Source organism: Pseudomonas sp. 102515, assembly GCF_031085165.1.
Classification (GTDB): domain Bacteria; phylum Pseudomonadota; class Gammaproteobacteria; order Pseudomonadales; family Pseudomonadaceae; genus Chryseomonas.
The window spans coordinates 784,818-838,885 of the sequence record NZ_JAVHTY010000003.1; the positions used below are offsets into that span (position 1 = coordinate 784,818).

General features: G+C 66.6%; 55 protein-coding genes and 1 tRNA gene (2 of these 56 cut by a window edge). 34 read left to right on the plus strand and 22 right to left on the minus strand.

Going from position 1 to position 54,068, the window contains the following annotated elements:
• Nucleotides 1–109, minus strand: the beginning of a protein-coding gene (locus tag RCF34_RS15010; RefSeq protein WP_308708863.1) for an EamA family transporter. 737 nt of this gene lie to the left of the window's left edge; the window shows 109 of its 846 coding nt (coding positions 1–109); it begins with the start codon at nt 107–109; its stop codon lies off the left edge, out of view.
• A gap of 127 nt (nt 110–236) precedes the next feature.
• On the opposite strand from RCF34_RS15010, the gene RCF34_RS15015 reads away from it, so the two are divergent.
• Together RCF34_RS15015 and RCF34_RS15020 are read left to right on the plus strand one after the other, a co-directional pair.
• Nucleotides 237–926, plus strand: a complete 690-nt coding sequence (locus tag RCF34_RS15015; RefSeq protein WP_308708864.1) for a YoaK family protein — start codon at nt 237–239, stop codon at nt 924–926.
• Nucleotides 923–2,554: a hybrid sensor histidine kinase/response regulator gene (locus RCF34_RS15020; protein WP_308708865.1), complete on the plus strand. Its 1,632-nt coding sequence runs from the start codon at nt 923–925 to the stop codon at nt 2,552–2,554. The genes RCF34_RS15015 and RCF34_RS15020 overlap by 4 nt, the downstream gene beginning before the upstream one ends.
• Here RCF34_RS15020 and RCF34_RS15025 read toward each other — a convergent pair.
• Nucleotides 2,547–3,188: a response regulator transcription factor gene (locus RCF34_RS15025; RefSeq protein ID WP_308708866.1), complete on the minus strand. Its 642-nt coding sequence runs from the start codon at nt 3,186–3,188 to the stop codon at nt 2,547–2,549. The two genes, RCF34_RS15020 and RCF34_RS15025, sit on opposite strands and share 8 nt — an antisense overlap.
• A 118-nt stretch (nt 3,189–3,306) precedes the next feature.
• A complete protein-coding gene (locus RCF34_RS15030) occupies nt 3,307–4,710 on the minus strand; it encodes a NorM family multidrug efflux MATE transporter (RefSeq protein ID WP_308708867.1) in 1,404 nt (467 codons plus the stop codon).
• Between the two features lie 105 nt (nt 4,711–4,815).
• Here RCF34_RS15030 and RCF34_RS15035 point away from each other — a divergent pair, with 105 nt between their 5' ends.
• From RCF34_RS15035 to RCF34_RS15045, 3 genes are all read left to right on the plus strand, one after another.
• On the plus strand, nt 4,816–5,745 hold the full coding sequence (locus RCF34_RS15035; RefSeq protein WP_308708868.1) for a LysR substrate-binding domain-containing protein: 930 nt from the start codon (nt 4,816–4,818) through the stop codon (nt 5,743–5,745).
• Between the two features lie 161 nt (nt 5,746–5,906).
• Nucleotides 5,907–7,877 (plus strand): methyl-accepting chemotaxis protein, encoded by a 1,971-nt coding sequence (locus RCF34_RS15040; protein WP_308708869.1) that lies wholly within the window; start codon nt 5,907–5,909, stop codon nt 7,875–7,877.
• 128 nt (nt 7,878–8,005) lie between these two features.
• A complete protein-coding gene (locus RCF34_RS15045) occupies nt 8,006–8,197 on the plus strand; it encodes a hypothetical protein (protein WP_278443132.1) in 192 nt (63 codons plus the stop codon).
• Here the strand turns inward: RCF34_RS15045 and RCF34_RS15050 are convergent.
• Both RCF34_RS15050 and RCF34_RS15055 read right to left on the minus strand, forming a co-directional pair.
• Entirely contained in the window at nt 8,194–9,684 is a 1,491-nt protein-coding gene (locus RCF34_RS15050) for a YifB family Mg chelatase-like AAA ATPase (RefSeq protein ID WP_308708870.1), read from the minus strand. The genes RCF34_RS15045 and RCF34_RS15050 overlap by 4 nt on opposite strands.
• A 63-nt stretch (nt 9,685–9,747) precedes the next feature.
• Nucleotides 9,748–10,047, minus strand: coding sequence for an accessory factor UbiK family protein (locus RCF34_RS15055; RefSeq protein ID WP_308708871.1), 300 nt, complete (start codon nt 10,045–10,047; stop codon nt 9,748–9,750).
• A gap of 393 nt (nt 10,048–10,440) precedes the next feature.
• On the opposite strand from RCF34_RS15055, the gene glnK reads away from it, so the two are divergent.
• The 4 genes from glnK to sutA all read left to right on the plus strand — a co-directional run bounded on the left by glnK (nt 10,441) and on the right by sutA (nt 13,164).
• Nucleotides 10,441–10,779 (plus strand): P-II family nitrogen regulator, encoded by a 339-nt coding sequence (gene glnK, locus RCF34_RS15060; protein WP_003096476.1) that lies wholly within the window; start codon nt 10,441–10,443, stop codon nt 10,777–10,779.
• Nucleotides 10,780–10,827: 48 nt separating this feature from the next.
• Entirely contained in the window at nt 10,828–12,168 is a 1,341-nt protein-coding gene (locus tag RCF34_RS15065; protein ID WP_133861998.1) for an ammonium transporter, read from the plus strand.
• A gap of 172 nt (nt 12,169–12,340) precedes the next feature.
• Nucleotides 12,341–12,760 carry a secondary thiamine-phosphate synthase enzyme YjbQ gene (locus RCF34_RS15070; RefSeq protein WP_308708872.1) on the plus strand — a complete coding sequence of 140 codons (420 nt, stop codon included), beginning with the start codon at nt 12,341–12,343 and terminating at the stop codon, nt 12,758–12,760.
• Between the two features lie 71 nt (nt 12,761–12,831).
• Nucleotides 12,832–13,164, plus strand: a complete 333-nt coding sequence (sutA, locus tag RCF34_RS15075) for a transcriptional regulator SutA (RefSeq protein ID WP_308708873.1) — start codon at nt 12,832–12,834, stop codon at nt 13,162–13,164.
• Nucleotides 13,165–13,427: 263 nt separating this feature from the next.
• Here sutA and RCF34_RS15080 read toward each other — a convergent pair whose 3' ends face one another.
• Both RCF34_RS15080 and RCF34_RS15085 read right to left on the minus strand, forming a co-directional pair.
• A complete protein-coding gene (locus RCF34_RS15080; protein ID WP_308708874.1) occupies nt 13,428–13,763 on the minus strand; it encodes a hypothetical protein in 336 nt (111 codons plus the stop codon).
• Nucleotides 13,764–13,973: 210 nt separating this feature from the next.
• The gene (locus RCF34_RS15085; RefSeq protein WP_308708875.1) at nt 13,974–14,186 is read right to left on the minus strand and encodes a hypothetical protein; all 213 of its coding nucleotides are present in this window, start codon (nt 14,184–14,186) and stop codon (nt 13,974–13,976) included.
• 451 nt (nt 14,187–14,637) lie between these two features.
• On the opposite strand from RCF34_RS15085, the gene RCF34_RS15090 reads away from it, so the two are divergent.
• Complete coding sequence (locus RCF34_RS15090; RefSeq protein ID WP_308708876.1) at nt 14,638–14,826, plus strand: cupin domain-containing protein; 189 nt, start codon at nt 14,638–14,640, stop codon at nt 14,824–14,826.
• Between the two features lie 195 nt (nt 14,827–15,021).
• Here the strand turns inward: RCF34_RS15090 and RCF34_RS15095 are convergent.
• The 4 genes from RCF34_RS15095 to RCF34_RS15110 form a co-directional block, all read right to left on the minus strand.
• Nucleotides 15,022–15,097, minus strand: a tRNA-Phe gene (locus RCF34_RS15095).
• Nucleotides 15,098–15,183: 86 nt separating this feature from the next.
• Nucleotides 15,184–15,456 (minus strand): oxidative damage protection protein, encoded by a 273-nt coding sequence (locus RCF34_RS15100; RefSeq protein WP_273805732.1) that lies wholly within the window; start codon nt 15,454–15,456, stop codon nt 15,184–15,186.
• Nucleotides 15,453–16,517, minus strand: a complete 1,065-nt coding sequence (gene mutY, locus RCF34_RS15105; protein WP_308708877.1) for an A/G-specific adenine glycosylase — start codon at nt 16,515–16,517, stop codon at nt 15,453–15,455. The genes RCF34_RS15100 and mutY overlap by 4 nt, the downstream gene beginning before the upstream one ends.
• The gene (locus RCF34_RS15110; RefSeq protein ID WP_308708878.1) at nt 16,514–18,739 is read right to left on the minus strand and encodes an AsmA family protein; all 2,226 of its coding nucleotides are present in this window, start codon (nt 18,737–18,739) and stop codon (nt 16,514–16,516) included. The genes mutY and RCF34_RS15110 overlap by 4 nt, the downstream gene beginning before the upstream one ends.
• A gap of 295 nt (nt 18,740–19,034) precedes the next feature.
• On the opposite strand from RCF34_RS15110, the gene RCF34_RS15115 reads away from it, so the two are divergent.
• The 8 genes from RCF34_RS15115 to RCF34_RS15150 all read left to right on the plus strand — a co-directional run bounded on the left by RCF34_RS15115 (nt 19,035) and on the right by RCF34_RS15150 (nt 25,493).
• Nucleotides 19,035–20,699 carry an OFA family MFS transporter gene (locus RCF34_RS15115; RefSeq protein ID WP_308708879.1) on the plus strand — a complete coding sequence of 555 codons (1,665 nt, stop codon included), beginning with the start codon at nt 19,035–19,037 and terminating at the stop codon, nt 20,697–20,699.
• Between the two features lie 144 nt (nt 20,700–20,843).
• Nucleotides 20,844–21,437 carry an imidazoleglycerol-phosphate dehydratase HisB gene (gene hisB, locus RCF34_RS15120; protein WP_058768514.1) on the plus strand — a complete coding sequence of 198 codons (594 nt, stop codon included), beginning with the start codon at nt 20,844–20,846 and terminating at the stop codon, nt 21,435–21,437.
• Nucleotides 21,437–22,075, plus strand: a complete 639-nt coding sequence (gene hisH, locus RCF34_RS15125) for an imidazole glycerol phosphate synthase subunit HisH (RefSeq protein WP_308708880.1) — start codon at nt 21,437–21,439, stop codon at nt 22,073–22,075. The genes hisB and hisH overlap by 1 nt, the downstream gene beginning before the upstream one ends.
• Nucleotides 22,075–22,332 (plus strand): DUF2164 domain-containing protein, encoded by a 258-nt coding sequence (locus tag RCF34_RS15130; protein ID WP_308708881.1) that lies wholly within the window; start codon nt 22,075–22,077, stop codon nt 22,330–22,332. The genes hisH and RCF34_RS15130 overlap by 1 nt, the downstream gene beginning before the upstream one ends.
• A 31-nt stretch (nt 22,333–22,363) precedes the next feature.
• Nucleotides 22,364–23,101, plus strand: coding sequence for a 1-(5-phosphoribosyl)-5-[(5-phosphoribosylamino)methylideneamino]imidazole-4-carboxamide isomerase (gene hisA, locus RCF34_RS15135; protein ID WP_308708882.1), 738 nt, complete (start codon nt 22,364–22,366; stop codon nt 23,099–23,101).
• A gap of 10 nt (nt 23,102–23,111) precedes the next feature.
• The gene (hisF, locus tag RCF34_RS15140) at nt 23,112–23,894 is read left to right on the plus strand and encodes an imidazole glycerol phosphate synthase subunit HisF (protein ID WP_183632603.1); all 783 of its coding nucleotides are present in this window, start codon (nt 23,112–23,114) and stop codon (nt 23,892–23,894) included.
• 29 nt (nt 23,895–23,923) lie between these two features.
• Complete coding sequence (locus RCF34_RS15145; protein ID WP_308708883.1) at nt 23,924–24,682, plus strand: ABC transporter substrate-binding protein; 759 nt, start codon at nt 23,924–23,926, stop codon at nt 24,680–24,682.
• A 49-nt stretch (nt 24,683–24,731) separates the two neighbouring features.
• A complete protein-coding gene (locus RCF34_RS15150; protein ID WP_308708884.1) occupies nt 24,732–25,493 on the plus strand; it encodes a transporter substrate-binding domain-containing protein in 762 nt (253 codons plus the stop codon).
• 24 nt (nt 25,494–25,517) lie between these two features.
• Here the strand turns inward: RCF34_RS15150 and RCF34_RS15155 are convergent, their stop codons facing one another.
• The 4 genes from RCF34_RS15155 to RCF34_RS15170 all read right to left on the minus strand — a co-directional run bounded on the left by RCF34_RS15155 (nt 25,518) and on the right by RCF34_RS15170 (nt 29,677).
• Nucleotides 25,518–26,279: a divergent polysaccharide deacetylase family protein gene (locus RCF34_RS15155; protein ID WP_308708885.1), complete on the minus strand. Its 762-nt coding sequence runs from the start codon at nt 26,277–26,279 to the stop codon at nt 25,518–25,520.
• A complete protein-coding gene (locus RCF34_RS15160; protein WP_308708886.1) occupies nt 26,276–27,619 on the minus strand; it encodes a S41 family peptidase in 1,344 nt (447 codons plus the stop codon). Before RCF34_RS15160 ends, RCF34_RS15155 begins: the two co-directional genes overlap by 4 nt.
• Before the next feature lie 29 nt (nt 27,620–27,648).
• Nucleotides 27,649–28,932 carry a peptidoglycan DD-metalloendopeptidase family protein gene (locus RCF34_RS15165; RefSeq protein WP_308708887.1) on the minus strand — a complete coding sequence of 428 codons (1,284 nt, stop codon included), beginning with the start codon at nt 28,930–28,932 and terminating at the stop codon, nt 27,649–27,651.
• A 133-nt stretch (nt 28,933–29,065) separates the two neighbouring features.
• Entirely contained in the window at nt 29,066–29,677 is a 612-nt protein-coding gene (locus RCF34_RS15170; protein WP_308708889.1) for an NAD(P)-dependent oxidoreductase, read from the minus strand.
• A gap of 182 nt (nt 29,678–29,859) precedes the next feature.
• On the opposite strand from RCF34_RS15170, the gene RCF34_RS15175 reads away from it, so the two are divergent.
• The 3 genes from RCF34_RS15175 to secB are packed head-to-tail and all read left to right on the plus strand — an operon-like array spanning nt 29,860 to nt 31,067.
• A complete protein-coding gene (locus RCF34_RS15175) occupies nt 29,860–30,279 on the plus strand; it encodes a rhodanese-like domain-containing protein (RefSeq protein WP_308708890.1) in 420 nt (139 codons plus the stop codon).
• A gap of 41 nt (nt 30,280–30,320) precedes the next feature.
• The gene (gene grxC / locus RCF34_RS15180; RefSeq protein ID WP_308708891.1) at nt 30,321–30,575 is read left to right on the plus strand and encodes a glutaredoxin 3; all 255 of its coding nucleotides are present in this window, start codon (nt 30,321–30,323) and stop codon (nt 30,573–30,575) included.
• Between the two features lie 27 nt (nt 30,576–30,602).
• Nucleotides 30,603–31,067: a protein-export chaperone SecB gene (secB, locus tag RCF34_RS15185; RefSeq protein WP_059313278.1), complete on the plus strand. Its 465-nt coding sequence runs from the start codon at nt 30,603–30,605 to the stop codon at nt 31,065–31,067.
• Nucleotides 31,068–31,112: 45 nt separating this feature from the next.
• Here the strand turns inward: secB and rarD are convergent, their stop codons facing one another.
• The 5 genes from rarD to RCF34_RS15210 form a co-directional block, all read right to left on the minus strand.
• A complete protein-coding gene (rarD, locus tag RCF34_RS15190) occupies nt 31,113–32,000 on the minus strand; it encodes an EamA family transporter RarD (RefSeq protein ID WP_308708892.1) in 888 nt (295 codons plus the stop codon).
• A gap of 137 nt (nt 32,001–32,137) precedes the next feature.
• Entirely contained in the window at nt 32,138–33,112 is a 975-nt protein-coding gene (locus RCF34_RS15195) for a serine/threonine protein kinase (protein ID WP_308708893.1), read from the minus strand.
• A 110-nt stretch (nt 33,113–33,222) separates the two neighbouring features.
• A complete protein-coding gene (locus tag RCF34_RS15200) occupies nt 33,223–35,112 on the minus strand; it encodes a PhoX family phosphatase (protein WP_308708894.1) in 1,890 nt (629 codons plus the stop codon).
• 66 nt (nt 35,113–35,178) lie between these two features.
• Nucleotides 35,179–35,916: a ComF family protein gene (locus RCF34_RS15205; RefSeq protein ID WP_308708895.1), complete on the minus strand. Its 738-nt coding sequence runs from the start codon at nt 35,914–35,916 to the stop codon at nt 35,179–35,181.
• 58 nt (nt 35,917–35,974) lie between these two features.
• On the minus strand, nt 35,975–36,271 hold the full coding sequence (locus RCF34_RS15210) for a hypothetical protein (RefSeq protein WP_059313282.1): 297 nt from the start codon (nt 36,269–36,271) through the stop codon (nt 35,975–35,977).
• Between the two features lie 256 nt (nt 36,272–36,527).
• Between RCF34_RS15210 and RCF34_RS15215 the strand changes: the two genes are divergently transcribed.
• Complete coding sequence (locus tag RCF34_RS15215; RefSeq protein WP_308708896.1) at nt 36,528–37,229, plus strand: alpha/beta hydrolase; 702 nt, start codon at nt 36,528–36,530, stop codon at nt 37,227–37,229.
• A gap of 70 nt (nt 37,230–37,299) precedes the next feature.
• Complete coding sequence (locus RCF34_RS15220; RefSeq protein ID WP_308708897.1) at nt 37,300–37,887, plus strand: cupin domain-containing protein; 588 nt, start codon at nt 37,300–37,302, stop codon at nt 37,885–37,887.
• Here RCF34_RS15220 and RCF34_RS15225 read toward each other — a convergent pair.
• Entirely contained in the window at nt 37,884–38,306 is a 423-nt protein-coding gene (locus RCF34_RS15225) for a DUF1810 domain-containing protein (protein ID WP_308708898.1), read from the minus strand. The two genes, RCF34_RS15220 and RCF34_RS15225, sit on opposite strands and share 4 nt — an antisense overlap.
• Before the next feature lie 71 nt (nt 38,307–38,377).
• Nucleotides 38,378–39,712, minus strand: coding sequence for an MFS transporter (locus tag RCF34_RS15230; protein WP_308708899.1), 1,335 nt, complete (start codon nt 39,710–39,712; stop codon nt 38,378–38,380).
• 164 nt (nt 39,713–39,876) lie between these two features.
• Between RCF34_RS15230 and RCF34_RS15235 the strand changes: the two genes are divergently transcribed.
• From RCF34_RS15235 to RCF34_RS15285, 11 genes are all read left to right on the plus strand, one after another.
• A complete protein-coding gene (locus RCF34_RS15235) occupies nt 39,877–40,200 on the plus strand; it encodes a thioredoxin family protein (protein ID WP_308708900.1) in 324 nt (107 codons plus the stop codon).
• A gap of 146 nt (nt 40,201–40,346) precedes the next feature.
• Nucleotides 40,347–42,152: a phenylacyl-CoA dehydrogenase gene (locus tag RCF34_RS15240; protein WP_273862384.1), complete on the plus strand. Its 1,806-nt coding sequence runs from the start codon at nt 40,347–40,349 to the stop codon at nt 42,150–42,152.
• Nucleotides 42,153–42,339: 187 nt separating this feature from the next.
• The gene (locus tag RCF34_RS15245) at nt 42,340–44,109 is read left to right on the plus strand and encodes an acyl-CoA dehydrogenase C-terminal domain-containing protein (protein ID WP_308708901.1); all 1,770 of its coding nucleotides are present in this window, start codon (nt 42,340–42,342) and stop codon (nt 44,107–44,109) included.
• A 360-nt stretch (nt 44,110–44,469) separates the two neighbouring features.
• On the plus strand, nt 44,470–44,628 hold the full coding sequence (locus tag RCF34_RS15250; protein ID WP_007159763.1) for a YqaE/Pmp3 family membrane protein: 159 nt from the start codon (nt 44,470–44,472) through the stop codon (nt 44,626–44,628).
• A gap of 264 nt (nt 44,629–44,892) precedes the next feature.
• A complete protein-coding gene (locus tag RCF34_RS15255) occupies nt 44,893–48,429 on the plus strand; it encodes a response regulator (RefSeq protein ID WP_308708902.1) in 3,537 nt (1,178 codons plus the stop codon).
• Nucleotides 48,430–48,432: 3 nt separating this feature from the next.
• Nucleotides 48,433–49,251 carry a CheR family methyltransferase gene (locus RCF34_RS15260; RefSeq protein WP_308708903.1) on the plus strand — a complete coding sequence of 273 codons (819 nt, stop codon included), beginning with the start codon at nt 48,433–48,435 and terminating at the stop codon, nt 49,249–49,251.
• Nucleotide 49,252: 1 nt separating this feature from the next.
• Nucleotides 49,253–49,840, plus strand: a complete 588-nt coding sequence (locus tag RCF34_RS15265; protein WP_308708904.1) for a chemotaxis protein CheB — start codon at nt 49,253–49,255, stop codon at nt 49,838–49,840.
• Entirely contained in the window at nt 49,833–51,029 is a 1,197-nt protein-coding gene (locus tag RCF34_RS15270) for a hybrid sensor histidine kinase/response regulator (RefSeq protein WP_308708905.1), read from the plus strand. Before RCF34_RS15265 ends, RCF34_RS15270 begins: the two co-directional genes overlap by 8 nt.
• Nucleotides 51,030–51,125: 96 nt before the next feature.
• A complete protein-coding gene (locus tag RCF34_RS15275; protein ID WP_308708906.1) occupies nt 51,126–51,944 on the plus strand; it encodes an NAD(P)-dependent oxidoreductase in 819 nt (272 codons plus the stop codon).
• 11 nt (nt 51,945–51,955) lie between these two features.
• A complete protein-coding gene (locus tag RCF34_RS15280; protein WP_308708907.1) occupies nt 51,956–52,834 on the plus strand; it encodes an SMP-30/gluconolactonase/LRE family protein in 879 nt (292 codons plus the stop codon).
• A 160-nt stretch (nt 52,835–52,994) separates the two neighbouring features.
• On the plus strand, nt 52,995–54,068 hold the 5' portion of the coding sequence (locus RCF34_RS15285) for an acyltransferase (RefSeq protein WP_308708908.1). It continues 186 nt past the right edge of the window; only the first 1,074 of its 1,260 coding nucleotides appear in the window; it begins with the start codon at nt 52,995–52,997; its stop codon lies off the right edge, out of view.

The window sequence follows — 54,068 nt, forward strand, 5'->3', positions numbered from 1 at the left end:
GGATCAGGCTGGCGGTGAGAAAGCGATCGAGGCCGATCTTGAGCAGGGCGTTCCAGCCGGCGTGCAACAGGGCGGCGAGCAATACCAGAGCGAACAGGGGCGTGGTCACGAGGCCTCCGGCCAGGCGGGTCCACCAGTCTAGCCCAGGGCGCCTTCCGGGAGGCCGCCCATGGCGCCCGAACCCTGGACGCTCCACACTGGCAGCCGTGTTTAGCTGCCGCGCCAGGATGGCTGCCATGAATCCCTCCGCTTCCCTTCCGCCCCTCGCCCCGCCCGCGATGCCGCGCCACGGCGCGGTCGGCCTGGCGCTGGTCGCCGGTCTGTCGCTGCTGGCCGGCATGACCGATGCCATCGGCTTTCTCGCCACCGGCGACTTCGTCTCCTTCATGAGCGGTAATACCACCCGTATGGCTGCCGATGTGGCGGCAGGCCGCTGGGCCGCCGCGGGGCACCTGGCGCTGGCCATAGGCACCTTCGTGCTGGGTAACGCCGGCGGCGTGCTGCTGCAGCGGCTGACCCGCCAGCGGGCCTGCCTGCTGCTCGGCCTGCTGGCCCTGCTGCTGGTCGTGGCGGCCAGCCTGCCCGCGGGGCGCCTGGCCCTGCTGACGGGCGTGTTCGCCATGGGCATGGTCAATGCGGTGGTGGAGCAGGTCTATGGCCTGCCCATCGGCCTTACCTACGTCACCGGCGCCCTGTCGCGCTTCGGACGCGGTCTGGGTCACTGGCTGCTGGGCGAACGCCGCCACGGCTGGCGCATCCAGCTGGTGCCCTGGCTGGGCATGCTGCTCGGTGGGGTGTTGGGCGCTGCGCTGGAAGCGGGACTGGGCCTGGCGGCCTGGTATGCCGGCGCGGCCCTGGCCGCGACCCTGGCGGTGGTCTTTCGCCTGATCCCACGGGCCTGGCAACTGGGTTATCTGGCGTCATGAGCGCCGCGACCCAGACCCTGGGCGTCAGCCCCCGCGATCCCGAACTCGGCCAGGCCAAGGTCCGTCTGGCCTTCATCCTGCCGGCCTCGGCCTACATCATCGGCGCCTGGGCCTGGGGGCTGTTCGGTACCGCCATCCTGCTGGCCAACCTGCTGTGCTACGCCCTGTTCGCCGTGGTGGCCGTCGGCCTGTTCTTCGAGGTCCGGCGGCGGCCAGGGTTGAAGCCCTGGAGAAGGCTGCTGGCCATGAGCCTGGACTTCAGTGCCATCACCTTTTCCTCCATCGCCAGCGGCGAGGCCCTGCTGCCGCTGTTCGGCGTGCTGCTCTGGGTCACGGTGGGCAACGGCCTGCGCTATGGGCGTGGCTACCTGCTGCTGGCCACCGGACTGTCGCTGACCGCCCTGGCCGCCATCATCGCCGGGATGCCCTTCCTGCAGCGCTATCCCACGGTGGCCCTGATGATGCTGGTGACCGCGCTGCTGGTGCCCGGCTACGTGTATTTCCTGCTGACCCGCATCCAGGATTCGCTGCGCGAGACCCAGGCGGCCAACCTGGCCAAGGCGCGCTTCCTGGCCCAGGCCAGCCATGACCTGCGCCAGCCGATCCATTCCATCGGCCTGTTCACCGCCTGCCTGCGTGATGGCCAACTGAGCGCCGATCAGAGCCGGCTGGTCGACAGCATCGACCGCTCGCTGCTCGGCGTCGAGCAACTGTTCCGCTCGCTGCTGGACATCTACACCCTCGATCAGAAGCAGGTCAGTCCGCGGCGCACGGTGGTCGATCTGGATACCCTGTTCGGCGACCTGGTGCGGCAGAACGCCGAGGCGGCGCGCTGGGCCGGGGTGGATATCCGCTGGCGTGCCTGTGGGTTGCAGGTCTACAGCGATCCGGCGCTGCTGCTCACCTCGCTGCAGAATCTGCTGTCCAACGCCCTCAAGTACGCACCTGGCAAGCCCCTGCTGCTGGCAATGCGCCGCGGCCAGGGGCGACTCACTCTGGTGGTCTACGACCAGGGCCCCGGCATCGCCGCCGAGCACCTGCCGCACCTGTGCGAGGAGTTCTACCGGGTGCGGGAGACGCGCGATCGCGACATCGAGGGCGTCGGCCTGGGGCTGTCCATCGTGCAGCGCATCGCGACCCTGCTCGAGCTGCGGCTGACCGTCCGCTCCCGGCCCGGGCGGGGCACGGCGGTCAGCCTTCAGGGCCTGCCGCTCGCCGCGGTACCGCTGGAGGCACGACCAAGACCGGTGAGCGGCCCCCAGCACCTGCTCGCCGGCTGGCGGATCCTGCTCATCGAAGACGACGCCAATGTGCTGCTGGCCACCGCGACGCTGCTGCGCGGTTGGGGCTGCAAGGTCACCACCGCCACCAGCATCCCCTCCGGCGCCGTGAGCTGCGACCTGGTGATCAGCGATTTCGATCTGGATCGCAGTGCCTCGGGCGCCGACTGCATCGCCTATCTCAATCGGCTGCAGGGCCGGCGCATCCCGGCCATCGTGGTGACCGGGCATGACATTCCCCAGGTGCAGCAGGCGCTAGGCGACGCCGAGATCCCGGTGCTGGCCAAGCCGGTGCGACCGGCGGAATTGCGTGCCCTGCTGCTGGCCTTTCGCGTCGCGGCTAGCTGAGCGAGCGCTGGGCGCCGAGGCCGGCCTTGGCGCCGAAGGCGGCCGCCGCCGCGCGGCTGCCGACGCCCAGGGTGCGCAGCAGTGCGGAGACATGAATACGCACGGTAAAGGGCGAGATGGCCAGGCTCCGGGCGATCTCCTTGTTGCTCAGGCCCTGAGTGATCAGGCCGAGCACCTCCAGCTGCCGCGGCGTCAGCGCCTGCACCCGGTTATCGGGCGCCAGGTTGACCGGGGCCAGGCTCGGCGTGGCATAGCGCACCACCGGTTGCCCGGCGAGGCAGTCGGCGATCGCCTCGGCGATGGCCGCCGGTGGCAGCGCCTTGCCGATGAAGCCATCCACGCCCGCCGCCACGATATGCTCGATCACCGTGGCGTCTTCCAGCATCGACACCACGATCAGGGTGCTGCGCTTGAATTCCTGGCGCAGGGCGCGCAGCGAAAAACTCAGGTCCTGGCCGGGATAGAGCAGGTCCAGCAGCAGGCCGCTGGGCGGCTTGCCCTGGCGCGCCAGTTCCAGAACCTGTTGCAGGCTGTCGGCCTGCTCCACCTGTGCCTGCGGCTGCAGCTGGCGCAGGATGCGCACCAGGCCTTCACGAAACAGCGGATGGTCGTCGGCGACGATGAAACGTTGCATCTCTGGCTATCCTGGGGCCACAGGCTCCGGCCGCAACTCCGGGATGGCCCAAAGCCTTTAGTCTAGCGCAGCGGTCGAAAGTGGACCACTTGGTAAAACGTTTGGACCGCCGCCGCGCTCAACCGTTTTGCGCCATGCCGCGCGGCGCGGCCAGCGGCTCCGGAGGAGCCTCCCCAGAGCCCGCGCCCAACTGCCGCCGCATCAGCCACTCGAAGGCACCGGTCAGCAGCACGGCCGCGCAAGCCAGGCCCAGCGCCAGTCCCCACCAGACCCCCTGCGGCCCGAAGCCGCCGTGCACGCCCAGCAGCCAGGCACTGCTGGCGCCGACCAGGCAGTAGCAGAGCAGACCGCCATAGAAGCCCAGGCGCGCCTGGCGGATGCCACGCAGGGCGCCCTGGGCGATGCTCTGGGTGCCGTCGAAGATGACGAACAGGGCAGCGATCAGCACCAGCTGCCGCGCCAGTTCGCTGACCGGACTATGGCCATCCGGCAGGAACAGTCCGACCAGTCGCTCGGGAAAGCTCCAGAACAGCAGGGCGATGCCCAGCATCACCAGAGCGCCGCCGCCGATGGCCAGCCGGCCCACCAACAGGGCCTCCCGCGGCCGGCCCGCGCCCTGGTGCTGGCCGATGCGGATGCTGGTGGCATAGGAGAGTCCGGCCGGCAGCATGAACACCAGGTACACCAGCTGGTTGGCGATCTGGTTGGCCGCCAGCGCCGTGGCGCCCAGGGCGCCCATGCACAGCGCCGCCGAGAGGAACAGGCAGGCTTCCACCGCATAGGTGCCGCTGATCGCCAGGCCCTGGCCCAGGGTATCGGCGAGGGCACGACGATCCGGGCGGCGCAGATAGCGGCGCAGGGGGTAGGCGGCATAGGCCGGATGCCGGGTTATATACAGCGCCAGCCCCAGGGCCGCGCCGTTCATCACCACCGCGGTCACCGCGCCGATGCCTGGCAGCCCGGGTTGCGGCAGGCCGCCCCAGCCATGCAGCAGGGCCAGGTTGAGCAGGGCATTGAGCACCGCCGCCCCCAGCACGATGGTCAGCACGGGTCCGGGTCGCTCCAGGGCGCTGGTGAAACCCCGCAGGGTCATGAACAGCAGGTGGCCAGGCAGGGCGAAGGCCAGGCAGCGCAGGAAGACGCCGGCCGCCTGACGACTCTCTTCCGGCTGGCCGGCCAGGGCCAGCAGCGGTTCGATGTGCCACAGCAGGGTGCCGGCCAGCAGCGCCAGCACCCCGGCGATCCAGATCCCGGCCGCGGTGACCGCCGCCACCCCTTCGGTATCCCCCGCACCCCGGCGCAGCGCCGCCAGATTGGCCACCGCGGTGATCACGCCCACGCAGATCACCGAGACGAAGGAATAGACCGCCGCCCCCAGGCCACCACCGGCCAGGGCTGCCGGGCCCAGGCGCCCCATCATCAGGGTGTCGGTGAAGACCATGGCCACATAGGCCAGCTGCGCACCGATCAGGGGCAGGGCGAGACGCAACAGCGCGAGCAATTCGTGACGCGGCAGAGACATGGGACGATCTCGCTGAGCAGGGCTGACTTTGACAAGAACTCATTGTTGGATGCCGTCGCGCCTTCCACAATCGGAAAATAGCCATGCCATCCATGAGTCAGAGTCATGCCCGAAGTCCCCTCGCGGCTGCCGCCGCTGTACGCCCTGCGCGCCTTCGAAGCCGCCGCGCGCCATGGCTCCTTCACCCGCGCGGCTCGGGAGTTGTCGCTGACGCAGAGTGCGGTCAGTCGTCATGTGCGGACGCTGGAAGAGACCTTTGGTTGCCGCCTGTTCGAGCGTGCCGGGCGTCAGCTGGCGCTGACCGAGCCCGGCAAGCTGCTCTTGCCGGGCCTGAGCGAGGGCTTCGAGGCCCTGGCGCGGGCCTGTGGCAATCTCGCCGTGGCCGAGGGCACCCTGAGACTCAAGGCACCCACCACCCTGTCGCTACGCTGGTTGCTGGCGCGTCTGGCACGCTTTCGCCAGCTCAGTCCGCAGCTGGACATCCAGCTCACCAGCGTCTGGATGGCCAGCGACCGCGTCGACTTCGTCCATGAACCCTTCGATTGCGCCGTGTTGCTCGGCGACGGACGCTTCCCGGCGGACTGGGAAGTGGTGCCGCTGTTCGAGGAATGGCTGGTGCCGGTCTGCTCGCCGGCCGCCGCCCGGGAGGGCGTCTGGGACCTGGCGCGGCTGCAGGGGGAAGAGCTGCTGCATCCCACTTTCGACCGCCGTGACTGGCGCCGCTGGCTGCAGGCCATGGGCCTGACCCAGGCGGTGCCCCTGAGCGGTGGCCAGGTGTTCGACACCCTTGAACTGGGCATGGCCGCCGCCGCCCGTGGCTACGGGGTTTCCATCGGCGATCTGGTGATGCTGGCCGAAGACGTGGCGGCCGGGCTCATCGCCTTGCCCTGGCCCGAGGCGGTAGCCAGCGGCGATGCCTATTACCTGGTCTGGCCACGCAATCGCCGGGGGCAGGCGCACTTTCGCCAGCTGGGTGACTTCCTGCAGCGGGAGGTGGCGTCCCAGAGTCTTCCAGCGGTCATTCGCCACAAATAGGGCGCCAGACATCCGTCATTCGCTTTAGTTCGCGATGCTCCAGCCGATAAACTAACCGTTCATCGCTAAGAAGGCCGCCGTAGAGCGGTTCGTCCTGATGTAGACCCTTGCCCTCAAATTTCGTACTGCCCTACAGGGATGTAGGTGCTCTGGAGCCCCCCATGGTCATATCCCCGCGTCGTAGTATCGCCCGACAACTTGCCTTGGCCCTCAGTCTGGTACTGATTGTCGTGATCGCCGGCAGCTGTCTGTTCGCCCTGCATGCCTTGAGCGTGTCCATCGAAGGTACCCAGCGCAAGCACCTGGGCAGCGAGGCCCGCCTGCTCTCCGATCAGCAGCAGACCTTTCTCAGTACCCTGAAGATCAGCACCCAGCGGCTGGCCAACCTGTTCGAGCGCCGCTTCGATGGCGGCCTGACGCGTGGCAGCGAGCGCACCCTCGTCGCCGGCACCGATACCCCGGTGCTGCTCTACAAGGGTGAAGTGCTGAACAACGACTTCACCCAGGTCGATGATTTCACCCGCCTCACCGGCGGTACCGCCACCATCTTTGTGCGCGATGGCGAAGACTTCACCCGCATCACCACCTCGCTGAAGAAGCAGGACGGCAGTCGCGCCATCGGTACCCGGCTGGACCGCAAGCACCCCGGCTATGCCGGCCTGCTCCAGGGCCAGACCTACGTCGGTCGCGCCCAGCTGTTCGGCCGCTCCTACATGACCCAGTACAGCCCGGTGCGTGATGCCCAGGGCCAGGTCATCGCCGTGCTCTATGTCGGCTTCGATTACACCGACGCCCAGGCTCAGCAGCTGGCCCAGCTGACCCAGCTGCGCATCGGCGAGACCGGCTCCCTGGCCCTGCTCGACGAACAGGGCAACTGGCTGGTGCCCCCGGCCAATGCCAAGCAGGCCAACGAGCTCCTCGCCGCCCTCAAGAACGATCCCAAGCAGCGCGAACACAGCTGGCGGGACGGCAACGAAGACTTCCTCAGCGTCAGCGCCCCGGTCGCCGGCGAAGGCTGGACCGTGGTCGCCACCCTGCCCAAGGCCGAGCTGGACGCCCCGGTGCACGCCGTGGGTCTGCGCCTGGCCATCGGCAGCCTGATCGCCCTGGTACTGGCGGTACTCGCCTCGGTCGTCCTGCTACGGCGCAAGCTCAGCCCGCTGGGCCAGTTGGTGGAGCGGGCCCAGGCCCTGGGTCGCGGTCAGCTCAGCGTCCGCGTCGAGGCCCGCAGCCACGACGAGATCGGTGAACTCGCCCAGAGCTTCAACCAGATGGCCGATGCCCTGGCCTCTACCGTCGAACAGGTCCGTGGCTCCTCGCGCGCGGTCACCGAGCGGTCCCAGCAATTGAGCCAACTCTCCGACCAGACCCTGAGACGCTCCGCCGAGCAGTCCAGCCAGATCGACAGCATGGCCAGCGCCGTGGAGGAGTTCAGCGCCACCGCCCAGAACATCGCCGACGGCATGCAGCGCACCGAGCGTCTGGTGCAGGAAAACGCCCAGCAGACCCGCACCGGTACCCAGGCCATGCAGGGCGCCTCGGGCGCCCTGGAGCAGATCGCCGATTCCCTGGCCAGCACCGCCGAACTCATCAAGGGCCTGGATGGCCGTTCCCAACAGATTGGCGGCATCATCGGCGTCATCAGCGGAATCGCCGAGCAGACCAACCTGCTGGCGCTCAACGCGGCCATCGAGGCGGCCCGGGCCGGTGAGCAGGGCCGTGGCTTCGCCGTGGTCGCTGATGAAGTCCGGCAATTGGCCGGTCGCACCAGCGAAGCCACCCGCGAGATCTCGCAGATGATCGGTGCGGTGCAGGGCGAGACCCAGCGCGCCATGGGCGCCATCGACGAAGGCAATCGCCTCATGGAACAGGGCCTGGCGCGCAACGCCGACGTGGCCCAGGCGCTGCGCAGCATCGACCAGCAGGTCGCCGAGGCGGTGGAGCAATTCTCCGGCATCGCCCAGGCCACCGCCGAGCAGAGCACCACCGCCACCGCCCTGAGCCGCAACATCCAGGCGATCGCCGTGGACAACGCCGCCCAGCGCGATGCCGCCGAGGTGCTGGCCGGTACCGCTGGCGAGCTGCGTCATCTGGCGGAAGACTTGAGCGCCGAGGTGGGTCGGTTCAGCTGACCGGCGCGTTCCGGCAGAACCGAAAGGGAGGCTCAGGCCTCCCTTTTTCATTCCCGTGCGCCTTGGCGCTTGCCTGGCTGCAATACTCTGACTACTGTATGCAAATACAGTATAAGAGGAGGGGTGACATGGGCGTATCCAACGAGGCGGTGCAGGCCGTCGAACGCATGCTGACCACGCTGCGGGCGGAGCGGGACGACTATCGCGAGCTGGCCCACCAGTGGCGGGCCATGTGCTTCGAACTGGCCCAGGAAAACCAGGCGCTGCGTGATCGCCTGCAGGAGCCGCCGCGCCACTACGGCCCGCCCACCGGCGCCTAGTGACTCGCGCGATACTGCAGCGCTTCCGCCAGCTGCGCCCGCTGGATCTCGGCCTGGCCGGCGAGATCGGCCAGGGTGCGCGCCACCTTGACCACCCGGTGCAGGGCGCGCAGGGACAGATTCAGGCGTTCGCCCGCGCCCTCCAGCCAGCGCTGATCGGCCTCGCTCAGGGCGCAGACCTGGTGCAGCTGATCGAGGCCGAGCAGGGCGTTGGGTCGGCCCTGGCGCGCCAGCTGGATGGCCCGGGCGTCGGCCACCTGGCGCGCGGCTTCCGCCGTCGTGAGTTCACCGACCGGTGAAGCGCCCAGGCGCAGGTGCTCGCGGGCCACGGTCAGGTGCAGGTCGATGCGGTCCAGCAGCGGACCGGACAGCTTGCCGCGATAGCGCTGGATCTGCTCCGGGCTGCAGCAGCAGCGGCCGCTGGGATCGCCCAGATAGCCGCAGGGGCAGGGATTCATCGCCGCCACCAGCTGGAAGCGCGCTGGAAAGCGCACCCGCTCCCGCGCCCGGGCGATGACGATCTCGCCACTCTCCAGGGGCTCGCGCAGCACCTCCAGCACCTTGCGATCGAATTCCGGCAACTCGTCGAGAAACAGCACCCCGCGATGGGCCAGGGTGATCTCGCCGGGACCGGGTCGGCTGCCGCCGCCTACCAGCGCCGGACCGGACGCCGAATGATGCGGCTGGCGAAAGGGTCGCTGCGGCCAGTGTTCCAGCGGCTCGGGGCCGGCCACCGAATGGATGGCGGCCACCTGCAGCGCCTCTTCTTCATCCAGGGGCGGCAGGAGCCCTGGCAGGCGACTGGCGAGTAGGGTCTTGCCGGTTCCCGGTGGGCCGGCCAGCAGCAGGTTGTGGGCACCCGCCGCCGCCACCACCAGGGCGCGCTTGGCCGCCTGCTGGCCCTGAACCTCGGCGAGATCGGGATAAGGCAGTGGAGTGCGCGGCAGGCCGCTGGGCTGGTAGGGGGCCAGCACGGCCTGGCCACTCAGGTGACCGGCGAATTCCAGCAGGTGATCGACCGCCAGCACAGTGAGGCCACTGGCCAGGCAGGCTTCCTCGGCATTGGCGCGGGGCACCACCAGGATGCGCCCGGCGGCGCGAGCCGCCAGCGCCGCGGGCAGTACGCCGCGCACCGCCCGCACCGCGCCCGACAGGGCCAGCTCACCCAGGCATTCATAGCCGTCGAGGCCCTGCGTCGGCAGCTGTCCGCTGGCGGCGAGGATGCCGATGGCCAGGGCGAGGTCGAAGCGGCCGCCGTCCTTTGGCAGGTCGGCGGGCGCGAGATTGAGGGTGATGCGGCGACTGGGGAATTCGAAGCCGGCGTTGAGGATGGCGCTACGCACCCGGTCCTTGGCTTCGCGGACGGCGGTTTCCGGCAGGCCGACCAGGGTGAGGGCGGGCAGGCCGTTGGCCAGGTGTGCCTCGACGACCACCGGCGGCGCTTCCACGCCCACCTGGGCGCGGGTATGAACGAGGGCAAGCGACATGATCTCTCCTTGATCGTGACTCGCTAGACAGCAGGCTGCACCATCCTGGCGCGCCTTTGAGGGTCAGTCGGCGGCGGCGACATCCGTGGCCGGCGTAACCGGCGGCTTGACGTCCTGGGTCTGGACGCTCTCCAGCTCGGTCAAGCGCGCTTCGAGGGCTTCCAAACGCGCACGGGTGCGAGCGAGCACCGCCATCTGGGCATCGAATTCGTCACGGCTGACCACATCGAGCTTGCTCAGAGCGCCTTGCAGCAGTGCCTTGAACTGGCTCTCGATCTCGGCCTTGGGCAGCGGCGAGTCCTGACCGAACAGCCGGCTGGCCTGCTGAGTCAGGGAATCGAACAGCGAACGGGTCGTGGACATGGTTTATCCCCTGCAATAGATCGAGGTCCGAGTGTAGCACAGCGGGCGTGCCGCCCCCGGCGACGGCTCTGCACCGCTTTGGTGCCAGTCCCGGGCCAGAGCTGTTCGCTGTTGGTGCAAAGTCTTGCCCGCAGGGCTGAGCGTTGCCCCTTCAGGAGGCGCACCAGGCGGGCTGGCGCCCGAAATCCATACGCCTTCACGAACCTGGCAAGCTTTCTGCTACTGCCGATGCAGAGACGGGCGTCAGAGGGCGCCTGGGGTGGAGGCGCCCTCTGGCCGCTTCTGCCGTGACCAAGGCGATTACCACGCCAACGGTTAAACAGACGGTCACTGCGCTAGACTTGGGCCGGGGTTTGTTTTCCTGGGGCCAGTCAACTCAATCGGGAGAAGTTCATGAAACTAGTCACCGCCATCATCAAGCCGTTCAAGCTCGACGACGTGCGTGAGTCGCTGTCCGAGATCGGTGTGCAAGGCATCACCGTTACCGAGGTCAAGGGCTTCGGGCGTCAGAAGGGCCATACCGAGCTCTATCGCGGCGCCGAATACGTCGTCGACTTCCTGCCCAAGGTCAAGATCGACGTCGCCATCGCCGACGATCAGCTCGACCGCGTCATCGAGGCCATCACCAAGGCTGCCAACACCGGCAAGATCGGTGACGGCAAGATCTTCGTGGTGAATCTCGAGCAGGCCATCCGCATCCGCACCGGCGAAACCGACACAGACGCCATCTGACGCGCTAACCGACCGCCCAACCCCACACGAGCCCCAGGAGAAACAACGATGACTCTGCGCACCTACGCAGGGCTAGGAGCCCTCATGTCTTTCGTAGCGCTGCCGGGCCTGGCCATGGCCCAGGAAGCGGCTGCGGCACCAGCCATCAACAGCGGGGATACGGCCTGGATGCTGGTTTCGACAGCCCTGGTGCTGTTCATGACCATCCCGGGTCTCGCGCTGTTCTATGGCGGCATGGTGCGTGCCAAGAACGTCCTTTCGGTGATGATGCAGTGCTTCGCCATCACCGGTCTCATCAGCATCCTGTGGATGGTCTATGGCTACAGCCTGGCCTTCGACACCACCGGCATGGAGAAGGGCGTCACCAACTTCAATTCCTTCATCGGCGGTCTGGGCAAGGCCTTCCTGTCCAGCCTGCAGCATGATGCCGTGACCTCGGCCACCGCCCTGTTCCCGGAAAGCGTCTTCGTCACCTTCCAGATGACCTTCGCCATCATCACCCCCGCGCTGATCGTCGGTGCCTTCGCCGAGCGCATGAAGTTCTCCGCCATGCTGGTCTTCACCGGCCTGTGGTTCACCTTCGTCTACGCGCCCATCGCCCACATGGTCTGGAGCGGTGACGGCGGCCTGATGTGGGACTGGGGCGTACTGGACTTCGCGGGCGGCACCGTGGTGCACATCAACGCCGGTGTGGCCGGTCTGGTCGCGGCCCTGGTCCTGGGCAAGCGCAAGGGCTATCCCACCACCCCCATGGCTCCGCACAACCTGGGCTATACCCTGGTTGGTGCCGCCATGCTGTGGGTCGGCTGGTTCGGCTTCAACGCCGGTTCCGCCGCCGCTGCCAACGGCACCGCCGGCATGGCCATGCTGACCACCCAGATCGCCACCGCCGCTGCCGCCCTGGGCTGGATGTTCGCCGAGTGGATCACCCACGGTAAGCCGAGCGCCCTGGGCATCGCCTCCGGTGTAGTCGCCGGTCTGGTCGCCATCACTCCGGCCGCCGGCACCGCCGGTCCCATGGGTGCCCTGATCATCGGCCTGGCGGCTGGCGTGATCTGCTTCTTCACCGCCACCAGCCTCAAGCGCAAGCTCGGCTACGACGACTCCCTGGACGCTTTTGGCGTGCACGGCATCGGCGGCATCGTCGGCGCCCTGCTGACCGGCGTCTTCGCCGCACCCTCCCTGGGTGGCTTCGGCACCGTCACCGACATCGGCGCCCAGCTGTTCATCCAGTTCAAGGGCGTGGCTTTCACCATCGTCTATACCGGCATCGTCACCTTCGTGATCCTCAAGGTGCTGGACGTGGTCATGGGTCTGAGAGTCAACGAGGAAGAGGAAACCGTGGGTCTGGACCTTACCCTGCACAACGAGCGTGGCTACAACCTGTAGGCCGCCGCTCTGGAAAAAGGCGCCGCGAGGCGCCTTTTTCATGTCCGCCATACGGCTGGAACAACCGCCATCCTGCTGTGTCTAGACTGCACGCCAGCGGTGTGCAATCACCGCTTTGCTTTTCCGAGCGTCGCGCTAGAATGCGCGCCCAGTCAGTCGGCGGGGGTTGTTCATGTGGCTGCAGCGGACCTTTTCCCTGCGCGCGCGGGCGCGTGGTTTCCATCTCGTCACCGCTGAGGTGCTGGAGCAACTGCCCGAGCTTGGCGAATGCCGAATCGGCGTGCTGCACCTCTGGCTGCAGCACACCTCGGCCTCGCTGACCATCAATGAGAATGCCGATGGGGCGGTGCGTCGCGACTTCGAGCGGTTCTTCAATCAGCTGGTGCCCCAGGGGCAGGCCGGTTACGAACACGACTACGAAGGGCCGGACGACCTGCCTGCGCATTTCAAGAGCAGTCTGCTCGGCTGCAGCCTGAGTCTACCGGTCCAGGCGGGGCGCCTGGCCTTGGGAACCTGGCAGGGCATCTATCTGGGCGAGCATCGCGACCAAGGTGGCGCACGGCGCCTGATCGCGACGCTGCAAGGCGAATAGCCAGGAATTTTTTTTAGGAGGCCGCGTCAAAACGCGCGGTCCGATTTTGCCAAAGTGTGTGGAGGCGGTTTATGAGCGACGAAGATCTGGAGCAGGACGACCTGGAGACAGGCGCGGAGGAAGAGGGCGATAACGAAGACTTCGCTGCTGCAACCGACGACGCCGAGCAGGAAGAGAGCGGGGAAAGCGAAGCGCCCGCGTCCGGGAGCAAGGCCAAGAAGAAGCGTGAAGTCGAACCCGAGGAGCTGCCTTCGGTGGAAGCCAAGCAACGCGAGCGGGACGCGTTGGAAAAGGCCATGCAGGACTTCCTGGCCCGTGGTGGCAGGGTCCAGGAGATCGACGCCAACGTAGTCGCCGATCCGCCCAAGAAACCCGACAGCAAATATGGCAGTCGTCCTATCTAGGGCCGTGCCATACCGCCTTCGAAACCCCGCCTCGGCGGGGTTTCGTCTATCTGGCGATTATAACAGGGCCATTACCATGATGAAGCCGGTGAAGGCCGCAGCCATGGTTGCAAGGCAGGCCATGCAGATTACATCGTCTCTCTCATACATGTTGGCAGCGCCCTAAAGCCTAATGGGTGATGGCATTCTGCTCCTCTGGCAAACATCTCCCTGTGTGGCCCATCGCAAAAGGCCATCATCTCGCCACCGTGATGCCAAGCAGTTCACCAATGGCGGGGCGGACCGTAATAGGGGCGGGGTTCATAGGCCGGCTGGTAGGGGTAGTAGCCCTGCGGTACCGGCCGCCAGTGGGGGGCGCCATAGCCCGGTTGTGGGTAGGGCTGGTAATAGCTGTAGGGATAGCGATCCCTACGGTAATAGGGGTGATGCCGGTGATGCCGTCGAAATTCGCCTGCCGGCAGGAATTCGCCGCCCTCGGCGACCACCGCGGGGCGGCCCGCCCAGGGTCGCCCCTGATCGGGACCCTCGTAGGCGGCAGCCAGGCCGCTGGCGGTCAGGGTGGCGGTCAACAGCAGAATCAACGACGCTCGCGATGCCATGGTGCTCTCCTCGCGGCACTCGATAGGCCGCGTCACCATGAAACACCTTTGGCGGTCAGCGGACGTCAGGCCAGGTAAAGGTCCGGTAAGGCCGCCCGCCGGCTCAGGCCCAGTCCAGGCCCTGCATGCCCACCGCGACGATGAGCGCCATGGCCAACAGGCCGATGCCGCACATCAGGATGGTCAACTCCAGCTGATCCAGACGCCGCTTCATCCCTGCCACCAGTGCCATAAGGTAAAGCCGATCAGCGCCATGACCAGGCCGAGAAACAACCGGTTCAGCCATAGGCTGACGCCACTCAGGAGTCTGAGCCAGAAGGGTGCGGCGGGCTCGATGGTGAGCGGACCGGGCTGATCGACGGCTTCCTGGGGGAGGGCGCCGGGCAGGGCAGCAGCGACAAGGGGGATCGAGGGGGTGGGCATGCGGTGAGCGCCTCCGTGCGCCTTATGCGAGGTCTGGCTGAACCTGATGGCCAGCCAAGGTCGAGCGGCGTCCTGAACAGGCTGCCTCTCCTGCGCTCGATCATCGTCGAAATCCCGTACCGCTGGGGGACGACCTCGTGAAAAGGTCGGGCGGATCGCACTCTTGACGGCAATTGGCAGCGGACCTCCGGTCGTGACAGCGACTCCGGGATGGACAGGCATTCTTCACGATTTGCGCACCCCTGCAGACAGGTTCAGTCTGGAAGCCTTGGGTGTCCTGACGCCAGGCCCTGTGGGAGAACGCCGTGATCAATCTGTTTCGCGACCTGCCCGATGCCCGGAGGTCTTCACGTCCCTGCTGGAGCGGCCTGGCTGCCGTATCGAGCGGATCGTCTCCCAAGGGCAGACGACGCCGGCAGAGGCACCCTGGCAGCAGGTCCATGAGGAATGGGTGCTGCTGCTGCTGAAGGGTGCTGCACGGATCGCCCTGGAGGGGCGGGAGGTGGTGCTCGAGCCGGGCGATACGCTGTTCATCCCGGCTGATGCGAAGCACTGGGTGACCTACACCGATCCCGCGGTCGCCACGGTGTGGCTGGCGATCCATCTTGGCGCGGTGGACGGGACTTCGGCACCGACGTGAGCAAGGCGGCGCCTGAGTGCTCTGGCTCAGGCGCCGGCAGCGCTGGTCGTTGCAAGGGCATCCTGGACGGCAGGGAAGGGGCGTGGTGGCGCGGTGGGGCTCCGGAAACAGGCGGGCAAATATCGCGGGCACAAAAAAACCGGCGCTAGGCCGGTTTCTCTGATGTCCAGATCCCGCAGGATCGGAAGCTTGTCTTGGTGCCCAGGGACGGAATCGAACCGCCGACACGGGGATTTTCAATCCCCTGCTCTACCAACTGAGCTACCTGGGCAACGGGGCGCATTAAAAGCGTTTCTCGATCTTGTGTCAACAGTGAGCCCAAAAAAAATTAGATTTTTCGGGCGCTTAGCCGTCAACTCAAGCGCTGGGGGGCACGTAACCCTCGGCCTGGGCGTAGTCTTCACCGGACAGGAACTTGTCCATTTCGGCCTGCAGGAACTTGCGATCCTCGGCGTTCATCATGTTCAGCCGCCGCTCGTTGATGAGCATGGTCTGGTGCTTCTGCCACTCTTCCCAGGCCTGCCTGGAGACGTGCTGATAGATGTCTTCGCCCTTGGCGCCGGGGTAGGGCGGGCGATCGAGAGCGGGCAGCTCCTGCTTGTGCTTGCGGCACATCACGGTGCGGGTCATGCGGGTTCTCCTTTGAGCGCCTGCTCGGCGCGCTTGAGCAGTTTCTGCACCGGGGCGGCGAGGCCCAGGCGCGGCGGGGAGGCGAGGTTATACCAAAGCCAGTCGCCCTCGGCCACGCGGTGCTGGCGGTGGTCCACCTGTACCAGCCAGGGTTCGATGGCCAGCTGGAAGTGGCTGAAGGTGTGCACCAGGCCGGGCAACGCCTGGCGTTCGTCGATGACCAGGCCCTGGCGTTCGGCGAGGGCTTCGAGCTCGGCCGTGTCGGCCACCTCCGGCGGCCCCCAGAGGCCGCCCCAGAGACCGGTCGAGGGGCGGCGCTGCAGGAGCACGGCATTGGCGTCGTTGACGAACAGCGGCATCAGCGTCTGCCGCTGCGGCAGGGTCTTGCGCGGCTTGGGCGTGGGGAATTCGGTTTCCTGGCCCAGCAGGTGGGCGCGGCAGCCCGGCTTGACCGGGCACAGCAGGCAGCTGGGCTTGCTGCGGGTGCAGAGGGTGGCGCCCAGGTCCATCATCGCCTGGGTGTAGGGGCCGACCCGCTCGCGGGGCATCAGTCGGTCGGCCGCTTCCCACAGGCGGCGGGCCACGGCGGGTTCGCCGGGATAGCCGGCGGTGGCGGTATAGCGGGCCAGGACGCGTTTGACGTTGCCGTCGAGGATCGGGGCGCGAATGTCCATGCTCAGACTGGCGATGGCGCCGGCGGTGGAGCGACCGATGCCGGGCAATTCGGCCAGGGCCTCGACGCTGCCGGGGAATTCGCCGCCATGGCGCTCGACCACGGTCCTGGCGGCCTTGTGCAGGTTGCGCGCGCGGCTGTAGTAGCCGAGGCCGGTCCAGAGATGCAGCACCTCGTCTTCCGGAGCGGCGGCCAGCGCCTCGACGGTGGGCAGCGCCTGCATGAAGCGATCGAAATAGCCCAGTACGGTGGCGACCTGGGTCTGCTGGAGCATGATCTCCGAGACCCAGACGCGATAGGGCGTCACAGCCTGTTGCCAGGGCAGGTCCTTGCGACCGTGCAGGTCGTACCAGGCCAGCACGGCGGTACCAAAGTCGTCATCAGTCATCGACGTTGCAGCAGCCCTCGGATGGCGTTCTGGATGTCGGGGCTGATCTTATCACCGAGCTTCTCTTCGATTTTTTCGTTCAGACGACTGCCGGCGGCGCGGGCGACGATCTGGCCCATGGCCTCGCGATCCAGGCGGCAGGCCTTGGCGCCTAGTTCCAGGGGGCCGCGGCACTGCAGGGGCCACTCGATATCCGCGTAGCGCTCGCCGACCTGGCAGCCGGGATCGGCGGCGGCATTGGTGTCGCCCTGCACGGTGATGCCCAGGCGATAGTCCAGGCCGAGGGTACGCAGGTCGATGTCGCCCGCGCCCTTCACCGCAAGGCCGGGCACGCTGACGCTGAGGTCCTGGTTGCGGGCCACGCCGTTGACGATGCTGAGGCTGCCGCTCAACTGGCGGAAGGGCGTGTTCTGGCCGCCATGGGGCAGCTCCAGCGGCTTGCGATTGAGCAGGGCGATGCCCTGGCACAACTGGCTTTCGACGTTGGCGTCGATCAGCTGGCCGTTGCGCAGGGCGACGCGCGCGGTACCGTTCAGGTTGTCGATCAGGGTGCGCTGGCTGGAACCCGAGCTGCGCAGATCGGCGTCCAGGTCGAGCTGGCCTTCCACCGGCGGCTTCTGGCCCTGGGCCTGGAGGATGCGCTCCACCGGCACGCCCTTGATGCGCTCGCGGGCGGTCAGTTGCGGCTGGGCGCCGCGCACGTCGAGGGCACCGTTGGCTTCGAAGCGACCACCGAACAGCTCGCCTTCCAGCGCGCTCAGCTGCAGCTGGCCATCGGCGGCCCTGGCCTTGAGGCTGGCGCCTTCGAAGGGCAGGCGATTGAGGGTCAGGTGCTGCAGGCCGAGGTCGACCTCGGCGTCCAGGTTGCGCAGGCGCTCCACCGGCAGCAGGGTTTCCTGGCTCCAGGCGTGCTGGGTCGGTGCCTCGGGCAGCGGCGAGTTGCCCTGGGTGGCGATGGCATCGACCTGGGCGACCTCTTCCTGGCGCGCGCCATTGGCCTGGCGCGCCGCGGCGGCCTTGGCCGGCAGATAGCGATCCAGATCCAGGCGATCGCCGCTGAGCTGGACGCGCAAGGCGCGGCGGGCGATGTCGGCCACGGCGACCCGGCCCTTGAGGATGCTGTCGTCCAGCTGGAAATTGAAGTCGTCCAGCGCCAGGTCGTTGCGGCTGGCCTGCACCTGGGCATTCATCTCGAAGCGCTGCAGGGTCTTGGCATCGGCCATGGCCGGCAATTCGACGCCGATACTGTCGAGGAAGGCGCGCAGGTCCAGGCGGGCGATGGAGACACGCCCGGCCAGCTGCGGATCGCTCTCCAGGCTGGTCAGCTTGAGATCGCCCAGGGCCTTGAGGTCGTTGGCGGTGAGCTTGAGGCTGGTCCACTCGGCGGTCTGGGCGCGGCGGTCGACGGCCAGCTGGCCGCTGGCGGAATAGTTGACCAGCTTGCCGTTGAACGGCTCGCCGCTGGCGTCGCCGGTCAGTTGGAGGTTGTCCAGGGCGTACTGCTGGCTGGCCGGATCGAAGCGGAATTCGCCATTGAGCAGCACGGTGGCGTTGACCGGCGGCTGGGTGGTGCTGGCGGTACCGGCCAGCTTGATGGGAATGGGGGTGCCGGCGTAGATGGCACCGGTCTCCAGGTCGATGCCGTCGAAGGCATAGCGCACGCCGCTGCGGGTGTCGCTGTATTCGACGCGGGAATTGCGCACGGTCAGGCTCTCGACGTTGAGCTTGAGTGGCTGGCGGCCCGAGGCCGGCTCGCCGGACGTGGACGCGTCGGCGGGGGTGTCGGCTGGCGAGGCGCCAGCGTCCGCCTTGGGCGCGGGTCGGCCGATCTCGGCCCAGTTGGTACGGCCCTGGTCATCGCGGCTGGCGGTGAGGTCCAGGCCGTCGATCTTGATGTCGCTCATCTCCAGGTCGCGGCGCAGCAGCAGCGGCAGCAGGCGGACCGACAGGATCAGCCGCTGCACCTGGGCCAGCGGGCGATCGGGGGTGGCGGCGCTGGCCAGGGTGGCGTCGTGCAGCTCGACGCCCAGCCAGGGAAACAGACTCCAGCCGATGTCACCCTTGAGTTGCAGGTCGACGTTGGCCTTGTCGCGCGCCAGCTGGCGGATCTCGTCCTTGTAGTCGTTGGGATCGACCAGGTGGGTGAGGGCGAAGCCTACGGCGACCAGCAGGAGCAGCAGGCCGACGAGAACGATACCCAGCACTTTGGCGAAAGCTTTCATGACGAGGAAATTCCTGTTCCGGCGGGCGATGGCGCGACTGGCCAGTATAGGGGCTCGGCTGGCCCCGATGACATCGCGGTGTCGGCCCTGTGACAGCGGTGGTACTCGCCCGTTTCGTCGGAGGTCTTGCACCGCCCGTACCCTGGTAAATGAGAAGGGGTGGCAGGAGGGCAGGGTGCGCTTTAATGTCGCGCACCTCTGGTCGGTCGACGCCGTTTCTTTGACTCGTTTACGGGGAAGCGTGCAGGGAATGTCCACCGGCCTGGACGCTATACACTAGAAAAGGGCTGAACCCATGAGCACTACTCTCACTGCTGGCGGTGTCGCTTCGGCACGTCCGGCTTTCCTATCCAAGGAGCGCATCGTCGCCCGGCCCGGTTTCAACCGCTGGCTGGTGCCGCCCGCTGCCCTGGCCATCCACCTGTGCATCGGCATGGCCTACGGCTTCTCGGTCTTCTGGCTGCCGCTGTCCAAGGCGATCGGCATCACCGCCGCCGTGGCCTGCCCGGTCGAGATGGGCTTCTTCGAACAGATCTTCAGTGCCACCTGTGACTGGAAGATTTCCCAGCTCGGCTGGATCTACACCCTGTTCTTCATTTTCCTCGGCTGCTCGGCCGCCCTGTTCGGTGGCTGGCTGGAACACGCCGGTCCGCGCAAGGCCGGGGTCGTCTCGGCCCTGTGCTGGTGCGGTGGCCTGCTGATCTCCGCCCTGGGCATCTATACCCACCAGATCTGGATGCTGTGGCTGGGTTCGGGCGTGATTGGCGGTATCGGTCTGGGCCTGGGCTACATCTCGCCGGTGTCGACCCTGATCAAGTGGTTCCCGGACAAGCGCGGCATGGCTACCGGCATGGCCATCATGGGCTTCGGTGGTGGCGCCATGGTGGGTGCGCCCCTGGCCGATGCCCTGATGCGCCACTTCGCGTCGGCCACCGAAATCGGTGTCTGGCAGACCTTCCTGGTCATGGCGGTGATCTACTTCGTGTTCATGATGAGCGGCGCCCTGGGCTACCGCGTACCGCCGACCGGCTGGAAGCCCGCGGGCTGGACGCCGTCCACCAAGAAGGCCGGTAGCAACATGATCACCAATCGCCACGTCCATGTGAGCAAGATCTGGGGCATCCCGCAGTTCTGGCTGGTCTGGGCCGTGCTCTGCCTGAACGTGACCGCCGGCATCGGCATCATCGGCATGGCCTCGCCGCTGCTGCAGGAAGTCTTCGGTGGCCGTCTGCTGGGCAATGGCCTGGCCTACGGTGAACTCAGCGCCGATCAGCTCAAGCAGATCGCCGCCATCGCCGCCGGCTTCACCGGTCTGCTGAGCCTGTTCAACATCGGTGGTCGCTTCTTCTGGGCATCCTTCTCCGATTACATCGGCCGCAAGATGACCTACTTCGTCTTCTTCACCCTGGGCTTCGTGCTCTATGCCATCGTGCCCTGGACCGGTCACCTGGGCAGCGTGGCTTTGTTCGTCTTCGCGTTCTGCCTGATCCTGTCCATGTACGGCGGCGGTTTCGCCACCGTGCCGGCCTACCTCGCCGACCTGTTCGGTACCCAGATGGTCGGCGCCATTCACGGTCGCCTGCTCACCGCCTGGGCCGCCGCCGGGGTCTTCGGTCCGGTGCTGGTCAACTACCTGCGCGAGTACCAGCTGAGCATGGGCATCCCCCGCGCCCAGGTGTACGACATCACCCTGTACATCCTGGCCGGTCTGCTGGTGCTGGGCTTCATCTGCAACCTGCTGGTGCGTCCGGTCGCCGACAAGCACTTCATGACCGAGGCCGAACTCGCCGTCGAGCGCGCCAATGGCCACGACAGCAACGCCGGCAGCGCCCAGGTGCTGGAATGGAGCGCCGATCCCAAGACCAAGCCGCTGGCCATCGCCGCCTGGCTGGCCGTGGGCATCCCGCTGGCCTGGGGCATCTGGATCACCCTGCAAAAGACCGCCGCCCTGTTCAGCTGAGTCACAGCCGAACCGGACGGTAACCGGGCGTCCCCACGCGGGCGCCCCTCGCGGTGGGACGCCTCGTCCCGCCGCGCTTTCGATCCAGCCCCCGCGCCCCTATAATATCGGCCCTTTCGCCCACCGATTTTCGCGGAGCAGGCTATGGCCGAACGCAAGGCAACCGTCGAGCGCAATACCCTGGAAACCCAGGTCAAGGTATCCCTGGATCTGGACGGCACGGGCGCAGCGCGCTTCGACACCGGAGTCCCCTTCCTCGAGCACATGCTCGACCAGATCGCCCGTCATGGGCTGATCGACCTCGATATCCACTGCCGCGGCGACCTGCACATCGACGACCACCACACGGTGGAAGACATCGGCATCACCCTCGGCCAGGCCTTCGCCAAGGCCGTCGGCGACAAGAAGGGCATCCAGCGCTACGGCCATGCCTATGTGCCCCTGGACGAAGCCCTGTCGCGGGTGGTCATCGACTTTTCCGGCCGGCCCGGCCTGCACTGGAACGTGCCCTTCACCCGCGCCACCGTGGGGCGCATGGACGTCGACCTGTTCCTCGAATTCTTCCAGGGCTTCACCAACCACGCCCAGGTGACCCTGCACGTCGACAACCTGCGTGGGGTCAACAGCCATCACCAGATCGAGACGGTGTTCAAGGCCTTTGGCCGCGCCCTGCGCATGGCCCTCAGCGAGGATCCGCGCATGGCTGGCGTCATGCCTTCCACCAAGGGGTGCCTGTGATGCAGACGGTAGCCGTCATCGACTATGGCATGGGCAACCTGCACTCCGTGGCCAAGGCCCTGGAGCACGCTGGTAGCCACCAGGTGCTGGTGACCGGCGATCCCGCGGTGATCCGCGAAGCGGACCGCATCGTGCTGCCCGGCGTCGGCGCCATCCGCGACTGCATGGCCGAGATCCGCCTCCAGGGCATCGATGAACTGGTCCGCGAAGTCAGCCAGGATCGTCCCTTCCTCGGCGTCTGCGTCGGCATGCAGGCACTGATGCAACGCAGCGAAGAGAACGGCGGGGTGGACTGCATCGGCCTGTTCCCCGGCGCCGTGCGGCGTTTCCCAGGCGGCATGCAGGAAGAGGGCGAGACCCTCAAGGTGCCGCACATGGGCTGGAACGAGGTCAGCCATGTGCTCGACCATCCGCTCTGGCACGGCATCCCCGATCGCGCCCGCTTCTATTTCGTGCATAGCTTCTATGTCGAGGCCGGCAATCCGCGCCAGGTGGTCGGTCGCGGCCATTACGGCCTGGACTTCGCCGCGGCCCTGGCCGACGGCTCGCGCTTCGCCACCCAGTTCCACCCCGAGAAGAGCGCCGACTGCGGTCTGCAGCTCTATGCCAACTTCCTCGCCTGGGATGGCCGCTGGTAATGGCGCGCAAGCCGCCCGCGCCGCTGGTGACGCTCGAGACCGAGCAGAGCCAGCGCTTGGTCACGGCCTTGCAGACCCTGCTGGACGATCGCTTCGAGGTTCGCCTGGGGCGGTTCGAAGTCGAGGAGCTGCTGGAATTCTTCGCCCGCGAGTGCGGGCCGCTGTACTACAACAAGGCGGTTGCCGACGTGCAGGCCCTGCTCAGGGAACATGTCGACAGCCTGGAAAGCGACATCTGGGCGCTGGAAAAGCCCTAGATCGCCCTCACCCCCGAGCCAAGGTATTGCCATGCTGATCATCCCCGCCATCGACCTCAAGGACGGTGCCTGTGTCCGCCTGCGCCAGGGGCGCATGGAAGACTCCACCGTGTTCTCCGACGATCCCGTGGCCATGGCCGCCCAGTGGGTCGACGGCGGCTGCCGCCGGCTGCACCTGGTGGATCTCAACGGCGCCTTCGAAGGCCAGCCGGTCAATGGCGAGGTCGTCACCGCCATCGCCAGGCGCTATCCCGGCCTGCCGATCCAGATCGGCGGCGGCATCCGCTCGCTGGAGACCATCGAGCACTATGTACGCGCCGGCGTCAGCTACGTGATCATCGGCACCAAGGCGGTCAAGCAGCCGGAATTCGTCGGTGAGGCGTGCCGCGCCTTCCCCGGCAAGGTCATCGTCGGCCTGGACGCCAAGGACGGCTTCGTCGCCACCGACGGCTGGGCCGAGGTCAGTGAGCTGCAGGTCACCGACCTGGCCCGCCGTTTCGAAGCCGACGGCGTCAGCGCCATCGTCTACACCGACATCGCCCGCGACGGCATGATGCAGGGCTGCAACGTGCCGGCCACCCGCGCCCTGGCCGAAGCCACCAGCATCCCGGTGATCGCCTCCGGTGGCATCCACAATCTGGGTGACATCCAGAAGCTGCTCGACGCCCGCAGCCCGGGCATCATCGGCGCCATCACCGGCCGCGCGATCTACGAGGGCACCCTCGACGTCGCCGAGGCCCAGGCGCTGTGCGACAACTTCAAGGTCTGAGGACTCAGTCATGGCGCTGGCCAAACGCATCATCCCCTGCCTGGACGTGGACAATGGCCGAGTGGTCAAGGGCGTCAAGTTCGAGAACATCCGCGATGCCGGTGATCCGGTGGAGATCGCCCGCCGCTACAACGAGCAGGGCGCCGACGAGATCACCTTTCTCGACATCACCGCCAGCCACCAGGGCCGCGATACCACCCTGCACACCGTGGAACGCATGGCCAGCCAGGTGTTCATCCCGCTGACCGTGGGCGGTGGCGTGCGCACCGTGCAGGACATCCGCAACCTGCTCAACGCCGGCGCCGACAAGGTGTCGATCAACACCGCGGCGGTCTTCACCCCGGAATTCGTCGGTGAGGCGGCAGCGCGCTTCGGCGCCCAGTGCATCGTGGTAGCGATCGACGCCAAGCGCGTCAGCGGCCCCGGCGAGACCCCGCGCTGGGAGATCTTCACCCATGGTGGGCGCAAGCCCACCGGTCTCGACGCCGTGGCCTGGGCACAGAAGATGGAAGGCCTGGGCGCCGGCGAGATCCTGCTCACCAGCATGGACCAGGACGGCATGAAGAACGGCTTCGACCTGGGCGTGACCCGCGCCGTCAGCGAGGCGGTAGGCATCCCGGTGATCGCCTCCGGCGGCGTCGGCAATCTGCAGCACCTGGCCGACGGCATCCTCGAAGGCAAGGCCTCCGCGGTGCTGGCCGCGAGCATCTTCCATTTCGGCGAATGCACCATTCCCGAGGCTAAACGGTACCTGGCCGAAAAAGGGATTGTGATACGCTCCACAAAATCTTAAGCACCGGCGGTGCCGGCAGGGAGAGGGGTGTGCGCAAGGGAGTCTGGGCCTGCTTGGCCGGTTTGCTGCTGGTATCCACCGCGATCAGTGCGGAACTTCCGGCGGGTTATCAGCTGACGCTGCTGACGGAAAACTTCCCGCCCTACAACTTCTCCGTGGATGGCAAGAACTTCGCCCGCGAGGGCGAGCTCAAGGGCATCGCCGTCGACATGGTCCGCGAGATGTGCAAGCAGGCCGGCATCTCCTACAACCTCACCCTGAGATTTCCCTGGGAGCGGATCTACGGCATGGCCCTGGATCAGCCCGACCACGGCGTCTTCGTCACCGCCCGGCTGCCGGAACGCGAGGGCCTGTTCAAGTGGGTCGGTCCCATCGGCCCGGACGACTGGGTCCTGCTCGGTCGCGCCGACAGCCATCTGCAACTGCGCAGCCTGGAGGACGTCCGCAAGCAGCAGCTCAAGATCGGCGCCTACAAGGGCGACGCCATCGCGGAGAGTCTCGTCCAGCAGGGCTTCCAGCCGGATCTCGCCCTGCGCGATCAGGAAAACGTGCAGCGCCTGGTCAAGGGGCAGATCGATGTCTGGGCCACCGGCGATCCCGCCGGGCGCTACCTGGCCCGCCAGGAAGACGTGACCGGACTCAAGATGCTGCTGCGCTTCAACAGCGGCGAGCTGTTCCTGGCGCTGAACAAGCAAACCCCCGACGAGGTGGTACAGAAGCTGCAAAAGGCCCTCGACGAGATGCGCCAGAGCGGCGCGGTTCAGACCATCTTCAATCGTTATCTGTGAGCCCGGCGGGCCGAGCGATCGGCGCGGACGGTCGCCTGAGGAGAGAGCTATGCGCAAGTCCTGGTTGGCCATCGTCGCCGTGCTGTTGAGTTGCACCCTTGGCCTGGAAACGGCCCGGGCGGAATTGCCCGCGGGCTATCGCGTGGTGCTGCTGACCGAGAACTTCCCGCCCTTCAACATGGCGGTGGACGACAAGAACTTCGCGCGTGACGATGCCATCGACGGCATCAGCGCCGATCTGGTGCGCGAGATGTTCAAGCGCGCCGGGATCGACTACAACCTCTCGCTGCGCTTTCCCTGGGATCGCATCTACAACCTGACCCTGGAAAGCCCCAACTACGCGCTGTTCTCCGTGTCGCGCACCGAGTCCAGGCTGCCGCTGTTCAAGTGGGTCGGGCCGCTGGGCAAGACCCGCAAGGTGTTCATGGCGCTGGCCGGCAGCACCCTCAAGGTGCCAGACCTGGCCACGGCGGCCCGGCTGCGCGTCGGTGCCTACAAGAATTCCGCCGTGAGCCTGATGATTCAGGAAAAGGGCATCGTCCCCATCGATGCGTTGCGTGATCAGGAGAACATCGCCAAGTTGCAGAAGGGCGAGATCGACGTCTGGGCCACCACCGACGTGGTCGCCCGCTACCTGGCCAAGCAGCAGGGCGTGAGCAACCTGCAGACCCTGCTCAGCTTCCAGGAATCCGACCTCTACCTGGCCTTGAACAAGGACACCCCCGACGAGGTGGTGACCCGCCTGCAGCAGGCGCTGGATGCCATGCGCCGCGAAGGCCTGGTCGACAGCATCACCAACAACTACCTCTGACGCCTGGAGGCCTTCCTGCGGTCGCTAGCGATAGCGACCGGCGCGACCGTGCCCGGGCATGGCCTGATTGGCGCGCAGGGCGATCATCTGTGGCAGGTCGATGACCTCCACGCCCTGGGCCTTGAGCAGCGGCAGCTGCTGGGCCAGCACCGCCAGGGTCGCCGGGTGCGGATGGCCGATCAGCACCGCGCTGCCCTGGCGCTGGGCCAGGCGCACGCCTTCGGCCAGCTGGGCCGCCACCGCCGCCGGGGTAGCGTCGTTGTCGAGAAAGACATCGCGCGAGACGCTGGCCAGGCCGATCTTCTGGGCTTCCGCCGCGGCCACGGTCGTCGCGCTGGTGCGGCTGTCGAGAAACAGCAGGTGGCGCTCCTGCAGGACCTGCATTAACTCGGCCATGGCCGGTCGGTCCGCGGTCATGCGACTGCCTTCGTGATTGTTCACCCCATCCGCCTCCGGTACCCGGTCCAGCGCTCGGTCCAGGCGTTGCAGGCGCTCGGCCGAGGACATCTCCGGATGCCAGGCATAGGGACCCCCAGCCGGGTCCATCGGCAGGTGCAGCAGCACGGTGCGCCCGGCGCGGTGGGCCGCGGCGGCCAGTTCGGCGGCGTAGCGGGTCTCGGGGATGATCGCCAGGACCACCGGCGCGGGCAGGGCCAGGACTTGACGGTCCCGGGCCGGATGCTGCCCGAGGTCGTCGATGACGATGGTCAGCTGCGCGGTCGCGGCCTGGGCGAGCGCGCTGGCCAGGGCGAGCGCCCCGGCCAGTAGCCAGCGTCCAGGCCTCACGGGGTATGGGTGACGTTGAGTCCCTTGAGCAGCGACAGCGCCTGGGAGAGCTGGAAGTCGTCATCCTGCGGCCGCGGACTCTGGTTCGGCGCCTTGCTGCCGGTGGGCCGATCGGCGCCGCCATTGCCATTGCCCAGGTGACCGGCCAGATCGGCTTCGCGGAAGTATTCGTCGGCGCCGCTCTGCGGGGTGACCTTGGCCGGCGCCACGGCGATGTCCGGGGTGATGCCCTGGGCCTGGATGGAGCGACCGCTCGGCGTGTAGTAGAGCGCCGTGGTGAGCTTGAGCGCCCGGTCGTTGTTGAGCGGCAGCACCGTCTGCACCGAGCCCTTGCCGAAGCTGTCGGTGCCCATGAGGATGCCGCGCTTGAAATCCTGCAGGGCGCCGGCGACGATCTCCGCGGCCGAGGCGCTACCGCCATTGATCAGCACCACCAGGGGCACCTTCTCGCTGGGATCGGCGGCATCGGCCGAGAAGCGCAGCTCGGAGTTGGGCAGGCGGCCCTTGGTGTAGACGATCAGGCCGTGGGTCATGAAGGCATCGGCCACCTCGACCGCCGACTGCAGGACTCCGCCCGGATTGTTTCTCAGGTCGAGGATCAGGCCCTTGAGCTTGCCCTTGTTCTCCTGGCGCAGCTTGGCGAGGGCCTTGACCGTCTCTTCGCCAGTGTTGACCTGGAACTGCGAGATGCGCAGCAGGCCATAGCCGGATTCGAGCAGCTGGCTCTTGACGCTGTTGACCTTGATCACCGCCCGCGCCAGCTTGACGTCGAACGGCACGCCGCCACCGCGGACGATGGTCAGCACGATGGGGCTGCCCGGCTTGCCGCGCATCTTGTCGACGGCTTCGTTGATGGCCTGGCCCTTGGTCGGCTGGCCATCGATCTTGACGATCAGGTCGCCCGGTTGCAGGCGTGCCTTGGCCGCCGGGGTGTCGTCGATGGGCGAGACCACCTTGATGAAGCCGTTCTCCTGGCCGACTTCCAGGCCCAGACCGCCGAATTCACCGCTGGTGGTTTCCTGCAGTTCGGCGAAGTCCTTAGGTTCCAGGTAGGCGGAATGCGGATCCAGGTTGCTGAGCATGCCCTTGATGGCGTTTTCCAGCAGGACCTTGTCCGACACCGGCTCCACATAGGCGGCCTTGATGCGGTCGAACACCTCGGCGAAGGTGCGCAGCTCGTCCAGCGGCAGCGGAGCACTGGCCGGGGCCGCGGGCGCGGCGCCCGGTGCGACCGGCGTCACCGCAGCCGGCGTGCTCTGCGACGATTGCGCCTGGACGACTCCGACGCCGCTGAACAACAGGGCGAGGACCAGGACGGTGGGACGAAAGCGATGCGGCATGTGCAGCTCCTAAACCGAGGTGTGTCGCACTATCCCTGAGCACGGCACCAGATGACCGGGTCCGTCGGGCGGCCCTGTTGGCGGATGGCGAAGTACAAGGCGGAGGCTTCCTGACCGCCGCTGGCGCCGACGGTCGCGATGGCATCCCCGGCCTTGACCACGTCACCCGCAGATTTCAGCAGGCTCTGATTATGTCCGTACAGGCTGAGATAGCCATTCCCATGATCGATGATAACCAGTTGGCCAGCGCCTCTTAGCCAGTCGGCGAAGACCACCCGACCGTCGTGCACCGCCTTGACCCGGGTACCGGCACCCGCCGCGATCAGGACACCGTCCCATTTCGCGCGGGGGTCGTCGCCGCGGGCACTGCCGAATCGGGCCACCAGACGGCCATCGACCGGCCAGGGCAGCTTGCCGCGGGCATTGGCGAAGGCGCCGCCATAGGCAGGTGCTGCACTAGACACCGCCAGCTCCGGGGCGTTCGAGGGGCGCGGGGCTTTCGGCTCGCTTTGCGCCTGACGCCGCGCCGCTTCCCGTGCCTCGGCGGCGCGGGCCTCGGCCAGTTGCCGCTGCCGGGCTTGCTCGGCTTCGCGGGCCTGGCGCGCGAGGGTTTCCTCGATGGTCTTGAGCACCTTGTTGAGCGCTGCCTGATCCTGCTCGCGGTTCTCGATCTCGCGACTCTTGTCGCGGTAGTCCGCGTTGATCTTGGCCAGCGCCGCCTGGCGCTCCTTGCGCACCTCGGCCAGCTCCGCCTGACGCTGCTCCAGGTCTTCGCGACGGGCGACCAGGCCGCCCTGTTCCCGCTGGATGCCCTGTTCCACCTCGCGCAACTCGCGCAGGGTGTCGTTGAAGGTGGCGAGCTGATCCAGCCGGGTGCGATTCAGGTAGTTGTAGTAGGTGAGGGTGCGGCTGACCTTTTCCGGATGCTCCTGATTGAGCAGCAGCTTGAGGTATTCCTGGCGGCCGCTCTGGTAGGCGGCGCGCACCTGCACGGCGATCAGCTGTTGTTGCTCAGCGCGAGACTGGTCGAGCTTCTTCTTGCGCCCGTCCAGCTCTTGCAGCTTTTTTTCGCCGTTCTCCAGCTGCTTCTGCAGCGAGTCGACCTGCTTTTCCAGCTCGCCCATCTGGGTCTCGGTGCCCTGCAGCTGCTTCTGCACGCCGGACTTCTCGGCCTGCACCTGCTTGAGGACCTTCTGCATCTCCTGGATTTCCCGGCGGGTCTGCTCGATCTGCCGCTGGGTATCGGCGCGGTCGTCGGCCAGGGCGGGAGCGAGAATGCTGGCAAGCAGGAGAAGGGCGAGAACACGGCGCATGCGAGGTCGTACGTTTCAAGGGCGAAGCGCCTAGTATGCCCGTCACATCCGGCAAAAAAAACGGCAAGGCACGCCGTTCAGCATTCACAGCCCGACCAGGCGGCCAGGCTGCGAACGAGGGGGCATTTCCGTTTCAGTAGCCGACGGTGAAGCGGGTGCGGTGATGGACGGGGCGTTCGACCTCGTCCAGCAGGGCCATGGCGAAGTCTTCATAGGAGATATGGCTGTCCCCGGCCGCATCGAACAGCAGGGCGTCGTCGCCCAGGCGGAACCGGCCGGTGCGCGTGCCAGGCGCGAAGACCATCTGTGGACTGACAAAGACCCAGTCGAGGTCGCTGAGTGCGCGCAGGGCATCCAGGGTGGCGATGCCAGCCCCGGCTTCGTTACGGTATTCCGCGGGAAAGGCCGGTGCATCGAACAGCCGCGAGCCGTCCGGCAGGCTCAGGCTGGCGGCGCCGCCGACGATCAGTAGGCGCGGGATACCGGTGGCACGGGCGAAGTCGATCAAGGCACTCGGCGCGAGGTCGGCGAATCTCAGGCTGCTGATCAGCACCCCATGACCGGCCAGGGCCTTGGCGGCCTGCGGATCGGTGACATCGCCGGTGACCACGGTCAGGCCGGTGCGGGATGCCAGACGCGCCGGATCCCGCACCAGAGCGGTGACCTGGTGGTCGCGGGAGAGGGCTTCGTCGAGCAGGCGGCTGCCGACGTTGCCGGTGGCGCCGAGCAGGGCGATGGAGGTCATGGCTGGATTCCTCGGAAATGAAGGGAAGCCAAGCCTAGGCAGGGCGACGAAAACCGCCAAGGAGGCAGTTTGAGATGAGCTGGTTACCTGTCGATAACCCGGGCTCGCCGAGGGTATGGCGCCATCGGGGGGCTGTGTATACTGGCCAGCATTTTTAGCCCTCCTTGGATAGCTCTTTCATTATGGAATTTATCGGTCGGTTGGTCGAATTCGCCACCCATCATCCGCTTCTCGTCGCCGCCTTCCTCGCCATCGTCGCCCTGATGCTGTTCAACGAGACCCGTCGGGGCGGGCGCAGCCTGTCCACCGCTGAACTCACCAATCTGCTCAACCGCGAGCAGGGCGTGGTCCTCGACATCCGCCCGAGCAAGGACTTCGTCGCCGGGCATATCGTCGGCGCGCTGAACATCGCTCAGGAGAAAGTCGCCAGCAGCCTGTCTCTACTGGAGAAGCACAAGGCCAAGACCCTTATCGTGGTGGACAGTGCCGGCCAGCAAGCCGGTGCCGTGTGCGGCGATCTGCAGAAGGCCGGCTTCACCGCCGCTCGACTGAACGGCGGCATCGCCACCTGGCGTGCAGAGAATCTGCCCCTGGTGAAGTGAACCCCAAGCGTGGCCGCCTCATCGGCCACTGGAGACCGCGCATGTCTGACGTCGTCATCTATACCAGTGCCTGGTGTCCCTATTGCCATCGTGCCAAGCACCTGCTCGATCGCAAGAACGTGGCCTACCGGGAAGTTTCCGTCGATGGTCAGCCGGCGCTGCGCAGCGAGATGGCCCGCAAGGCCGGCCGCACCAGCGTGCCGCAGATCTGGATCGGCAGCACCCACGTCGGCGGTTGCGACGACCTCTATGCCCTAGACCGAAACGGACGTCTCGATCCGCTGCTGTCCGCCTGACCAACACTCACAACTCAAGGCCCTACCATGACCGACCAAGCCAATGGCGCCCAGGAAGACGGCGCTCAGTTCTCCCTTCAGCGCATCTACATCCGCGACCTGTCCTTCGAGGCGCCCAAGAGCCCCGAGATCTTCCGTCAGGAGTGGCAGCCCAACGTCAACCTCGACCTGGCGACCCGCCAGAAGACCCTGGGCGACGACTTCCACGAAGTGGTGTTGACCCTGACCGTGACCGTCAAGAACAACGAAGAGACCGCCTTCATCGCCGAAGTGCAGCAGGGTGGCATCTTCCTGATCAAGGGCCTGGACGCCGCTTCCATGGCCCATGCCCTGGGCGCCTTCTGCCCCAACATCCTGTTTCCCTACGCCCGTGAGGCGCTGGACAACATGGTGGTGCGTGGCTCCTTCCCCGCGCTGATGCTGCAGCCGGTGAATTTCGACGCCCTCTACGCCCAGGAACTGGCGCGCATGCAGACCGCTGGCGAAGCCTGATCGGCGCCGCTGCGATGACGAACGCCCCTTGCCAGGGGCGTTCTGCTATCTGGCCTTCAGCTTGCGACTGGCGCACCAGAGATCGAAGCTGAACACGGCCAGGCCGGTCCAGATGCAGATGAAGGCGAACAGCCGTTCGCGGGGGAAGGGTTCGTCGTAGAGCCAGACCGCCTGGATCAGCACCAGGGTCGGTGCCAGGTACTGCAGAAAGCCCAGCGTCGAATAGGGCAGCTTGCGCGCCGCGGCGTTGAAGCACAGCAGGGGGATCAGGGTGACCGGGCCGGCCAGCACGATCAGCAGGCCCAGCGAGGACCGCCAGGTCTCGGCCTGCAGGCTCACCCCCGGGGTCAGCAGCGGCAGCGCGACCAGGGCGATCGGCACCAGCATCCAGCTCTCCACCACCATGCCCGGCAAGGCGGCCACCGGTGTCTGCCGTCGCACCAGGCCATAGAAGGCGAAGCTCAGGGCCAGGGCCAGGGAGACCCAGGGCAGTTGTCCCAGGGTCCACAGTTGCTGGGCCACGCCCAGCACCGCCAGGCCCACGGCGATCCATTGCAGCGGGCGCAGGCGCTCGCCGAGGATCACCAGGGCGAGCAGGATGTTGACTAGGGGATTGATGTAGTAGCCCAGGCTGGCCTCGACCACATGGGCGTTGTTGACCGCCCAGATGTAGACCAGCCAGTTGCAGGCCACCAGCGCACCGGACACCGCCAGCCAGAGCAGCCGTCGTGGGTGGGCGCGCAACTCCGCCCACCAGCCGCGATGACGCCAGACCAGCAGCAACAGGGCACTGAACAGGGCGGACCAGAGGATGCGCTGGAACAGGATCTCGGTCGCCGGCAGGGCCGCCAGCAGTTTGAAGAACAGCGGAAACAAGCCCCACAGCCCATAGGCGGTGAGGCCCAGGGCGTAACCCTGGCGCAAGGCAGACATGAGGGATCCTTAGGCAGGCAACGTTCTTGTCCGGGCAGGATAGCTCAAGGGACGGCGGGATGTCGGAGTGGGTGGTGCTCCCTGTCGTTAGTTGTAGCGTGGAATACGGCGCCCTTTTCCACTGAGTCGCACCCAGGCTAGAACAACCGCAACGGCGCCTCGTCCAGGGCGGCGCGCTGTTCGCGCAGGGTAAGGATCTGGTCGCCCCAGTAGCGTTCGCTGCCGAACCAGGGAAAGCTCTTGGGAAAGGCCGGATCGTCCCAGCGGCGCGCCAGCCAGGCGCTGTAGTGCATCAGTCGCAGCGTGCGCAGCCCCTCGATCAGGGCCAGCTCGCGCGGCTGGAAATCGTGGAATTCCTCGTAGCCGTCCATCAGCTCGGACAGCTGCGTCAGCCGCTCCTGGCGATCGCCGGCCAGGAGCATCCAGAGATCCTGCATGGCCGGGCCGTGGCGGCAGTCGTCGAGGTCGACGATATGGTAGGCGTCATCACGGCAGAGCAGGTTGCCCGGATGGCAGTCGCCGTGCAGGCGGATGACGTCGTAGCTGACGCTTTCGAAGAGTTCGTCGAGGCGCTGGAGCAGGTCGCGTGCCACCGACTCATAGGCCGGCAGCAGGCTCTTGGGGATGAAATTGCCGGTGAGCAGCGTATCCAGAGAGGCATGGCCGTAGCCCTGGACGTCCAGCGTCTCGCGGTGCTGGAACGGTCGGCTGGCGCCTACCGCATGCAGGCGACCCAGCAACTGGCCAAGGCGATGCAACTGGTTGAGATCGCCCGGCTCCGGCGCCCGACCGCCGCGGCGGGGAAAGAGCGCGAAGCGGAAGCCGGCATGGCTGAACAGCGTCTGGCCGTCACGCTGCAAGGGCGCGACCACCGGCACCTCGCGTTCTACCAGTTCGGCGGAAAAGGCGTGTTCTTCCAGAATGGCCGCATCGGTCCAGCGATCCGGGCGATAGAACTTGGCGATCAGCGGGGTCTCGGCTTCGATGCCGATCTGATAGACGCGATTCTCGTAACTATTGAGGGCCAGTACCCGGGCATCGCTGAGATAGCCCAGGCTTTCGATGGCGTCGATGACGAGGTCGGGACTCAGATTTTCGAACGGATGAGACATGGCGCGCTCCTCGGTCACGGGGGACGATGGCGATTGCCACCCTGCATCCGGGAGATGCTAGCGCATGCCCGAGCCCCTTGGCGAAGGCCGGAGTGCTATCTGCTCGCCGGTCAGGCGCCGATCACCCCGCCGTCTTCCCGGGTGATGACCATCACCGAGGAGCGTGGCTGGCCATCCGGTCGTTGCTCCGGGAATTGAGAGCCGCCTTCCTCGCCGGGGTGCTGGATGCCGACGAACATCGTCCGGTAGTCCGGCGAGAAGGCCAGGCCGGTGACCTCGCAGCCGACCGGGCCGACCAGGAAGCGGCGCATCTCGCCGCTACGCGGATCGGCGCAGAGCATCTGGTTGTTGCCCATGCCCTCGTAGTCGCCCTTGTTGCTGTACTTGCCGTCGGTGAGCACCCACAGCCGGCCGGCGGCGTCGAAACCCAGACCGTCAGGACTGTTGAACATGTTCTCGGCATTGATCTGCCGGGAGCCCGCTTCCGGCATGCCCGGATGCACCTTGGGGTTGCCGGCGATGACAAAGAGGTCCCAGTCGAAGCTCAGGGCCGCGGCATCGTCGCCGCTCTCGCGCCAGCGCACGATCTGGCCGTAGAGGTTGTTGGCGCGAGGGTTGGGGCCACCCACCGGCATGCCGTCTTCACCACGCTTGGTGTTGTTGGTCAGGGTGCAGTAGACCTGGCCATCCTTGGGACTCACGGCAATCCACTCAGGCCTGTCCATGCGCGTGGCGCCGACCTGGCTGCCGGCCTGGCGGGCATGGATGAGGACCTCGGCCTGGCTGGCGAAGCCGTTGGCGGCAATGAGGCCATTCTCGCCGTGCACCAGCGGCAGCCATTGGCCACGGCCCTTGGGCCGGTTCGGGTCGCGGTCGCCGTCGTCGAAGCGGGCGACATAGAGAGTGCCCTGGTCGAGCAGGTCGCGATTGGCCTTGGGATCGTCCTGCAGGCGATCGCGGCTGACGAACTTGTAGATGAATTCGCCGCGTTCGTCGTCGCCCATGTAGACCACCACGCGGCCGTCGCGGGTGCGGGTGAGGGCGGCGTTCTCGTGCTTGAAGCGACCCAGGGCGGTACGTTTGACCGGCTTGCGCTCGGGATCGAAGGGATCGATCTCGGTGATCCAGCCGTGGCGGTTGAGTTCGTTGGGATTTTGCGCCAGGTCGAAACGGTCGTCGTGCAGGTGCCAGTCGTTCTCCACGCTGGCGTGCTTGACGCTGTAGCGCTTCTGGGCGGCGTTGAATTTCAGATTGGCGTCGCGGCTGCCAAAGACGTCGGTGAAATTCTCTTCGCAGGTCAGGTAGGTGTGCCAGGGCGTGGCGCCGCTGGAGCAGTTCTGGAAGGTGCCCAGCACCTCGCGTCCGGCCGGGTCGGCGGCCGTCTTGAGCAGCTCGTGGCCGGCGGCCGGACCACTGACGGCGATGGGCGTGTTGCCATGCACCCGGCGGTTGTAGGGCGAGCCCTGGATGAAGTGCCATTGGCCGTCCCGGCGCCGTACTTCGATCACCGAGACGCCCTCGGCGGCCTGGGCCTTGCGAGTGTCTTCCAGCGACTTGGGCGGCGTGCCGTGGCTGAGCAGGTAGCGATAGTTGGTGTATTCGTTGTTGATCGCCATCAGCGCCCGCTCCGGATCGTCCGGGAAGGGGAAGAAGGCCATGCCATCGTTGTTGTCGCCGAATTGCACGGCCTGGTCGGCGGCGCTGGGGCTGCCATCGGGACGGAAGGCCGGGCCGTCGGCGTGCAGCGGCTGGCCCCAGCTGATGAGCACGCTGGCGCGATAGCCGGGCGGCACCACCAGGGTGTCGGCGGTGGAAGCCGGGATGTTGGCGAAGCCGATCAGGGGATTGCCCGTAGCCTCGCCTACGGCGTCGGCCAGGGCGCTACGCCCGAGCAGGCCACCACCGAGAAACAGGGCGGCACCCGCCAGGGCGCCAGCGCCAATGAAGCGTCGACGGCTCAGCTGGACGAGGCGTTCGAGATCGGTCTGGTCGTTGTGCATGCGGATGGCTCCCTCACGGTGTGCAGGCGAGGCTAGTCAGACTAAATGACGTTTTGGTGACAGCCGCTAGTCACCGGGCGGTGGCGTTCGCGCCAGGCAATAGACGTCGACCCGATGGGTGCCGGCGCGTTTGAGCAGCAGCGCCAGGCTGTCGGCGGTCGCGCCCGTGGTCAGGACGTCATCTACCAGTGCCACATGACGACCCTCCAGTGCGGCGTCCTTCACCAGGGCGAAGGCCTGCTTGAGATTGCGCCGCCGCTCGCTGGCGCTCAGCCCTTGCTGGCTGTGGTGCTCCTGAACCCGCTGCAGCAGCTCGACCTCGACCGGCAGGTGTAGGGCCTTGCCGAGCCAGCCGGCCAACAGGGCGGCCTGGTTGAAGCCGCGCTGACGCAGGCGCAGTGGAGAAAGAGGTACCGGCAGCAACAGCGCCGGGCGTGGCTGGCCTTCGTCGAACAGATGCTGTAGATGCCGCGCCAGCAGCGCCCCGGCCAGACGACCGAGACTGCCCTGGTCACGGTGCTTGAATCTGTTGATCAGGGTGTCGACCGGAAAGGCATAGCGCCAGGGTGTCAGCACCTGGTCGAAGGCCGGCGGTCTGGCCAGGCAGCTGCCGCACAGCAGGCCGTTCACCGACAGTGGCAGAGCGCAGCACCGGCAATGAGGGCCGAGCCAGGGGAGTTCGCTGTCGCAGCCTTCGCACAGCGGCAATCCGGCAGGTAGCCAACGGGCGCAGAGGGCACAACTGGTACCCGGCCGCAGGCGTTGCCACTGGCGCTTCAGGGTATGGGAAAAAGCTAGAGTCATGGCGGCGTCCGTGCCGATCGAGATCCCTACTGTGCCAGGCAGCGGGCCTGGCGACCAGTCAGCCGCGAATCAGCCAGCCCATCACCATCAGGCCCAGGATCAGCCAGATGACGCCGCCCACTATCGAGCGGGCCATGAAGGCACGCACCGCGGCGTAGAGCAGCAGCAGGCCGACGGCCAGGACCACGAAACTGATATAGGAGTCGTCCATGCCGATGGAGCGCGCCATGCCATGGAGGAAGTCATGGACGGCATCGGCGATGCCGCCCAGGACCGAGCCGAACAGGTCGATGATGAAACGGATGACTTGGCCCAGCGCCGCGCCGAGCCAATCGAAGAAGCCTTCAGTACGCATGGATGTTTCCGGATCCTTGGCAATGTCCCTTGGAACCCGCGAAGCCCGCCGGGTTCGCTGGTGATCCGCGCTACACTGCGCGTTTTCCGCAGTGTCTCTCAAGTCTTAAGAGTCTATTCAATGGCTCGCGAGCTAGAGACAAACAAGGCGAAAAGGGCCGAGGAAGCGAAGTTTACATAGGGTAAATGCGCATTCCGAAGCCCTTTTCAACGCGGTTTGGCCAACGCGCAGCAGACTTTGAACAGACTCTACAGTGATGACCGCTACCGACTCCCTTCCGCTGATCCTGCTTCCCGGCCTGCTCTGCGACAGCCGTCTCTGGGCCACCCAGGCCGCCGACCTGGCCGACGTCTGTCCGGTACTCATTCCCGACCTCACCCGCGATCTGGGCATCGCCGCCCTGGCGCGCCGGGTGCTGGCCGAGGCGCCGCCGTGCTTCACCCTGGGCGCGCTGTCCATGGGCGGCTACGTGGCCTTCGAGATCCTGCGCCAGGCGCCCGAGCGGGTGGCGCGACTGGCGCTGTTCGACACCATGGCCAGCCCGGACGCCCCCGAGCGCGCCGCCCAGCGCCGCGCCATGCTCGAACTGGCCGAGCGCGGGCGTTTCCTCGGTATCAGTCCGCAACTGCTGCCGCGGCTGATCCACGCCTCGCGCCTGGGCACGCCGGTGGCCGATACCGTGTTGGCCATGGGCAAGGCGGTGGGCAAGGAGGCCTTCCTGCGCCAGCAGCAGTCGATCATCGATCGCCCCGACTCGCGGCCGACCCTGGCGCAGATCCGCATACCGACCCTGATCGTGGTCGGCGCCCAGGACCTGCTCACTCCGCAGGCCGAAGCCGAGCTCATGCACGCCGGTATCCAGGACTCGCGCCTGGTGGTGCTGGATGACTGCGGCCACCTGCCGCCACTGGAGTTGCCAGAGCGGACCACGGCGCTGCTGCGGGAATGGCTGGCCTGACCCCTCGTCGCGGACGCTGAACCCAGGCGGCAGGCGGGCCTCCATTGGCAAAGCCCTGAGGGAGTCCAGCATGCCACGTCGTCCGCCTCTGTCCATCCTCTCCCTGGTACTGGGCCTCGCCCCCGCCGCCTTGGCCCTGGCCGCGCCGGTGGGTGCCGGTCAGCCCGAACGACTGCGCTTCGCCGATGATGGCGTCATCCCCAACAGCCGCCTGCCCGTGCTGCTCTATCGCCAGGTGCCGCTGGAGGGCGCTGACCGTGCCGCGGCGCTGGAAGAGCTGTTCGTTACCTATGGCTGGCCGCCGCAATGGCGCTATGGTGTCTACCGCTACCACCACTATCACCCCAATGCCCATGAGGTGCTGGGCGTGGCCAGGGGCCGGGCCAAGCTGCGTCTCGGCGGCGAACAGGGGCAGGATGTGCAGGTGACCGCAGGCGACGTGGTAGTGCTGCCAGCGGGTACCGGACACCGCAACCTGGAGTCCAGCGCGGACTTCCTGGTGGTAGGCGCCTATCCGCCGGATCAGCAGGACTTCATCACCCAGCGCGCCGATCCAGCCGCCCATGCCCGCTCGGTCGGATTGATCGCCGGGGTGCCCTTGCCGGCGAGCGATCCGGTGACCGGGCGTGAGGGCGCGCTGCCAGCACTCTGGCGCTAGCAGAGTCGCGTCAGGGTGGCTTCGTCCGGTTGACCGGCGAAAAAGGTCTTGAGCGCCTGGCGAAAGGGTTCGGGGTCTTCGGCCACGGCAGCGAAGAGGGTGAGGCTGGAGTGGAACTTGAGATCGTCCGGCTGCCCGAACAGCGCGGTGGCGGACAGCTCAGGATGTTCCAGCGCCGCCGCGGTGATCTCCCGCAGGCGTGGCCCCAGCAGCGGATGCGTCAGATAGGCATTGGCCTCGTCGCGGGAGGCGATGGCGTAGTGGCGGGCGGTCTCGCTGCGCCCGAGTCCCTGGATCTGCGGAAAGATGAACCACATCCAGTGGCTGCGCTTGCGGCCGGCGCGGATCTCCGCCAGGGCGGTGGCATAGGTGTCTGCCTGGGCGTCGAGGAAGCGTTGCAGATCGTGAACGGCGGGCATGGCGGAAACTCCGGGCCTTTTGCCTATCGGCAGGCTGGCCCGGAGGAAGTGCCGGTCAAGGGATGAGCGGTCTAGCTGCGGATCGTCTGGTAGCGGGGCTCCCCGCCTTCGCTGACCTCGTCCAGATCGATGCGCGACGTCTCGGGCAGGCTCAGGCCACCGACCAGACCGAGCAGGGCGACCAGGATCAGGTAGAGCGCCGGCGAGAGGTTGCTGCCAGTGGCGCCGATCAGCCAAGTCGCCATCAGCGGCGCGGTGCCGCCGAAAATGGTGTAGGCCAGGTTGTAGGTGATGGCGCCCGCGGTGTAGCGGGTGCGGGTGGGGAAGATCTCACTGAGCAGCGGCGCCGTCACCACGTTGCACAGCACCGCCCCGGCGCCCAGCAGCAGACTGCCCAGCAGGGCGCTGCCGAACTGCCCACTGCTGGCCAGCAGCAGCGCCGGATAGACGCCTACCGCCAGGACCAGGCTGGCCAGCACCGTGGTCATGCGCCGACCGATGCGGTCGGTGACGCGCCCCAGCACCGGGCAGGCGGCCGCCGCGGCGAACAGGGTGATCAGGCTGATGGCCAAGGCCGCGGCCCGGTCGAAGCCGCCGGCCAGTTGCAGGTAGGTGGAGAAGTAGGTGGTGAACATATAGAAGGACAGCGCCGTCAGCGAGATGAAGGCACCCAGGCGCAGGATGGAGCGACCCTGCAGCCTGAGCGTCTCCCCTAGCGGCGAATGGCTGACCTCATGGTCGGCTTCCAGTGCCTGGAAGGCCGGTGTCTCGTCCAGCTTCAGGCGCAGGTAGAGGCCGATCAGGCCCAGCGGCGCGGCGGCCAGGAAGGGGATGCGCCAGCCCCAGTCGGCCATGGCCGTGGCACCCAGCAGCCGCTCCAGGCCCCAGGCGGTCAGGGCTGCGCTGGCGAAGGCAAGAAAGGTCGAGACCGGTACGAAGCTGCCATAGCGCCCGCGCCGATCGCGCGGCGAATGCTCCATCACGTAGGCGCAGGCCCCGGCGTATTCGCCGCCGGCGGAAAAGCCCTGGGCGCAGCGGATCAGCGTCAGCAGGATCGGTGCCCAGATGCCGATGGTGGCGTAGCTGGGCAGGAGGCCGATCAGGGCGGTGGCGCCGGCCATGATCAGGATGGTCAGCGCCAGGGTGCGCTTGCGGCCGATGCGGTCGCCCAGCAGACCGAAGACGATGCCGCCCAGCGGCCGGAAGGCGAAGGCCACGGCGAAGACGGCAAAGGTCTTGAGCAGGCCGGCGGTGGCATCGCCACTGGGAAAGAAGTGCGCCGCGAGCAGGGTGGCGAGAAAGCCGTAGAGGGCGAAATCGAACCATTCGACGAAGTTGCCGATGGACGCGGCGGAGATGACCTTGCGCAGGGTGGCGGGTGAAACGGAAGTCGCTGTCTGGCTCATGGCGGGCCTCGGGAAAGGGCGGAGACGGAGGCAGAAATGGAGCGCCTTGTTTTATTGTCATGAAATCGGGGCGTACCGCAGGATCGACCCTAATCCTTTTGCCGTGACCGAGCAGTCCCGCCAGCGACTTGTCCACCGTTGGAACCGACTTCAGGAGCCCAGCCATGACCATGACGACCACCTATGCGGAAAAGGAGCCCGCCCGCACCGATGTCGAGGCCCTGCCGGGTGTCACCCTGCTGGAGTTCGGCGCACCCTGGTGCGGCCACTGTCGTGCCGCCCAGCCGCTGCTGGCCATGGCGCTGGCGGACTACCCCGGCGTGCGCCATCTCAAGATCGAGGACGGCTCCGGCCGCCGCCTGGGGCGCTCCTTTCGCGTCAAGCTCTGGCCCACGCTGATCGTGTTCAAGGACGGCCAGGAACTGGCGCGGCTGGTGCGTCCGGCGACAGCGGCGTCCGTGCGCGAAGCCCTGGCCGTGGCGGACTGACCGGTCGCTCCGCTCGTTCTCGCCGCGCTTGACAAGGCCAGGCCTGAAACATTAGTTTCAAACGACTGTTTAAACGCCCTGGCGGAAGGTCCGCAGCGACGCTGCCGCCACCCTCGACAACAAGCATTCGCAAAGAGGTCACAGTCATGCCCGATTACAAAGCCCCCCTGCGGGACATCCGCTTCGTTCGCGACGAACTCCTGGGCTATGACGCGCACTACCAGAGCCTGCCCGGTTGCGGCGATGCCACTCCCGACATGGTCTCCGCCATCCTCGAGGAAGGTGCCAAGTTCTGCGAACAGGTCCTGGCGCCGCTCAATCGCATCGGCGACCAGCAGGGCTGCACCTGGAGCGAAGAAGGGGTGAAGACCCCGGATGGCTTCAAGGAAGCCTATGCCCAGTTCGTCGAGGGCGGTTGGCCGAGCCTGGCGCACAACCCGGCCCACGGCGGTCAGGGCCTGCCCGAGTCCCTCGGCATTTCCCTCTCGGAAATGGTCGGTCAGGCCAACTGGTCCTGGGGCATGTACCCCGGCCTGTCCCACGGTGCCATGAACACCCTGGAACAGCACGGCACCGACGAGCAGAAGCACACCTACCTGGAAAAGCTGGTGACCGGTGAATGGACCGGCACCATGTGCCTGACCGAACCCCACTGCGGTTCCGACCTGGGCATGCTGCGCACCAAGGCCGAGCCGCGTGCGGACGGCAGCTACGCCATCACCGGCACCAAGATCTTCATCTCCGCCGGCGAACACGACATGGCCGAGAACATCGTCCATATCGTGCTGGCTCGCCTGCCCGATGCCCCCGCCGGCACCAAGGGCATCTCGCTGTTCATCGTGCCCAAGCGCCTGCCCGACGCCAGCGGCGCGGCCGGCGAGCGCAACGCCGTGCACTGCGGTTCCCTCGAACACAAGATGGGCATCCACGGCAACGCCACCTGCGTGATGAACTTCGACGGCGCCACCGGCTTCCTGATCGGCCCGCCGAATCGTGGTCTGAACTGCATGTTCACCTTCATGAACTTCGCCCGCATCGGCACCGCCCTGCAGGGCCTGGCCCATGCCGAGGTGGCCTTCCAGGGCGGTCTGAAGTACGCCCGCGAGCGGCTGCAGATGCGTTCCCTGACCGGTCCCAAGGCGCCCGAGAAACCCGCCGACCCCATCATCGTGCACCCCGACGTGCGCCGCATGCTGCTGACCATGAAGGCCTTCGCCGAAGGCAGCCGGGCGATGATCTACTACACCGCCAAGCTGGTGGACATCCTCAAGTACAGCCAGGACGAGGAGCAGAAGCAGCAGGTCGAGACCCAGATGGCCTTCCTCACGCCCATCGCCAAGGCCTTCATGACCGAGGTGGGTTTCGAGGCGGCGAGCCACGGCGTGCAGATCTATGGTGGCCACGGCTACATCGCCGAGTGGGGCATGGAGCAGAACCTGCGCGATGCCCGTATCGCTATGCTCTACGAGGGCACCACCGGTATCCAGGCCATCGATCTGCTGGGTCGCAAGGTATTGATGACCCAGGGTGAATCCCTCAAGGCCTTCACCAAGGTGGTGCACAAGTTCTGCCAGGCCAATGCCGAGAATGCCGAGCTCAAGGCCTTCGTCGAGCCGCTGGCCAAGCTGAACAAGGAGTGGGGCGAGATCACCCTCAAGGTCGGCATGGCCGCCATGAAGGATCGCGAAGAGGTGGGCGCCGCCGCCGTCGACTACCTGATGTACTCCGGCTATGTCTGCCTGGCGTACTTCTGGGCCGACATGGCGCGGGTCGCCGCCGAGAAGCTGGCCGCCGGTACCGACGAGGCCGCCTTCTACCAGGCTAAGCTGGCCACCGCGCGCTTCTACTATGAGCGCCTGTTGCCCCGTACCCGCGCCCATGCCGAAGCGCTGCTGGCCGGCGCCGGCAGCCTGATGGCCCTGGCCGAGGAAGACTTCGCTCTCGGCTACTAAGCCGTTGCAGCTCCACTGAAAACCCTGCTACGGCGGGGTTTTCGCCTTTTAGCGGCCGCGAAAAAACCACCCATTGCAAACCTCCGATCGGCTGACCATGGGGTCATATCATGAACCTATGTCTCCCTTCCGGTTCGGTCTTACACTCGAGTCATACCGACAAGAACACCTTCCGAGGAGACTCGACATGGCCGACTACACCCCGCCGCTTCGCGATATCCGTTTCGTGCTGGATGCCGTCCTCAAGGTCAAGGACCGCTGGAGTCAGTGGCCTGCCCTGGCCGAAGTGGTGGACGGCGAGACCGCCGATGCCATCCTCGAAGAAGCCGGCAAGCTGTGCGCCCAGGAACTGGCGCCGCTCAATCGCAATTCCGATGAAGAAGGCTGTCACTGGCAAGACGGCGAAGTCACCACGCCCCAGGGCTTCCGTCAGGCCTACCAGGCCTTCGCCGAAGGCGGCTGGGTCGGTGTCGGTGGTGATCCCGAATACGGCGGCATGGGCATGCCCAAGGTGCTCACCGCCCAGGTCGAGGAAATGATGCACGCCAGCTGCCTGGCCTTCGGTCTCTATCCGATGCTCAGCGCCGGTGCCTGCCTGGCCCTGCACGCCCATGGCAGCACAGAACTGAAGCAGGCCTACCTGCCCAATCTCTACAGTGGCCAGTGGGCCGGCTCCATGTGCCTGACCGAGCCCCATGCCGGTACCGACCTGGGCCTGATCCGCACCCGCGCCGAGCCCCAGGCCGACGGCAGCTACCGGGTCACCGGCACCAAGATCTTCATCACCGCCGGCGAGCACGACCTCACCGAGAACATCATCCATCTGGTGCTGGCCAAGCTGCCCGACGCTCCGGCCGGCTCCCGGGGCATCTCGCTCTTCCTGGTGCCTAAGATCCTGGTAGACGAAGCGGGGGCCCTGGGCGCGCGCAACGCCGTGGCCTGCGGCTCCCTGGAGCACAAGATGGGCATCAAGGGCGCCGCCACCTGCGTGATGAACTTCGATGGCGCGGTGGGCTATCTGGTGGGCGAGGTCAACAAGGGTCTGGCCGCCATGTTCACCATGATGAACTACGAGCGCCTGGGCGTCGGCATACAGGGCCTGGGTTCGAGCGAGCGCTCCTACCAGAATGCCCTGGCCTATGCCCGCGAGCGCCTGCAGAGTCGTTCGCCGGGCGGCATCCAGCAGGCCGCCAAGAGCGCCGATCCCATCATCGTCCATCCCGATGTGCGGCGCATGCTGCTGACCATGAAGGCCCTGAACGAAGGCGGCCGGCTGTTCTCTAGCTATGTCGCCCTGCAACTCGACACCGCCAAGTACAGCCCCGAGCCCATCGAGCGCGAGCGCGCCGAAGCCCTGGTGGCGCTGCTCACCCCGGTGGCCAAGGGCTTCCTGACCGATCTCGGCCTGGAACTCTGCGTCGCCGGTCAGCAGGTGTTCGGCGGCCATGGCTACATCCGCGAATGGGGCCAGGAGCAGCTGGTACGCGACGTGCGCATCACCCAGATCTACGAAGGCACCAATGGCATCCAGGCCCTCGACCTGGTCGGCCGCAAGTTGGCCGGCAGCCGCGGAGCCCTCTACCGGCCCTTCAGCGAAGAGGTCCATGGCTATCTGGGCGGTCTGCCCGCGGACAGCGAATTCGCCGCACCCCTGCGCCAGGCCCTGGATCAGCTGGACGGCGCGACCGAATGGTTGCTGCGGGCCGGCGCCAGCGATCCCCATGAGCTGGGGGCGGCCTCGGTGGACTACCTGCACCTGTTCGGCTATGTCGCCTATGGCTACCTCTGGGCGCGTGCGGCGGCCGCCGCGGCGGATCAGGAGGCGACCTTCGCCGAGGCTAAGCTGGCCACCGCGCGCTTCTATTTCGCTCGCCTGCTGCCACGCACCCTGAGCCTGGCGGCTGCCGTGCGCAGCGGCGCCCAGCCGCTCTACGCCCTGGCCGAGGAGGCTTTCTAAACTGTTGACCGACAAGGTAAAAAGCCATGTCGTGTAAGCTTTGGCTTACGCGACGTCGCCGTGATAAGCCATCGCCCAGACCCGGTTGACTGCGTAATCTACACCCATCGGATCGCGGTACAGGATGTACCCAGCGCTCCAGATGATTTCAAGGAAATGTGGCCAGGATGGCCCCCCGGCAAGGATGTCGGGCAGAGACTTACAGGGAATAGATGGCCAAGGATTGGCGGCCCGACAAGGATGTCGGGTCAAGTCTGCGAAACCCCGCTTCGGCGGGGTTTTTTATTGCCTGCCGGAACCTGATTCAGGCCCTGCCAGTCTTAGAGGCATCTTCTTGCCTGCCCGCTACTGGAGCCTGAAATGGACCTCATCCGCCTTATCTTCGCCATCATCCTGCCGCCCGTGGGCGTCTTCCTCCAGGTCGGCTTCGGCGGCGCCTTCTGGCTCAACATCCTGCTGACGCTGCTGGGTTACATTCCGGGTATCATCCATGCTGTCTGGGTGATTGCCCGTCGCTGAAGCCGCGGCCTGATCGCGGCCCGAATGCCGCGATCGCCTGGCTGACCCCAGGGTCAGCGCCGACCGGAGCGAAGGGGGCCAGGGAGCAAGACGTCCGAGCTAGGCGGGCGCGCCTCCCATGGTCCTGTTCGAGGCCTCTCGGCCAGCCCGTGTCGGTATCCCTGATCGACCGTCGGTTGCGCCGCGGTCAGTGACGACACCCCTCCGCAGGCCGAGGCTTTGCCGTCGCCGACCGTTTTGTCCCGTACAAGGCTTTCAGACCCCATGAATCGCGAGTCGCCCCTCGATCAGAAGCTCTTCAGCCAGATCCTCAAGCGCAATCTTTCCCTGCCGCTGAGCATCGGTGTCTTCAGCGCGATCTTCTTCATCGCCATCATCTATTACCTGCTGAAGGTCACCCAGTGGGTCGAGCACACCGACCGTGTCATCAGCGAGGCCAACGCCAACTTCCGCCTGGTGGTCGATCTGGAAACCGGGATGCGCGGCTATCTGTTGAGCGGCAATACCGCGTTCCTGCAGCCCTATGAGCGCGCCCTGCCCAACGTCGAGCCGCAACTGGATGAACTGAAGAATCTGGTCAGCGACAGCGCCGTGCAGATCCGCCGACTGGAGCGGATCGAAGCGGTGCACCGCGAGTGGCGCCAATACGCCAGCCAGGCGATCGAGGCGCGGCGCACCGGAGGGGATTTCCAGACCCCGCTGAGCGACGGCCAGGGCAAGAATCGCATCGACAGCATCCGTCGCGACTACACTGATTTCATCGCCTACGAAGAGCAGATGCGCGCCGAGCGCACCGCGACGGCCAGCCGCATGACGGTGATCTTCGTCGCCGCCTTCCTCATCGTCAGCCTGCTGCTCTCGGGCATCATGGCCTTCTTTGGTCGCCGCGAACTCATGCGGCTCTCCGCGACCTACACCCGGCTGCTCGACCAGCAGGTCGAGCACACCGACAATCTGGAGCGCCAGAGCTGGTTCCGCTCGGGCCAGAATCAGCTGTCGGAAGCGGTCATCGGCCAGGCGACGCTGGCGCCGCTGGGGCAGAGCATCCTGCAATTCCTGGCGCGCTATCTCAGCGCCGCGGCCGGTGCCCTCTATGTCCGGCTCGACGACGGCAGCCTGGAGCGCGTCGCCGACTACGCCCTCGATGACGAGGGCCGTCGCCGTCGCCAGCGCCTGGCGCCGGGCGAGGGTCTGGCCGGGCAAGCCGTGCTGGACGGGCGCCTCGTGGCGCTCGACCAGTTGCCCCTCGACTACCTCAAGGTCAATTCGGCGCTGGGTGAACGCCAGGCCAGTGCGGCGCTCATCGTGCCCATCGAGAACGATGGCCGGGTGAATGGCGTGGTCGAACTGGGCTTCCTGCGCGCCCTGCGTCCGCAAGACGAAGAACTGCTGACCCTGATCGCCGACTCCATCGGCTCCTCGGTGGAGGCCGCGCGCTATCGCCAACGGCTGCAGCAGGTGCTGGCGGAAACCCAGCAACTCAACGAAGAACTCCAGGTACAGCAGGAAGAACTGCGCACCGCCAACGAAGAGCTGGAAGAACAGTCCCAGGCGCTCAAGGAATCCCAGGTTCATCTGGAGCAGCAGCAGGCCGAACTGGAACAGACCAACGAGCAGCTCTCCGAGCAGGCCCAGGAACTGCTGCAGCAGCGCGACGTGCTGGACGACCGCAACAATCGCCTCAACGAAGCCCAGCAGCTGCTGGAAGACCGGGCGCGCGAGCTGGAACGGGCCAGCCAGTACAAGTCCGAATTCCTGGCGAACATGTCCCACGAATTGCGCACGCCGCTGAACAGCTCGCTGATCCTCTCCAAGCTGCTGGCGGACAACCCGGCCGGCAACCTCAGCAGCGAGCAGGTGCGCTACGCCGAGTCCATCTATTCGGCGGGCAACGACCTGCTGACCCTGATCAACGACATCCTCGACATCTCCAAGGTCGAGGCCGGCATGCTGGAGATCCGCCCGGAGCAGATGTCCGTGCGCCGCCTGGTGGAAGCCCTGAAGACCGCCTTCGAGCCGGTGGCCCAGAACAAGGGCGTCGCCTTCGTGGTGGAGCTGGATGCGCGGATGCCGCCGGCCTTCCTCAGCGATCGCCAGCGGGTCGAGCAGATCCTCAAGAACCTGCTGTCCAACGCCTTCAAGTTCACCGAGCACGGCCAGGTGACCTTGCGCCTGTCGCTGGAAGACGGCCAGCCCAGTTTCGCCGTGAGCGATACTGGCATCGGCATCGCCTCCGAGCAGCAGGAGCTGATCTTCGAGGCCTTCCGCCAGGCGGACGGCGCCATCACCCGTCGCTACGGCGGCACCGGCCTGGGGCTGTCGATCTCCCGCGACTTGGCGCTGCTGCTGGGTGGTACCCTGAGCGTCACCAGCCAGCCGGGCGAGGGCAGTACCTTCACCCTGCGCCTGCCGCTGGAGTACCAGGAAGCCGCCGCGCCCGCTCTGCCCATCACTCCAGTCACCGCCCCTGCCGCGATCACCGCTCCGGCCGCGGCATCCGCGCCCCTGCCGGCCCTGGCCGCCACCCCGCGTCCGCCGGCCGCACCGCCGATCACCGAGGCGGCGGCTCCCGTGGGAGCGGCCTTCGCCGACGACCGCGACAGCTGGCCCTATCCGGATCGCCGGGTACTGGTGATCGAAGACGAGGTGCCCTTCGCGCAGATCCTCTTCGATCTGGCCCACGAACTGAAGTACAGCTGCCTGGTGGCCCATCGGGCCGAGGAAGGCTTCGCCGCGGCGCTGGAATACCGTCCCGATGCCATCCTGCTGGACATGGGGCTGCCGGATCATTCCGGCCTCACGGTGCTGGAGCGACTCAAGGAAAATCCCCTGACCCGGCACATCCCGGTGCACGTGGTCTCGGCCTCGGATCGCATCGAGACCGCCATGCACATGGGCGCAGTCGGCTACGCCATCAAGCCCACCACCCGCGACGAACTGCGTGAGGCCTTCACCCGCCTGGAAGCCAAGTTCGCCGCCGGCATCAAGCGGGTGCTGCTGGTGGAGGACGACGCCCTGCAGCGCGACAGCATCGCCAAGCTGATCGGCGACGTGGACGTGGAGATCACCGCCGTGGAGATGGGTAGCCAGGCCCTGGAACTGCTGCGCGACGAGGTCTACGACTGCATGGTCATCGACCTCAAGCTGCCGGACATGGAAGGCGGCGAACTGCTCGAACGCATGGCCAGTGAGGACATCTGCTCCTTCCCGCCGGTGATCGTCTATACCGGACGCAGCCTGACCCGCGATGAAGAGGCGGCGCTGCTCAAGTATTCGCGCTCCATCATCATCAAGGGCGCGCGCTCGCCGGAGCGGCTGCTCGACGAAGTGACCCTGTTCCTGCACAAGATCGAGGCCGACATGCCGCTCGATCGCCAGCGCATGCTGGAAAGCGCCCGCAGCCGCGAAAAGGCCTTCGACGGCCGCACCCTGCTGCTGGTGGACGACGACGTGCGCAACATCTTCGCGCTCACCAGTGCCCTGGAGCAGAAGGGCGCCAAGGTGGAGATCGCCCGCAACGGCCTGGAAGCGCTGGAGAAGCTCGATAACAGCGACACCATCGACCTGGTGCTGATGGACATCATGATGCCGATGATGGACGGCTACGAAGCCATGCGCGAGATCCGCAAGCGGCCGCACATGAAGAAGCTGCCGATCATCGCCATCACCGCCAAGGCCATGAAGGACGATCAGGAGCGCTGCCTCGCCGCCGGCGCCAGCGACTACCTGGCCAAGCCCATCGACCTGGACCGGCTGTTCTCGCTGATCCGCGTCTGGATGCCGTCCTTGGAGCGGCTGTAGGTCATGAGCGAACGGCTGCAGGACATCGAGCTGAGGTTGCTGCTGGAAGGCATCTTCCTGAGATACAGCCACGACTTCCGCAATTACTCCAAGGCCTCGCTCAAGCGCCGGGTGCTGCAGGCGCTGACACGCTTCGACTGCCCGAGCATCTCGGCGCTGCAGGAGCGGGTGCTGCGCGATCCGGCGCTGTTCGCCGAGCTGCTGCAATTCATCACCATCCCGGTCAGCGAGATGTTTCGCGATCCCGGCTACTTCCTCGCCCTGCGCCAGCAGGTGGTGCCGGTCTTGCGCACCTACCCCTCGCTCAAGGTGTGGATCGCCGGCTGCAGTACCGGCGAGGAAGTCTTCTCGATGGCCATCCTGTTCCAGGAAGAAGGGCTGCTCGAGCGCACCCTGTTCTATGCCACCGACATCAATCCGCGCTCCATGGAAAAGGCCCGCCAGGGCATCTTTCCGCTGGAGCGGATGCGCGCCTATACCGCCAGCTACCAGAAAGCCGGCGGCACCCGTGCGTTTTCCGACTATTACACCGCGGCCTACGATGGCGCCCTGTTCGACAAGTCGCTGATCGCCAACGTGACCTTCGCCGACCACAGCCTGGCCACCGACAGCGTCTTTTCCGAGACGCAGCTGGTGTCCTGCCGCAACGTGCTCATCTACTTCAACAAGAATCTGCAGAATCGGGCACTCGGCCTGTTCCACGAGTCCTTGAGTCATCGCGGCTTTCTCGGCCTGGGCAGCAAGGAGTCGCTGGACTTCTCCGCCTATGCCAACCACTTCGAGCCGGTGGTGAAGCAGGAACGGCTGTTCCGCAGGCTCTAGCATGTTCCCGCCCCTGAAGCCGTTGCGCCTCATCGTCATCGGAGCCTCTGCCGGCGGGCTGCAGGTGCTGCTGCGCCTGCTCTCGACCCTGCCGGCCAGTTACCGCCTGCCGTTGGCCGTGGTGCTGCACCTGCCGGACGATCGCACCTCGCGCCTGGCCGAGCTGTTTCAGCAGCGGCTGGCCTTGCGGGTACGCGAAGCCGAGGACAAGGACGCTATACTGCCCGGCACCCTGTATTTCGCGCCGCCGGGTTATCACCTGCTGGTGGAGGACGACTTCACCCTGTCGCTGTCACGCGACGAGCCGGTGCAGTTTTCCCGGCCGTCCATCGATGTCTTGTTCGAAAGCGCAGCCGACGCCCTGGGCGAGCAGGTCTGCGGCGTCCTGCTCACCGGCGCCAACCACGACGGCGCCAGCGGCCTGCACGCCCTGGCTCAGAATGGAGCGGTCACCGTCGTCCAGTCGCCGCAGTCGGCCGAGGTGCCGACCATGCCCGAGGCGGCGCTAAAGAGATTCCACCCGGATTTCGTGCTGGATGTGCCGGGCATCCATCTATTGCTCATCGAGCTGGAACGCGACCATGGCTGAAGTACCCGTCGAACAGGCGAAGCTCCTGCTCGTAGACGACCTGCCGGAAAACCTCCTGGCACTGGAAGCCCTGCTGCGCAGCGAGGCGCTGGAGATCTTCCAGGCCAGCTCCGCCGAGGCCGCGCTGGAGCTCCTGCTGATGCACGAATTCGCCCTGGCGATCCTCGATGTGCAGATGCCGGGCATGAACGGTTTCGAACTGGCGGAGATGATGCGCGGCCTGGAAAAGACCCGGCACATCCCCATCGTCTTCGTCAGCGCCGCCGGTCGCGACCTCAACTATGCCTTCAAGGGCTACGAGAGTGGTGCGGTGGACTTCCTGCACAAGCCCCTCGATGTCCACGCGGTCAAGAGCAAGACCCGGGTCTTCGTCGACCTCTACTGGCACCGCAAGCGCCTGGCCGAGCAACTGGTGGCCCTGGAGCAGAGTCGCCAGGAGCAGGAGATCCTGCTCGCCGAGCTGCGCCAGACCCAGGTCGAGCTGCAGCAGGCGGTACGCACTCGCGACGACTTCATGTCCATGGTCTCCCACGAACTCAAGACGCCGCTCAACACCCTGATGCTCGAAGCCCAGCTGCGCCGCATGTACCTGGACAAGGGCAAGCTGGAGGCCTTCACCCCCGACAAGCTGGCCGGCATGGCCGAGCGTGACGAGCGGCAGATCCAGCGCCTGGTGCACCTGATCGACGACATGCTCGACATCTCGCGCATCCGCACCGGCAAGCTGTCCATCCGCCCCTCGCAGTGCGACCTCGCCGCCCTGGTCAACACCGTGGTCGACAGCTTCGCCTCGCAATTCGCTGCTGCCGGTTGCCCGGTGGAGCTGCACGCCGAAGGCCCGGCACCTGGCTACTGGGATGAATTCCGCATCGAGCAGGTGATCACCAACCTGCTGACCAACGCCATGAGATACGGCGCCGGGCGTCCGGTGGAGATTTCCCTGCGCAGCGACGGCGCCGACGTGGAGCTGAGCGTCAAGGACCACGGCATCGGTATCCCGGTGGAGCACCAGGCGCTGATCTTCCGCCAGTTCGAGCGCGCCAGCGGCACCGAGAACATCGCCGGCCTGGGCCTTGGCCTCTATATCGCCGACCAGATCGTCAAGGCGCACCGTGGCAGCCTGCACGTGGAAAGCATCGCCGGGCAGGGCGCGACCTTCCGCCTGCGGCTGCCTTGCCTACCGGCCTAGGTAGCATTGACAGGATTCCAGGCGCCCGCGAGAATCGCGAAAAGAGGTGGGATGTCGTACCTCTTGCCAGATAACTCCATAAGAAGGCGCCCGCTCATGTCCAAAGTCTCCTCGTCACCTTTCCACCGTCTGTTGCTGACCGGCGCTGCCGGCGGCCTGGGCAAGGAGCTGCGCCAGCGGCTCAAACCCCATGCCGAGATCCTGCGGCTGTCCGACATCGCGCCGATGGCTGCGGCCGAAGGCCCGGCGGAAGAGGTGGTGATCTGCGACCTGGCGGACAAGGCCGGCGTCCATGCCCTGGTGGAAGGCGTCGATGCCATCCTGCATTTCGGTGGCATCTCCACCGAGCATGCCTTCGAACCCATCCTCGAAGCCAACATCCGCGGCACCTTCAATCTCTATGAGGCCGCGCGTCGTCACGGGGTGAAGCGCATCGTCTTCGCCAGCTCCAACCATGTCATCGGCTTCTATCGCCAGGACCAGCGCATCGACGCCAGCGTGCCCCAGCGTCCGGACAGCTACTACGGCCTGTCCAAGGCCTTTGGCGAGGACCTGGCCACCTTCTATTTTGATCGCTATGGCATCGAGACGGTGAGCATCCGCATCGGCTCCTCCTTCCCCGAGGCGCAGAATCGCCGCATGCTCGCTACCTGGCTGAGCTACGAAGACCTGACCGATCTCATCCTGCGCAGTCTGACCACGCCCGACGTCGGCCATACCATCGTCTATGGCGCCTCCGCCAACCGCGACAGCTGGTGGGACAACCGCCTGGCCGCGCACCTGGGCTTCCAGCCCAAGGACAACTCCGAGCAATTCCGCGCCAAGGTCGAGGCCCAGCCCATGCCAGCGGCGGACGATCCGTCCATGGTCTACCAGGGTGGTGCCTTCGTCGCCACCGGCCCCTTCGACGACTGAGGAGGGCCATCATGACTGCCGAATTGCTCGTCGATGCCCGCAACGCCACTGGCGAATGCCCGGTCTGGCAGGTCGCCGAACAGGCGCTCTACTGGGTCGATATCCCGGCCAAACGGCTGCACCGCTGGACCCCGGCTGGCGCCCTGGACAGCTGGAGCGCACCGGAAATGCTCGCCTGCATCGCCGCCCGCGAGGGTGGCGGCTGGCTCGCCGGTCTGGAAAGCGGCCTCTTCGCCCTGCAGGCCGAGGCTTCCGGCCAGTTCAGCGGCGAGCGCCTGGTCGCCCTCGACCATGCCCAGCCGGCCATGAGGTGCAACGACGGTCGCTGCGATCGTCAGGGCCGCTTCCTGGTGGGCACCATGGTGCAGGACATGGCGAAGGGCGCCCCGGTTGGTCGCCTCTACAGCCATACGGCCGGCGAGGGCACCCGGCTGCTGCTGGACGACCTCATCGTACCCAACGGCCTGGCCCTGAGCCCCGATGGCCGCACCCTCTATCTGTCCGACTCCCATCCCAGCCGCCAGCTGATCTGGGCGTTCGACTACGATCCCGACACGGGCATACCCAGCAACCGGCGGCTGTTCGTCGACATGAACGCCCATCCCGGCCGGCCGGATGGCGCCGCGGTGGATGTCGACGGCTGCTACTGGATCTGCGGCAACGATGCCGGCCTGGTCCATCGCTTCACGCCCGACGGTCGCCTCGATCGCTCCCTGGCCGTACCGGTCAAGAAGCCGGCCATGTGCGCCTTTGGCGGACGCAACCTGGACACCCTGTTCGTCACGTCCATCCGTCCGGGTGGCGATCTCACCGATCAGCCGTTGGCGGGTGGGCTGTTCGCCCTGGACCCGGGGGTGCAGGGGTTGCCGGAGCCCGCTTTCGCTGGCTGAGCCGGGCCCGGTTCAAGTACCGCAGGACTCCCGAGCGGCAGGGTCTTGAGCGGCGCCTGGCAATCTTGGGAAACCAGTTGTCATGCTTTTGTCATGAACATCGACAGGGGTCCTGCCCGGGCGGCTTATAATCAGATTCTATCCGCCGTAAACCGCCGCCATGACCTCTTCAACCGCAAGCCGCCCCACCGCCCGTTACTACGGCCTGGAATGGCTGCGATTCCTCATGGCGCTGTACATGGTCGTCTACCACCTGGGCGGCCTCTACAGCGATCTGCCGGATGCCTTCCGCCGCCTGGCCGGTATGGGCTTCTTCGCCACCAGCACCTTCTTCCTGCTCTCCGGTTTCCTGCTGGCCCACGTCAGCCTGGATCGCCAGGGCGCGCTCAAGGGCAGCTCGCGCGGCTTCGTCCTGCGGCGGCTGTGCAACCTCTATCCCATCCACCTGCTCACCCTGCTGGTGGCCCTGGGACTGTCCTACTGGCTGTCCCAGGATTCCTGGCTGGAACACGGGGTGCCGGTCTACTACAACCAGCACCCCTATCTGCAGGTGGAAGAGGGCGGCGCGCTGGACGAGATGCTGCCGCTGTCCTGGCTGGCCGCCACCACCCATGTCCTCCTGCAACTGCTCCTGCTGCAGTCCTGGGAGCCGCGCTTTCTCTGGCTCAACGGCGCTGCCTGGTCGATCTCGGCGCTGCTGTTCTTCTATTTGCTGTTTCCGCTGCTCGGCCCGCGGCTGATGCGCCTGCGCCGCTGGGCCCTGGCCGCTGCCGTGCTCTGGGGGCTCTATCTGCTCGGTCCGCTGGTGGCCACCTGGGCCCAGGCCTTCGATACCGTGACCGTGGGCGTCATCCATCGCAATCCGCTGATCCGCCTACCGGAATTCCTGCTCGGCATCCTGCTCTATCGCGCCGTGCAGGAGCCCTGGGTGGCCGAGACGACCCAGCGCCTGCGCGTGCCGCTGCTGCTGTTCGGCCTGACCGGCCTGTGGCTGGGCGCCCTGCTGCTGGAAGGCGATGGCCGCCGCTGGTTCTACCTAGTCCACAACGGCCTGCTCACGCCTTTCCAGGCCGTGGTGCTACTGGCCTGCGCCACTTTCGGCGAACCCGGCCGCGCCGGCGTGCGCCGCCTGGCCCAGCGCCTCGGCGAGGCCTCGCTGTGCATCTTCGCCGTCCACACCCCGCTGATCGGCGTGCTCGAACCCTGGACCCGCACCCTGCTGGGCTGGATGCAC

What these genes read in the sequence shown, in the direction of transcription:
- RCF34_RS15015 (WP_308708864.1), top strand. Translation starts at nt 237, where the DNA reads ATGAATCCCTCCGCTTCCCTTCCGCCCCTCGCCCCGCCCGCGATGCCG.
- RCF34_RS15020 (WP_308708865.1), top strand. Translation starts at nt 923, where the DNA reads ATGAGCGCCGCGACCCAGACCCTGGGCGTCAGCCCCCGCGATCCCGAA.
- RCF34_RS15025 (WP_308708866.1), bottom strand. Translation starts at nt 3,188, where the DNA reads ATGCAACGTTTCATCGTCGCCGACGACCATCCGCTGTTTCGTGAAGGC.
- RCF34_RS15030 (WP_308708867.1), bottom strand. Translation starts at nt 4,710, where the DNA reads ATGTCTCTGCCGCGTCACGAATTGCTCGCGCTGTTGCGTCTCGCCCTG.
- RCF34_RS15035 (WP_308708868.1), top strand. Translation starts at nt 4,816, where the DNA reads ATGCCCGAAGTCCCCTCGCGGCTGCCGCCGCTGTACGCCCTGCGCGCC.
- RCF34_RS15040 (WP_308708869.1), top strand. Translation starts at nt 5,907, where the DNA reads ATGGTCATATCCCCGCGTCGTAGTATCGCCCGACAACTTGCCTTGGCC.
- RCF34_RS15045 (WP_278443132.1), top strand. Translation starts at nt 8,006, where the DNA reads ATGGGCGTATCCAACGAGGCGGTGCAGGCCGTCGAACGCATGCTGACC.
- RCF34_RS15050 (WP_308708870.1), bottom strand. Translation starts at nt 9,684, where the DNA reads ATGTCGCTTGCCCTCGTTCATACCCGCGCCCAGGTGGGCGTGGAAGCG.
- RCF34_RS15055 (WP_308708871.1), bottom strand. Translation starts at nt 10,047, where the DNA reads ATGTCCACGACCCGTTCGCTGTTCGATTCCCTGACTCAGCAGGCCAGC.
- glnK (WP_003096476.1), top strand. Translation starts at nt 10,441, where the DNA reads ATGAAACTAGTCACCGCCATCATCAAGCCGTTCAAGCTCGACGACGTG.
- RCF34_RS15065 (WP_133861998.1), top strand. Translation starts at nt 10,828, where the DNA reads ATGACTCTGCGCACCTACGCAGGGCTAGGAGCCCTCATGTCTTTCGTA.
- RCF34_RS15070 (WP_308708872.1), top strand. Translation starts at nt 12,341, where the DNA reads ATGTGGCTGCAGCGGACCTTTTCCCTGCGCGCGCGGGCGCGTGGTTTC.
- sutA (WP_308708873.1), top strand. Translation starts at nt 12,832, where the DNA reads ATGAGCGACGAAGATCTGGAGCAGGACGACCTGGAGACAGGCGCGGAG.
- RCF34_RS15080 (WP_308708874.1), bottom strand. Translation starts at nt 13,763, where the DNA reads ATGGCATCGCGAGCGTCGTTGATTCTGCTGTTGACCGCCACCCTGACC.
- RCF34_RS15085 (WP_308708875.1), bottom strand. Translation starts at nt 14,186, where the DNA reads ATGCCCACCCCCTCGATCCCCCTTGTCGCTGCTGCCCTGCCCGGCGCC.
- RCF34_RS15100 (WP_273805732.1), bottom strand. Translation starts at nt 15,456, where the DNA reads ATGACCCGCACCGTGATGTGCCGCAAGCACAAGCAGGAGCTGCCCGCT.
- mutY (WP_308708877.1), bottom strand. Translation starts at nt 16,517, where the DNA reads ATGACTGATGACGACTTTGGTACCGCCGTGCTGGCCTGGTACGACCTG.
- RCF34_RS15110 (WP_308708878.1), bottom strand. Translation starts at nt 18,739, where the DNA reads ATGAAAGCTTTCGCCAAAGTGCTGGGTATCGTTCTCGTCGGCCTGCTG.
- RCF34_RS15115 (WP_308708879.1), top strand. Translation starts at nt 19,035, where the DNA reads ATGAGCACTACTCTCACTGCTGGCGGTGTCGCTTCGGCACGTCCGGCT.
- hisB (WP_058768514.1), top strand. Translation starts at nt 20,844, where the DNA reads ATGGCCGAACGCAAGGCAACCGTCGAGCGCAATACCCTGGAAACCCAG.
- hisH (WP_308708880.1), top strand. Translation starts at nt 21,437, where the DNA reads ATGCAGACGGTAGCCGTCATCGACTATGGCATGGGCAACCTGCACTCC.
- RCF34_RS15130 (WP_308708881.1), top strand. Translation starts at nt 22,075, where the DNA reads ATGGCGCGCAAGCCGCCCGCGCCGCTGGTGACGCTCGAGACCGAGCAG.
- hisA (WP_308708882.1), top strand. Translation starts at nt 22,364, where the DNA reads ATGCTGATCATCCCCGCCATCGACCTCAAGGACGGTGCCTGTGTCCGC.
- hisF (WP_183632603.1), top strand. Translation starts at nt 23,112, where the DNA reads ATGGCGCTGGCCAAACGCATCATCCCCTGCCTGGACGTGGACAATGGC.
- RCF34_RS15150 (WP_308708884.1), top strand. Translation starts at nt 24,732, where the DNA reads ATGCGCAAGTCCTGGTTGGCCATCGTCGCCGTGCTGTTGAGTTGCACC.
- RCF34_RS15160 (WP_308708886.1), bottom strand. Translation starts at nt 27,619, where the DNA reads ATGCCGCATCGCTTTCGTCCCACCGTCCTGGTCCTCGCCCTGTTGTTC.
- RCF34_RS15165 (WP_308708887.1), bottom strand. Translation starts at nt 28,932, where the DNA reads ATGCGCCGTGTTCTCGCCCTTCTCCTGCTTGCCAGCATTCTCGCTCCC.
- RCF34_RS15170 (WP_308708889.1), bottom strand. Translation starts at nt 29,677, where the DNA reads ATGACCTCCATCGCCCTGCTCGGCGCCACCGGCAACGTCGGCAGCCGC.
- RCF34_RS15175 (WP_308708890.1), top strand. Translation starts at nt 29,860, where the DNA reads ATGGAATTTATCGGTCGGTTGGTCGAATTCGCCACCCATCATCCGCTT.
- grxC (WP_308708891.1), top strand. Translation starts at nt 30,321, where the DNA reads ATGTCTGACGTCGTCATCTATACCAGTGCCTGGTGTCCCTATTGCCAT.
- secB (WP_059313278.1), top strand. Translation starts at nt 30,603, where the DNA reads ATGACCGACCAAGCCAATGGCGCCCAGGAAGACGGCGCTCAGTTCTCC.
- rarD (WP_308708892.1), bottom strand. Translation starts at nt 32,000, where the DNA reads ATGTCTGCCTTGCGCCAGGGTTACGCCCTGGGCCTCACCGCCTATGGG.
- RCF34_RS15195 (WP_308708893.1), bottom strand. Translation starts at nt 33,112, where the DNA reads ATGTCTCATCCGTTCGAAAATCTGAGTCCCGACCTCGTCATCGACGCC.
- RCF34_RS15200 (WP_308708894.1), bottom strand. Translation starts at nt 35,112, where the DNA reads ATGCACAACGACCAGACCGATCTCGAACGCCTCGTCCAGCTGAGCCGT.
- RCF34_RS15205 (WP_308708895.1), bottom strand. Translation starts at nt 35,916, where the DNA reads ATGACTCTAGCTTTTTCCCATACCCTGAAGCGCCAGTGGCAACGCCTG.
- RCF34_RS15210 (WP_059313282.1), bottom strand. Translation starts at nt 36,271, where the DNA reads ATGCGTACTGAAGGCTTCTTCGATTGGCTCGGCGCGGCGCTGGGCCAA.
- RCF34_RS15215 (WP_308708896.1), top strand. Translation starts at nt 36,528, where the DNA reads ATGACCGCTACCGACTCCCTTCCGCTGATCCTGCTTCCCGGCCTGCTC.
- RCF34_RS15220 (WP_308708897.1), top strand. Translation starts at nt 37,300, where the DNA reads ATGCCACGTCGTCCGCCTCTGTCCATCCTCTCCCTGGTACTGGGCCTC.
- RCF34_RS15225 (WP_308708898.1), bottom strand. Translation starts at nt 38,306, where the DNA reads ATGCCCGCCGTTCACGATCTGCAACGCTTCCTCGACGCCCAGGCAGAC.
- RCF34_RS15230 (WP_308708899.1), bottom strand. Translation starts at nt 39,712, where the DNA reads ATGAGCCAGACAGCGACTTCCGTTTCACCCGCCACCCTGCGCAAGGTC.
- RCF34_RS15235 (WP_308708900.1), top strand. Translation starts at nt 39,877, where the DNA reads ATGACCATGACGACCACCTATGCGGAAAAGGAGCCCGCCCGCACCGAT.
- RCF34_RS15240 (WP_273862384.1), top strand. Translation starts at nt 40,347, where the DNA reads ATGCCCGATTACAAAGCCCCCCTGCGGGACATCCGCTTCGTTCGCGAC.
- RCF34_RS15245 (WP_308708901.1), top strand. Translation starts at nt 42,340, where the DNA reads ATGGCCGACTACACCCCGCCGCTTCGCGATATCCGTTTCGTGCTGGAT.
- RCF34_RS15250 (WP_007159763.1), top strand. Translation starts at nt 44,470, where the DNA reads ATGGACCTCATCCGCCTTATCTTCGCCATCATCCTGCCGCCCGTGGGC.
- RCF34_RS15255 (WP_308708902.1), top strand. Translation starts at nt 44,893, where the DNA reads ATGAATCGCGAGTCGCCCCTCGATCAGAAGCTCTTCAGCCAGATCCTC.
- RCF34_RS15260 (WP_308708903.1), top strand. Translation starts at nt 48,433, where the DNA reads ATGAGCGAACGGCTGCAGGACATCGAGCTGAGGTTGCTGCTGGAAGGC.
- RCF34_RS15265 (WP_308708904.1), top strand. Translation starts at nt 49,253, where the DNA reads ATGTTCCCGCCCCTGAAGCCGTTGCGCCTCATCGTCATCGGAGCCTCT.
- RCF34_RS15270 (WP_308708905.1), top strand. Translation starts at nt 49,833, where the DNA reads ATGGCTGAAGTACCCGTCGAACAGGCGAAGCTCCTGCTCGTAGACGAC.
- RCF34_RS15275 (WP_308708906.1), top strand. Translation starts at nt 51,126, where the DNA reads ATGTCCAAAGTCTCCTCGTCACCTTTCCACCGTCTGTTGCTGACCGGC.
- RCF34_RS15280 (WP_308708907.1), top strand. Translation starts at nt 51,956, where the DNA reads ATGACTGCCGAATTGCTCGTCGATGCCCGCAACGCCACTGGCGAATGC.